This window comes from Photobacterium nomapromontoriensis, assembly GCF_050336815.1.
GTDB lineage: Bacteria > Pseudomonadota > Gammaproteobacteria > Enterobacterales > Vibrionaceae > Photobacterium > Photobacterium nomapromontoriensis.
Genome location: NZ_JAKJSL010000015.1, coordinates 1 through 57671, shown reverse-complemented (window position 1 = coordinate 57671; position 57671 = coordinate 1). Strand labels below are relative to the sequence as shown.

Sequence of the window (57671 nt, the reverse complement as noted above, 5' to 3'; positions counted from 1 at the left end):
TTACCGATATCGATCGTGTATTGAGCAATAGCGCTGTCAAATGTTGTTCTTAGTTCAGGCATAATTGATGCTAAAGAACGGTAGGCATTACTTAAGTGGTTTACGTAGAGTCGGTTATCCTTTACCGCTTTCTCGATAGCAGCAATATCTTCAGTGGCTAACGCGTCAGAGGTAATGGTTTCTGTTTGCTCTAGTTTGATGAAATAGTTTTTAGCCATCATTTTAACGGAGATGCTGTCTTGTCCGTCAATGTGCTCTTTCATTTTGATACTGAGATCACCATGCAGTTGCTGAAAGCTACGGGTGGATTGCTGGCGTTCCGTTTGTGCTAATAATTGGGTGCGATAGTTTTTCATCGCAATATAAGCTTCACGGAAATAGCGTTCTTCAAGTTCAATTAAGGCCTTCAGTTGGTCGCTTAGGGCTGTGTTATGCTGACTGGCGGCAATCAGTTGTTTAAGCGCATTCAGAAATGCCGAGTGTGCGTTGGTAAAAAGCGTTTCGTAGGCATCCATTCGTTCAGGATCGTGGGTGGTCAGAAAATCTTTGAAAATTTTATCAGCGGCTAACAATCTGACACTGGTTTGGTTTGATAGTGAAACAAGTGGAAGGGCATCCGCAGTGACATTTTGCAGTTGCTGGTGAATTCGACTCGTGCCGTCGAGCATCATCATGAGCGCACCTGCAAACAGAATTACCAAAAGTGCGAATCCAGTGTACATGCGTCGGATGACTGAGGTCTGTTTCGTTGTCTTCATACAATCCCTAAAAATGATTATGTAAGCGACAGCCGGGCTTACTAGACCACTCTAATACGAACTGGATTTTTTGATATTTTTCATCGCATAAAATGTGAACTGGAAAAATTATGCGGTGAAAAATACGTTTAAAATTAGGGCAATAATGACTCATTATGAAATAATGCGCTGAATTCATTTGGACTCAATATAGAAGATAATCAATACACACCTTGCAGACATGCATGACACACTCTCAATAAATGTCTACATAGGCTGACTTTTTGGTAAAAATGATTTAAAACGACGTTCAATATTGCCCTGATAGGGTAATTTGGGTATACAGAACCAAGTTTGATAACAAAAATGGAGCATGACATGGCTGAAGAAACAATTTTCAGTAAGATAATTCGCAAAGAAATCCCTGCTGATATTCTATACCAGGACGATTTAGTCACTGCATTTCGTGATATTAACCCTCGTGCACCAAGCCATATCTTAATCATTCCAAATAAACTGCTACCAACGGTGAATGATGTTGAAGCAGAGGATGAGATGATGATGGGGCGCCTGTTCACGGTTGCACGAAAGCTGGCTGAGAAGGAAGGCATTGCAGAAGATGGTTACCGTTTGATTGTGAATTGTAATCCTTATGGTGGTCAGGAAGTGTATCATATCCATATGCACTTATTAGGTGGCCGTCCATTGGGCCCTATGTTAGTAGGTTAAGCCTGATAGAGTATAAGTTCGTTGGCCTGCGTAGATTGTGGGACAATGAGGAACTTCAGTATCAGATTGAAGTCTGAGTAGCATGATCCTCCCATGAGTGGTATGGGATTCATGAGAACTCAGACTTTTTATTAAGGTAATTAACATAATGTTCAAACGTGCCGTCGTCGCGGTATTATCTTTGGGTTTGGCGGCCTGTGTTAATTTATCGGCGCAAAATCTATTTAGCCATTACAGTGCCGTGAACAGTGAGACCCATGATGCAATGCAGCAAGGCTTGTATCAACAAGCATTGGCAGCATTGCCTGATGCGCCTGCTGGCGACATATTGTATGGCATGGAAAAAGGGCGAATTAGTTTTGCTGCGAGCCAGTACCCCTTGAGCTTTGCTGCATTGCAGGGAGCGGATAAGGCAGTACAAGAACAGCAGCGTCAGGCGATGATTCAGATCTCTGAAGGGTTTAATCAGGCCGGCTCGCTGTTGACGAATGACAATATGATCACCTATCAGCCTGCCGATTATGAATTGGGATTTTTGCATCTGTATTTAGCATTGAATTATATCCAGCAGCATGATTTAGAAGGGGCGTTAGTCGAAGTTCGCCGGGCAAATCAAGTACAGGAAACGGCTAAAAAACAGCGCGAAACTGAGCTTGAACAAGTCGCTAAAGAAGCAAAGCGCAATGGTATTGATCAGAATATTGGTGCAGTGCTGGCCCGCTATCCGGATATTGCTGGTGGCTTAGGCAATATTCAAAATGGCTATCTGTTTTATTTATCAGGGATACTCTATGAGGCTGATGGTGACCTGAACAATGCCTATGTCGATTACAAACGTGCATTAGCCGTTGCACCTGATAATCGGTATGTTGCGCATACCGTTTTAAGATTGGCGACTCGATTGGGCATGAACGGTGATCTTACATCATTAACGGCTCGCTATGGGCATTATCAACCACCGGCTTTGGGTTCAGGGCGGGTCGTGATCTTCGATGAACAAGGGGTGGTAGAGGCCCGTGATGGCTGGCGTTTACCATTATGGCTTGCTGATCATCACGGTAACGGCGTGGTGTATAACTTGGCGCTGCCTTATTATCGCTCATCAGCGGCTCCAATATACTCGCCATTGCTACTGGGTCATCGGCCAGTGGCCGAAAGTACACTGAGCAATGTTAACGCCATGGCACAGTATAACTTGCAAGAAGAGTTACCGACCATGGCGGTGCGCCAGGCACTGCGGGTATTGACTAAAAATGAGATACGAAAAGCCGCAGCTAGAGAAGGAAATGATGTTGGTAATGTCTTGGCCAACATTTTTAACACTCTGACTGAACAACCTGATACGCGTAGTTGGGAAAGTCTGCCCGCAACGGTATCGCTAGGTGTGCAGGATCTATCAGCGGGCCAATATACGCTGTCATGGAATGGCCATCAGATTAACGTTAATGTGAAAGCAGGCCGGACTACCCTTGTGTGGGTGTCTCGGCAAGGAAGCCAGCTGACGGGCTGGTCAGTACTATTGGGAGGCAACTGATGAGAGTGCTCATTGTTTTGGGGCTAATACTTGGGCTATCGGCGTGTTCAACCACCACGTCAGGGATCAGCATAGAAAGCAGTAACCAAAATGTGGTGATTGGCAATACCAATCTGGCAAACCGATTGACAATTGATAAAGCGCAAGTGACCAGTGTCAATGGCTTACTGAAAGCCGCGGTGCCAGTGAGCAGTAAGATTGATTCCGATCTTAATCTTCAGTACCGCTTTTATTGGTATGATGCTCAAGGGTTGGAAGTGAGTGGCAGTGACAGTCCATGGCGCCAGTTTGTCATTCACGGAAAAGATACCATGACATTACAGGCGGTTGCGAGAAAGCCAGAGGCAACGCAATATCGGATTTACATCCGTAAAGCCAATTATTGATTTTGGGGTAAAGGTAAAAGAATGAAAAAAAGCATCATTGCGCTAATGGGCGTAGCAGCACTAATGGGTGGGTGTGCTCAGAAGGTGAGTTACGGTGACGCTCAAGAAGTGGAGACCACAACGATTGAGTTTGGCTCAACGGATCTGCAAAAAGTTGCGGAAGAGATGACCGACAGTATGTTGTCATCCGGTGCGGTTGCGCAACTTACCATCAATGGCAAGCGGCCAATTATTATGGTTGACGGCATCAAAAATAAAACCAGTGAACATATTGATACCGAGTCAATCACTGATTCTGTCAGTACACGTCTGCTTAATTCTGGAAAATTCCGCTTTGTTGATATGACGCGTGTTGAAGCCGTACGCAAACAGCTTAACTTTCAAAATAGCGATGAACTGGTGAATCAGAGTACTGCTATTCAGTTTGGTCGCATGGTCGGCGCACAGTATATGCTGTACGGTAATCTTGCGAGTATTGTGAAAACGGCTGGTGGCGATAAAGACGTATACTACAAGATGACAATGCGTTTAATAGATTTGGAAACAGGGCTGATTGAATGGGCCGATGAAACCGAAATCCGTAAGCAAGAATCAAAAAGCCTGCTTGGCTGGTAGTGTGATCAAATGATGGTTGGGCAGAAGATAGATAGGGGTTCGTTCGCGATCTGGTTTAACTCCGTATTACAGACTTCTTTGCCTGATCATCAACTCGTTAGTGCTGAGCCATTAACGGGCGGTTTAAGTAATCGATGTTGGCAGGTAACCCTGTTGCATACTCCTACCTTATGTCAATCAACCATGGTTTGGCGTCCACAGTCGAGATCAACTGAGGCCTTTGGCCTATCTCGTCAACAAGAGTTTATACTGCTCAGTTCTTTATCTACTCATTCATGCTGTCACGCTTCATTGGCTCCTCGGGCGGTTGCCTTGCTTGAGCAAGGTTTATTGGTTGAATGGGTCAGAGGTCATACAGCAGACGAGCATTATCCTACCGATAAATTACTTCAACTACAGGCCCATATTCATTCGTTGCCAGTCCCTGAGTGGCGATTGGATTGTCGCGAACGTGCGGCTCATTATTGGTTGGGCATTACCGAACACAATAAAGATGATGCATTGTGTGCGATTTACCATGCATTTCAGCATCGAACGCCAATCCTTTGGTTTGCGGATACCTGCTGCCATCACGATTTGGGGGGGTACAATATTATTCTACCCTCAGATCCCCTCACGGAGACGGACACCGATGAGTGGAGCGTTGGGCAAGCCAAGGTGATCGATTGGGAATATGCTGCCGCAGGCGATCCATCACTGGATTTGACTCTCACCATTGTGGCAAATGGATTGAATCGGGAATATGCCGTTAATCAGTATTGTCTGTGTTCAGGTGTGAATGATGAGCAGAGCATTGCACGTTGGCATCAAGCGGTAACTGCATGGCAGCCTTGGTGTGATTACCTAGCGATGCTGTGGTTTTATGTTGGTGCACAACTTTGGCCGGATCTTGATTATCAGTCTCAGGCTAATCAGCTTAAAGATAAGCTTCACTTGGATCTGCAAAGCGAGAATGCTTGAGTCCTGTACTCTCTCAATGTTGTCTATCCTTTAAACCAGTATGTTGCCGCCTTGGCAGGTGAAAAAGGGGAGGGGTGATACCATGGTGAGAAGAGTACTGTTTTGGTTGGTGTTGTCTGCGCCTCTCATATTGATAGCAGGTTGCACGACTCGACTGGCGTATAATCATTTTGATACTTGGTTAAACTACCGTATTTCAGACTATGTCAATCTAACCCGCCAGCAAGAGCGTGTCCTTGATAATGGGGTCGAGCGCGCGATAGAAACGCACCGTCAGCAAGAACTTCCTCGTATTCACCGTGTCGTTGACCGTCTTCAGGCTGATCTTCTTTTCCCTGTCACCTATGACCAAATGCGTGACTACTACTTTATTTTTACCGAATTGGGACAAAATACAGCGGCTGTATTGGCGAAGCCTTTAGCGGCCACATTATCGTTGCTCAATGATAGTCAGGTTTTAGAATTAACCCACAATATACAGCAGCGTTTTACAGAAATAGATAGGAAACGTAATGCATTGACGCTTGCTGAACAACGTGCACGACGTGCTAATCAATTGACCGATTTTACCCAGGATTGGGTAGGGTCGTTGACCGACAAGCAGGAAGCACTGCTTGAGGAACTGGCTGGTTATCAGGTGGGGATGGTGCCTATTTTTATTGCAATCCGCCAGCAGTTCTTCAGGGAGTGGCAGCAGATGATGGTTCAGCGGAGCAGGCCTGAGTTTAGTGCACAGTTTACTCGGTTGATGCGACAGATGGTGGGATTGGAAAGTCCCAACTATCAAAGTGACATTAATTTTTACCTTAACCGTCGTTTTGAATTGATGCGGCGCTTAAACCATACCCTCAGTGATGTTCAGCGCGCTCACTTAAACCGCAAGTTGATAAACATCAGAAAAGATGTCGCTGTATTGATTAATCAGTAGTACATGCGAAGTATCGAGACCATTTTGCCATCGGCTGAAAGAGAGTGCTTTTTCAAGTTTGGGTCAACAACGGGAATGAAAAGTGTTAGATTAACGTCGATAGAGTGTTGCCATTTGGTAATGTTTTATAAGTGGTAAATCACAAAATTGGCCTGCAATAGGCCTGTAGCCGTTAAGGCTTTCATGAAACAACAGACAGGACGTTCACAATGATTATTTATTTACATGGCTATGATGCAACCAGCGCAGGTAATCACGAAAAAGTATTGCAGCTGCAGTTTATTGATGATGTAAAAGTGGTCACTTACAGTACTCAGCATCCCAAACATGATATGGCACACTTACTAAAAGAAGTCAGCATCTTGGTGACTGAATATGGTGCTGCAGATACGCTTATCTGTGGTGTTGGTTTAGGTGGATATTGGGCTGAGCGTATTGGTTTTTTATGTGGGATTAAGCAGGCTCTGTTTAACCCTAATCTGCATCCTGAAGTGAACATGGAAGGGAAGATAGACCGACCAGAAGAATATGCAGATATTGCGACTAAGTGTGTGACAGACTATCGGACGAAGAACCAAGGTTGCTGTCTGGTTTTTTTGTCGACCCATGATGAAACAATGGATAATCGTGCTTCTGAAACAGAGCTATCTCCCTATTATGATGTGGTATGGGATGACAAGGAAAGCCATAAATTTAAGAAGATTTCTCAGCACCTGCAAGCGCTGAAGGCTTTTAAGGTTTAACTTGGTGAGACTGTGCAATCGTATGTACATTGTTGAATTAGTATCGTTAAGTGTACTGGTCCGATACATATGGCCTGATGGCATCGTAGTTAACCATGCGTCTTAACTAAAACCACAATCCGTTCTATGCGCTAGAGCAATTTTTATGGTTTTTTTTGAATATATGTCATTTTTTTTGCGATATATACTTTTAACTATTGCTGAATTATTAGATAATCGTCACACAAAAGAGGAGCGGAGGATGATACCTATCGCTCCCTGTCGATGAGTCAGTATGATAATAAACGCGGTAGTTAAGCTGCGATAACGACCCAGCGACGGTAAAAATAAGAACTAGTGATACCTACCTCCAACCTACAGCCGACGATGTAAGATTCGTTTGCACAATATCAATAGCACAATGCCTTTGTGTGCCCACAAAGCATGCTTTCTCGTGAGTCCCTACCACCGTTTATTCATTGATGGTTTGGCAAAGGTTCACCGCGATGAGACACAGGGTTCTGTGCTATTGGTATTTAGTCAGTTAGCCAGCGCATTAGCTTCTTCATTTTAGGGATGAAACGTGGATGTAAGGTTATGAGCAAAAAAATTATACAAAATAAGAGGAAGATATTGTGATGCGAATTATCGTAGTTGGCGGCGGCGCCGGCGGTTTGGAGCTTGCCACTAAGCTTGGCCGTACACTTGGCCGTAAAGGACGAGCTAAAGTTACATTGGTTGACCGTCGAGGCAGTCACCTGTGGAAACCATTGCTGCATGAGGTTGCGACCGGATCAATGGATGCAGGGGTTGATGCCCTGAGTTACCGCGCCCACGCTAAAAACCATCATTTCGATTTCCAAATGGGGAGTTTCCAAGGTATTGATCGTGAACGTAAGGTGATCACCTTGGCTCCGTTATACGACAAGCATGACGAACTGCTGATGCCGGAACGAGAGTTGGAATACGATATATTGGTTATGGCGATTGGCTCAACGTCTAACGATTTCAATACCCCAGGTGTAGCCGAGCATTGTATTTTCCTTGATAGCCCTGAGCAGGCGCACCGTTTCCGTACTGAAATGAACAACCAGTTTCTGAAACTGCATGCTAACAAAGCGTTAAAAACGGTCGATATTGCGATTGTTGGTGCTGGTGCAACTGGTGTTGAGCTTTCTGCAGAGCTGCACAATGCCGTCAAAGAATTACGTAATTATGGTTTTGGTGATCTAGACAGTTCTCGTTTGAACGTTAACCTGATTGAGGCTGGTGATCGTATTCTTCCTGCATTACCACCACGTATTTCTGCTTCGGCACATAGTGAACTGACTAAACTGGGTGTTAATGTGCGTACGGGCACCATGGTGACTAACGCAGATAGCACTGGCTTAACAACCAAAGAGGGTGAACATATTCCTGCTCAGATCATGGTGTGGGCCGCTGGAATTAAGGCGCCTGACTTTATGAAAGATATCGCAGGTCTTGAAACCAACCGCATTAATCAGTTGGTCGTGAAGCCAACATTGCAGACAACACGCGATGATAACATTTACGTGATCGGTGATTTGGCGTCATGCACTCAGGAAGATGGTAGCTTTGTGCCACCACGTGCACAAGCAGCGCATCAGATGGCAAGCCGTTGCTTCTCGAATATCGTGGCTAAATTGAATGACCGTGATCAGAAACCCTATGTGTATACAGACCATGGTTCATTGGTTTCACTGAGCCGTTTCTCTACCGTTGGTAGCCTGATGGGGAACCTGAGTAAAGGGTCGATGATGATTGAAGGGCGTATTGCACGTATCGTTTATATCTCATTGTATAGAATGCATTTAGTTGCACTACATGGTGTGGTTAAAACTGGCTTGATGATGCTAGTTAGTCGTATTAACCGCGTATTGCGTCCAAACCTAAAACTACATTAATACGTTTCGTTTTGGTGGAATACACGCCAGTGTAAGTCTGTGCTAGATAAATGCAAAAAACCGCCTCAACGGCGGTTTTTTTATGCGTGCGATAAGACAATCAATTAATTTTAAAGAGTTCAACATCGAAGATCAGTACTGAACCCGGTGGGATAGAGCCTACCCCGCGGTTACCGTAGGCTAACTCTGCCGGAATAAAGAAACGGACTTTTTCACCTTCAACCATTAATTGCAGCCCTTCCGTCCAGCCCTTGATCACTTGGTTCAGGCCAAATTGGATGGTTTCGCCACGGTCGACTGAACTGTCAAACACTTTTCCATTCATCAGTGTGCCGTGGTAGTGCACGGTTACTTTGTCAGATGCTTTCGGGTGAACGCTGCCTGTTCCTTCTTGTAGTACAAGATACTGTAGCCCAGATGCGGTGGTTTTTACCCCTTCCTTCGTGGCGTTTTCCGCCAGAAATGTTTCACCTATCTTGATATTCTCTGTCGCGGCTTGCTTACCGCTGTATGAACGTTGCATAAAGAAAATGACGAGGCCAATGATGGCAATAGTCAGAATAATTTTAAACACAGTAAATCCTTATATGGACGAGAGAACAAACCGAATAATCGGTTTCTGGCTGGCTCCATACTAGCAGAGCCCTTAACCACAGAAAAGTACGGAACAGGCAAGGTAAGGAGGGGATAACAAAATGAAATCATAATCAGAAATGAAAAAGGCCGCTTTATTGGCGACCTTTATTAAAACGCCCCCACTTGTTACCTCTAGACGCAGGATTTGAGTGATGCTTTATGGGCAAAAATATGGGGATTAGCTTGGGTACCTATCACTTATTTACAATTGATCGGGTTAGAGATCGTGGGCTGACTATTTTCTTTGTCAGCTTTTTCATAGGTAATGTAGCAACGGTCATGTAATAAGTGATGTCCTGTTACCTGACCACCCGACGTTTCTACAACGACGTTATTTGAAAATGTGATTACCATCTTTTGATGTTTTACAGAATAAAATGCCACAAAATCATCATCAGAGTGGCTATTATTTACCGCGATACCATTCACTAAATGTGCAATAGTCACACCATCATCGCTTGGGTAACCATACTCAAATAAGCAAAATGTATCGTCGCATCCAGGAATACCTAAATCTGTATTTTCACAGTCTTTACTGGCTACAGCAGCGTCACAGACTCGATCTTTATTTTCGAGACCAAGGAGTGCTAATTTGCCATATGTAGAATCTATAGCTGAGTGTATAGCGCCTTTCATGCCATTTAATGCGGCATATTTAGCATCACTTTGTAAATTCATAAATCTTGGCGCTGCCACTACCGCCAAAATACCTAATATAACAATCACAATGACTAATTCAATTAGCGTAAACCCTTGCTGTCTCTTCATAAGTATCACATGCAGATGTTAAATAAGGGGGGCATTATACGCCTTGTGCATAAGTAGGATAGTTGTTAGATCTTAATTTTTACTGAATACATGGAATCTTTTGTGAACAATGTAGCTAGCATTTTCGCGAACACGGGAATTAGCGCGTTTTTTGTTGTCTGTGTCGAAAATAAGCCGCAGATATATCAGCGGCTTTGTCTTATTGGATTTGTTTTACGGGTTAAAGGGAAACCATAACACAGATATGTTGGATTAGCCTTGCTTGCCTGCTTTGGCATTGAGGATCACGTCATTCTCAATGTCCTGACGGTAAGCTTTATAGGCGAGGGTCAGTTCTTCGGCTTTAGCATTGAATTTAGCATTACCGATCAGGTTATACATTTCGTACGGGTCGTTGGCGATATCGAACAGGTACTTGTTATTGCCTGCACGGTCAACAATCAGCTTATAATCACCCACACGCACAGCGTATTCATTGATTGGATCATCCTGGTATGGCATGTCAATTGTCCAGATCATTGGTTTATCACGCTCAACTGATTTTCCAGCGAAAGTACCAGTAAACGACGTGCCGTCAATTGGACGATCAGTAGGTAGATCAAATCCAATGATTTCGCTTAGGGTTGGCACAATATCAAGGCCGTAAATAGGTTCATGAGACTGGGTGCTAGCACTAATTGTCTGGTTGAATTTCATGACCATCGGGACGCGGATCCCACCTTCAAATAGGTTATCTTTACGACCGCGTAAGCCTCCGGTTTCACCCGCCATATTCAGTTCCCATGGCTTGCGAGCCTCTCGGGTGACTGGCCCATTGTCTGATGAGAACAAGATGATGGTGTTGTCGTATTCACCCATTGCTTTTAGCTTATCAATGATACGACCCATTTGGGCATCCATATAAGTGATGTTGGCGTAGTATTCGCCTTGGCCGCGGTAGGGTTGGCCTTTCCAGTCCCAGTGATACAGATCCGGATTTTGCTTGGCGAAAGCCGTGATATGTTCATTGTACATATCGAGGTATCGCTGAGGTGATGCAATCGGAGTATGTACTTCAGAGAATGGAACATATAGGAAAAATGGTTTATCGCTCTGTTGCGCAGTGAGCCAGTCGATCGCTTCGTTTGCAACTAACTCGCCCGCAAAGACATCGGTTTCACCCACCGGTTTGCCGTTTCGCCAGAAATTATCGGGGTAAATTTTGCCGTGACGTAAGCTTCCATCTGCTTTTTTAGCCTCAGTTTTGGCATTTTTCGGCCAGCCCGATGGCATAACAAAGGTGTGATCAAACCCCATATCAGACGCTTGTGGGTGGTCTTTCATATGGGCGCCACCATTAAGGTGCAGCTTACCCGTGATCGCCGTATTGTAACCTTCCCCTTGAAGCATGTGGGCCAGTGTGACTTCACCCAAACCGAGATGCACGTTTTGGCTATCAGGGATCCATGAACGGATACCAGTACGATATGGAGTACGGCCTGTCAGCATGCCAGCACGTGATGGCGAACACAGTGGTGCAGGTGCGTAGTATTGGGTGTATTTGATCCCCTCAGCAGCAAGTTGATCGAGGTGTGGTGTTTTGACGATGGGATGGCCATAGGTCGCGGTATCACCGTAACCTAAATCATCGGTATAGAAAATAACGACGTTTGGTTTATCAGCGGTCGGTGTGACAGAGGCCGTAGCGGCTACAGGTGTTGAAATGACAGCGAGTGCAATCGCGCTGGCAAGTACTGATTTATTCATATTTTAATCCTTAAAATGCGTAACCGACCATGCTGTTTAGATGGTCATTGTGAGCTTCCCTATCGTGAATAGGAGCAAAATATCGCGAGATGAGATTACTTAGAAAGGTTGTTTGGAAGCGCGCTAATGATAGTTAACGTAGTAATGAGGGGTGTGATAGCTGCCACAAAAAATGCGTGTTTAGCTATTATCTGTTTTTTTTATCAAAAATTGTTGCTGGGAATGAGACTGGACACGTTAAAGCCAACAATCCCCAATTATGCATTGTTGTAGACGATGGTGAGTCCGGCGATCAGCGCATTCACCCGCTGGGCGGTCAGCAGATGCAGATCATGATGTGTGGCTGACTGGCAAATGAAGTGAATGGCCTGATTAACGCTCGAGAGCGAGATGGCGTCTGCGGTGAGGGGAGAGCTACCGCATAGCTCAGTAAAGGCTTTGGTATTACCATCGGCGTCATGGTATTCGTGCCATTCGTTCTGCCACCACCCTAGTTTTCGGTTTTGTGAATGCTCAGCTGGTGGGTGGGTTTCACCCACGACATAGAGTAAGGCGGTTTGATGCTGTTTTACGTCATCGGCAAACTGGGTGATGCAAGCCCCGCGCAAGAAAACCTCATGACTAAGGCAGTGCACGCTGTTGGGCCCGCCATGACCAAGCTGTTTCAGGACCGCAAAATGCGTATGGGCGGTGAGCACGGGCAGAGCGTGGCTCATGCTTTTACTTCCCAGTGTTCCTTCGCCGAAATCACAGCGGTCAAACTGGGGACGGGATAAGAAATACTGTTCACGATGGTGGGCGAGTTCAATGGCTGTGGCTACATCGGCAATTGGCGGTATTGGGGCATCGAAACCTGGTTGATAGCGCCCTTCAGTTGAGAGTGAAAGTGGCACTAAGCTGCTGCTTATATGTAGGATTTTGTTACTGTTCATATCCGTACTGATCAGCATCCAAAGCCGATTATTACGGCCTTTATAAGGCAGGGTAAACGCACTGGTCGCGATGTGGTGAGCCAGTGGTTGCTGCCACATTTCCATTAAAGCCAATTGATGTAGCTGCTGACAGGCCCGATCAAATGGGGTACCGGTAGAACGCGCCCACTGAATAAGTGATATCGGTGCGTCGCTGATTGGGTTCGCGAGAATGTCTTGCAGTCGGTCAACGGTATTAGCTTGGGCTTTATGAACTGGATAGCGAGCAGAGAAAGTTCGACTGCACAGTTTGCATTGGTAGCGGATCTGTTGAGTACTGCTTGCCCCAAAGCGCTTGAAGCTTGTTTGTCCACAAGCAGGGCAGAAGCGACCCGTGAGCTGACTGAGTTGGGTTTGCCAATGCTGCCAGATCTGATGATAGCTATTGTTATCCAGCATTGGTGGTGTGGCCCCGCAGCGACGACAATACATGGCAAGAAAGCCAAGGGCACGGATATTGTATTCGTAGTCAGGAGAGTGAGAGACACCGAGATTGGTACAGAGTCGGCTTTTACAAACGTTTAAGTCAAGCATTCAACAGTAAATCGGAACTACAAGATAATTAGCCAATAGTATTGGGTTGTTTTACCTGCTGCAAATGATGATGCGTAACCATAGCTATACGTCACATTATCGCTATTCCACATGTTACTGTGGGTTATGTAATATCCGACGGGATCAACGAAAACAACAGGCCGTTGACGGGTTTGTTTTCCATCATGATCCGGTTGCGGGCAGTACATTCAAACTGGGCTCGACAGGCGAGAGCGGTACGCTGGCTGGCGAGGTTGCCGAGATGGGTAACAATTTCTAGTCGGGTCAGGCCGACGGTAGCAAATGCGAACTCAGTAAGAGCTAAGCAGGATTCGGTCGCAAAACCGCGTCGCTGAGCATCTTCTTTGATCCAATAGCCTAATTCTGCGGAATTGCTCTGGGAGGAGATATTGCTTATTGAAAGGCTGCCGAGAAAGTCATCGCTCTGGCGGTCAAAAATCGCAAACTCATAACTGATGTCATACAGCCAGTTTTGTAGGCTGGCATGGATCCACTCATGGGCTTCTTCTTGGCTGTAGTTTTCGGTACACCAAGTTAACCACGGCTTGAGGCTGGTCTGTGAATGGAGAATAGCATCATATAACGCTAGCACATCAGCATTTTTAAATGGACGGAGTAGAAGCCGTTCAGTGAGAAGTTCGTAGTCTGTTTTCATCCGTGATAATGGATAGTCTTTAGATGGTTGACTCTACCAGCATAAGTGACTGGTGGTTGAATGCAATATTTTATCGTAACGTTATCTCAATACGTGAAATAAAACGTGTGCGCAGGGGAAAGAAAATGGGCTGCAATTATTTGCAGCCCATTTTATTCATAATACGACACTGAGTTGCCGAGGTTAACCACCAATGCGACGGATTTGGATTACCATGCCCATAAGAGGATGGTCAAGATAGTGGGTTTCACTACTGCGCATTTTTCGCTGCTGATTGAAGCGATAAGATTTAAGAAACTCTTCGACGTCAACTTTCTTTTTTACTTCCTGTAAATGGCCCACTTGTACATTGCTCTCCGTGACCAAAGGATTGATACCCGTGTCAATAGGCTCTGCCCCAACGATAATCTCACGTCTGTCTGGTTCGCGAAGATCAAATGTGGCGTCGGTAAACAGATAATGCTGAACATAAACCTTCATGGTACCGTCCAGTTCATACAGTGGAGAACTTGGCGATATTGCGCCAGTATCGGTAACGGCTCCAGTATTGGTATCGTTAGCCGATGGGTTATCTGTCGTGATGGTCATGCCTGTATCGGTATGTGTTTCAGTACCGGCAAGGGGCATGCTGGATCTGGATGTGCCATCTGGCAGATATTGGGCCGAGAAGTCTTTACCTGCAGTGATATGGATAGTCGGTGCTGCTGCACGGCTAAGATCACCCTGACGCCAGCCAAAATGGGCGAGAGGGGTAAAGCCTGCGTGCTGCTTTAGCTTGTCATATTGCGGGTTTAATTGAAATTGTGATGGTGACATCGGTCGGATCCCGCGCGCTTTTAGCTGGGCGGTATCGCCAAAATCAATGGTGCCAGTGAGATCGATAGGCGTAAGTTGATCTGGCCACGACTCATTTACCTGTTCAGGTGCGATATTGCGTTTGAACAGGAGTACCTCGATGTCAAATTGTCGCGCTGCCAGGCTTGGCCAACTAACGGCGATAAGCAGCAAATAAATCAGTTTTTTCAAGATAATACTCCGCACTTAAGTGCCCTCTATTATAGAGTGTTTTCAGCCAACTTTGTTAAAAGTCCGTCAACATACTTAATTCTGTCTTTTCTGTCACTCATTGGTGCCAGTACTTTTAGCTTAGTTGGGCCCTCCATCCTAAAATGTTGTGGTTGTGATTGCAGTAAACCAACCAAAAATCCGGGATCAATCGCAGCATTTTGATTGAACTCGATGAAGCCGCCTTTTTCGCCCGCCTCAATTTTACGAATACCGATACCCGCCGCTTTGAGTTTAATATGGTTGAGGGTGAGTAAGTTGGTGGTCGCTTCTGGCAATAAACCAAAACGATCAATCAGTTCAACTTTCAGCTCGTTAAGCATTGTTTCGCTGTCGGCGCTGGCAATGCGCTTATACAGTGAAAGACGCGTATTGATATCAGGGATAAAATCGTCAGGCAGCAAGGCTGGCAAGCGAAGTTCTACTTCGGTTTGTTGGCGTAGCAAGTCATCCAGTGATGGCTCTCTTCCTTCTTTTAGAGCATCAATGGCCTGTTCAAGCATTTCCATGAACAGGGTAAAGCCGACAGATTGGATTTGACCACTTTGTTCATCCCCCAGCAGCTCACCGGCACCACGGATTTCAAGATCGTGGGTGGCCAAGGTAAAGCCTGCGCCTAAATCTTCCAGCGATGAAATCGCATCAAGGCGCTTAATGGCGTCTTTGGTCATCCGCTTTGGATGTGGTGTTAGCAAATAGGCGTATGCCTGATGATGAGAACGACCAACCCGACCTCGTAGCTGGTGAAGCTGAGCTAACCCCAGATGATCGGCGCGGTTAATGACAATTGTGTTGGCGGTAGGTACGTCGATACCCGTTTCAATGATGGTGGTACACACGAGCAGGTTAAAACGCTGATGATAGAAATCACTCATGATCCGCTCAAGTTCACGTTCCGGCATCTGCCCATGGGCGACAGTGATACGGGCTTCTGGGATCAGCGTTGCCAAGTCCTCGGCCATTTTCTCTATCGATTCCACTTCGTTATGAAGGAAGTAAACCTGTCCACCCCGCATGATTTCCCGCAGTACTGATTCACGGATCAGTGCATCATCGCTTTCACGCACAAAAGTCTTAATCGCCAGACGCCGTGCGGGCGGGGTAGCAATAATCGATAGATCCCGCATCCCACTCATCGCCATGTTCAAGGTGCGCGGAATAGGGGTGGCGGTCAGCGTTAGAATGTCGACATCCGCTCTGATCGCTTTGATCTTTTCTTTCTGGCGTACCCCGAAGCGGTGCTCTTCATCCACAATAAGCAAGCCAAGATCATGGTAATCAACGGCGGCGTTCAGCAGTTTGTGGGTGCCGATCAGAATATCAATTTTTCCCTCGGACATATCGGCGAGGATCTGCTTCTGCTCTTTGGCTGTCTTGAAGCGTGAGAGTACTTCGACCCGGATTGGTGTGTTAGCAAAACGGTCACGGAAGTTTTCAAAGTGCTGCTGGGCCAGCAAGGTCGTAGGCACCAATACTGTGACTTGCTTACTGTTATCGACAGCGACAAAAGCGGCGCGCATTGCTACTTCGGTTTTACCAAATCCGACATCACCACAGACTAGGCGATCCATGGCTTTCGCTTGGCACATATCAGACAGAACGGCATTAATCGTTAAGGCTTGATCATGGGTCTCTTCAAACGGGAAGCCCGTACAGAAATCGGCATACGCTTCACGATCAAGGTTGAATTTAAACCCGGGCTTCATTTCTCGTTTGGCGTAAACATCGAGCAATTCGGCCGCAACATCGCGGACTTTCTCTGCGGCTTTCTTGCGTGCTTTAGCCCATGTTTCACCGCCAAGTTTATGCAGTTGCACGGACTCTTCTGCTCCCCCTGAATAGCGGCTGATCAGGTGCAGTGATGCGACTGGCACATAGAGTTTGGCGCCGCCTTGGTACTCAAGAGTGACATATTCAGTTTTTAAACCACCGGCTTCAAGGGTTTGCAGCCCTTGGTAGCGACCAATTCCGTGGTCAATATGGACAACAGGTTGACCCACCTGAAGTTCAGCCAAGTTGCGGATAATGGTGTCCGCATTGATGGTTTTTTTATCATCACGGCGACGACGTTGTACAACACGCTCACCCAATAAATCACTTTCGCAGATCAGGGCGATAGCCGGATCGTCAAGGACAAAGCCTTGCTCTGCAGCACCAATGATCAGGCTGAACTTGCTCGGCGCGGTTAAAGCCTCAGTGAGTGAATGACAGACTTGAGGGCGTAATTTGATACCAACCAATAAATCAAGCAGTGCCTCTCGGCGTCCTTCTGATGCCACAGAGAAGACAATTTTACCCGTAAAGTTTTCAGTAAAACGACGTAACTCGGCGAGAGGCTCCTTTAGTTGGTGATTGATGGTCAGGGCTGGCACCGCGCTGAGTGGCGGATTGAATCGGCCTGCTTTTTCCGGTTCGCTGTCTTGGCGGATCCGAACTTGCGGCAGCTGCTTAAAGTGGCTGAACATTTCATCTTTGGCCAGCCAGAGTTCTTTGGGTTCAAGCAAAGGACGCAGGGGATCAACCCGTCTTTGGTCAAAGCGGTAATCAGCATCATTAAGGAACTGATCTACCGCAGGTTCGAGCTGACCGATGGTGAGCAGTAAGCTGTTATCTGGCAGGTAATCAAACAGGGTTTCGGTGGTATCGAAAAACAGTGGCTGCCAATATTCGATACCCGCAGGCCAAGTACGCTTACTGACTTGCTGATAAATTGATTCAGGTTCGCGACGGGCTTCGAACCGCTCTCGCCAACGCATTCGAAAGTTTTCAATGGCCAATTCGTCGGTTGGAAACTCATGGGCAGGTAGCAGGCGAATTTGCTTAATTTCACCGGTTGAGCGCTGATTTTCAGGGTCAAACTGGCGAATAGAGTCGACTTCATCATCAAAAAAGTCGATACGGTAGGGCTGATGGCTACCCATCGGGAACAGATCTAGCAGCGATCCTCGGCTGGCATATTCACCGTGCTCCATCACCTGATCAACATGGCGGTAGCCTGAGACTTCGAGCTGTAACCGGAGTTTGTCGAGTGACAGATGATCGCCTTTGCTGACCAGTAGCGCATGCTGATGAATATAAGCGCGTGGTGTCAGGCGTTGCAGTAGCGTGCTAATGGGCACGAGTACTACCCCGTCTTTTTGCTGAGGTAGGGTATATAGTCGAGCTAAACGCTCAGAAATAATGTCTTGGTGCGGTGAAAAATTATCATATGGCAGGGTTTCCCAGTCGGGGAAAACACTGACATCTTGGGGAGTAAACTGACTGATTTCAGGTTGCAGGCGTAGTGCCGTCTGCGTATCTGGTACCACGGCCAGTAATGGACCGTTATGGGCTTGTGCCAGTTCGGCGATAGAAAGGGCCAAGGCGGCCCCCGAAATATTACCGATAAAACGGCTGTCTCCTTGCTTGTCAGGCAAAGGAAGAGAGAGGATAGAGTGTGCTTTCATGGTTCTACCGGTCATCTGATCGCTGTTGGGCGCGTTGGCGCAATATTTTTTGTTGGAAGTAAAGTGCTGCTCGGATCAGTAGATCCTGATCATCATCCAGTAAGCGGATATATTTCAACGTGATTTCAAATTTTTCGTCTTGCTCGATACAACTGCTGACTTCTGCATAGGCGTAGACAGCTGCGGCAGGGTTATCAATAAAGAGCTTGAGGCGAACCCGGGTGCCGTTGGCAAGCGGTTGAGCGGCAAGATAGGATAAACGGCTCGCGCCGAAGCTATGGGTAATGAAGCGTAGTGATGCATCATCTTGCTGGGAAAGCACATAAGAGAGCAGCAGGTTAATTTTACTGTTCTGCGCGGTCAGGTATTGCATCAACCCTTTATGCTCATCCTTATTAAACTGAGACAGTGAGCGCTCTAGCCCTTCGTCAAGACCACTGCATTCACTGGCTATGCGAAACAACGGCGGAATTTCTTGCTGGAAGGCCATCATGTTAGGCACGGGCTCAGATGGCTGAAGTGGCTCCACATTGATGGTCAACCCGGCATGGACTGAAAAATACTCGTCCTGGTTCATCTCGCACTCGCAATAAATTAACTATCCTACGATTATCACTTAGCTATCGTCTGGGGGCAAGTCAGCGACAGTAATAGTGGCTATTTTACTCTCTGTTTTCACATTACTTTTACCATTGCTACATGGTAAAAGTAGACGGTAAGAGGTATGCTTGCGGGCAGTATTTATCAGGATGGTTGCTTCTTTTTCTATGTTTCATCCCGTCTCTTTTTTTATTGGTTTGCGCTATCTGCGTGGACGTTCAGGTGATCGGTTTAGCCGATTTGTCTCCTATATGTCAACAGCGGGTATCACGATTGGTGTCATGGCGCTGATAACCGTACTGTCTGTTATGAATGGTTTTGAGGAGCAGCTTAAAGAGCGAATTCTGGGGGTGATGCCACAGGCTGTGGTGTCCGGACCTGATGGTCATCTTCCATGGACCAAACAGCCCCCACCGTTTTTAAAAAGTCTTCCCCATGTTGATATGGTAACGCCAGTCACGCGTGGTGAAGCAATATTACAAAGTGCTAATTCACTGGCTGCAGGGATGCTGTTGGGTATTGACCCGAATAAATTCGAACCGGTTAAGTATTATATTAATCAGGGGGATTTATCGGACTTGCAGCCGGGGAGTTACCGTATCTTATTGGGGCAGGGATTAGCTAATCAGCTGGGGGTTAAGATCGGAGACAAAGTCCGATTAATGGTCACTAGTGCCAGTCAATATACTCCGCTTGGGCGTATTCCTAGCCAACGGAACTTCGAAGTGGCGGGTCTGTATAATACGGGCTCAGATGTCGATAACCAGTTGATGTTAACCAATATTGAGGATGCAGGACGGTTATTACGCCTGAAGAAAGGCGTAATAACCGGTTGGCGATTGTACGTTGATGACCCGTTTGTTGTACCCGAATTGTCGCGCATTGCATTGCCTGATGGATTGGTATGGTCTGACTGGCGCGAGCAGCGCGGAGAGCTATTCCAAGCCGTTAAGATGGAAAAGAATATGATGGGACTCATGCTCGGTTTGATCATCGGAGTCGCTGCATTCAATATCATTTCAGCATTGATTATGGTGGTGATGGAGAAACAGGCAGAGGTGGCTATTTTGAAAACTCAGGGTATGACCAGCCGTCAGGTTTTATTGGTCTTCATGGTGCAAGGGGCGAGCAGTGGTGTGATTGGCGCGATTATAGGAGGCCTGTTAGGCATGCTCTTGGCGGTTAATATAAACAGCCTACTCGCTGTACTCGGGGTTGATTTAATTATGGTTGGTGGCGCATTACCTGTGGTTGTAGAGCCGCTACAAGTTCTTATTGTTATCGCTGGTGCCATTTTGTTGAGTTTACTAGCAACTGTATTTCCATCATATCGGGCGGCATCGGTTCGTCCTGCTGAGGCACTGCGTTATGAATAATTCGTTATTAGTTTGTCAGGGACTGCGTAAGATTTATCGCGAGTCCCAATTAGAAACTGAAGTCCTGAAAGGGGTTGGGTTTAGTTTGAATGCTGGCGAGCTGATGGCGATTATCGGCTCATCGGGTTCGGGGAAAAGTACCTTGCTGCATCTTTTAGGGGCGCTGGATACGCCAACTGAAGGGGATGTGTTTTTTAAAGGCCAGAAGCTAAATGCAATGAGTGCTAATAAACAGGCTAAATTGCGTAATCAGGAAATTGGCTTTGTTTATCAATTTCATCACTTGTTGGCTGACTTTACCGCCGTGGAAAACGTTGCGATGCCACTATTGATCGGTGGATTATCGGCCAAGAAAGCTCGGGCTCAGGCACAAAGCATGCTTGAATTGGTAGGGCTATCACACCGCCTTGAACACCGCCCTTCCGAGCTCAGTGGCGGCGAGCGTCAGCGGGTTGCCATCGCTCGGGCTTTAGTCAACCGTCCTGCATTGGTTTTAGCGGATGAGCCAACGGGGAATCTTGATCATAAGACGGCTGTGGAAATTTATGATTTGATGCGTAAACTGAATCGTGAATCGGGTACTGCTTTTTTGGTTGTAACCCATGATACAGAGCTTGCGTCAAAACTTGACCACTGCATGCACATGCAAGATGGCGAATTGGTTAAGGTCGAGGTGGCGTAATGTTCCGACCGATTTCTCTTTATATCGGTAGCCGATTTAGCCGAGCTAAGCAGCGTAACCGGATGGTGTCATTTATTTCAATGTCATCAACCCTAGGGATAGCGGTGGGAGTCGCGGTGATCATTATCGGGTTATCAGCGATGAATGGTTTTGAACGCGAGCTGAAAAATCGTGTGTTGTCGGTGATTCCTCATGGAGAACTGGAAGCAGTGAAACCGCCGTTTGTTGATTGGCAACCGGTGCTGAAGATTGTGGAGCAGCATCCTCGAGTCACCGCTGCTGCACCGTATATAAAATTCACCGCTTTGCTGGAAAAAAACAATAGCTTGAAAGCGGTTGAAGTACGAGGTGTAAACCCTGAGCAGCAGCGTAAAGTCAGTGCGTTACCTAACTTTGTTAAAGATGGTGCATGGGACCGATTTGAGGCCGGTAAGCAAGAGGTCATATTGGGGCAGGGCGTGGCCGACAAGTTGGGTATTGGGGTTGGGGATTGGATCACCGCAATGATTCCCAACCCGGACTCAAGTGACAAGCTTAAGGCGCCACACCGGATCCGTCTGCAAGTGGCTGGGCTATTGGCGCTAGCTGGTCAGATTGACCATAATCTTGCCCTTGTGCCATTGGCGGATGCACAGCGATATCTTTCAATGGGCGAGGGGATCACAGGGATTGAGCTGAACGTTGATAATGTACTGGATGCTCAACATATTGTGCGAGAGGTCGGTTATACCTTGCCTGTCACGGTGTACCTGAAAAGCTGGAATCAAAAATACGGTTATTTGTATCGGGATATTCAGATGGTACGCACGATCATGTATCTGGTGATGGTATTGGTGATCGGGGTGGCGAGTTTCAATATTGTCTCCACCTTGATGATGGCGGTAAAAGATCGTGCCGCCGATATTGCAATTTTGCGAACAATGGGTGCTTCAGATAGGCTTATTCGCTCAATATTCGTTTGGCATGGTGTGATGTCAGGGCTGGTTGGCAGCTTGATTGGCTCAGTTTTAGGGGCGCTGGTCGCGGTTAATTTGACAGGGCTTATTACTTGGTTGGAGTCCATTATTGGCCATCAGTTTTTGTCAGGGGATATCTATTTTGTCGATTTTCTTCCGACAGAACTGGTCTTTCATGATGTGATACTGGTGACGGTTACTGCGGTAATGCTGAGTTTCTTGGCAACGTGGTATCCCGCTAAACGTGCCAGTGCGTTGCAACCAGCTGCGGTATTGAGTGCAAAGTAAGTAGTCAGTGGAATGTGATATCCCTTTAAAGTATTTTACTGACGATCACCATTGTTACGGTTGGTGATGCAGTATCGCTATCAGATGGCACTAAAAAACCTCGCATTTGCGAGGTTTTTTGTTTTTAGTCGTGCGGTGGCTGATATTGCGAGATCAGCGCAGCATTCGAAATTTACGCTTTTGCCAGCTGCGTACTACGGAATAGCGCCATAGCCCGCGAATGCCAAAATAACCAATCACAGCACAAGTGATCCCAGTCACCATGCAACCAAGCAGGAATGGAGGACCAATTTGATTCATTTGATGGAGCAGAAACTCCCACGAGAGTTCGAAATGAAACTGCTGATGCGGACTGTTCAGCATCCATGCCCCAAGCTTATAAGCCCCGTAAAACAGTACTGGCATCGTAATGGGGTTACTGATCCAAACCAAGCAGACCGACAACGGCAAATTCACACCAAACAAAATCGCCAATCCTGCTGCCATGATCATCTGGCTGGGAAGGGGAACGAAGGCCATAAACAACCCCACGGCAAAAGCCCCAGATGCCGAACGGCGGTTCAGGCACCACAGGTTAGGGTTATAAAGCACATTGCCAAAAATTTTCAGCGCTTTCTGACGCTTGATAACGTCATGGCTGGGCATAAATCGTTTAATTACGTGTCTAGGCATTGTAATTCTTATTTCTTCAGGCTGGTCTGAAATGTTCAAAGGCGCAGCCGGGATTGCATTTGGACTATTATCGCTTCATTTCTGGTCGTTTCTACCAGAGCATAATGCGCTTGTTACAGCCTTGATTTTAGGGGGTGTAGTGTGTGCCTATTTCCGCTGGCAACTATTGATCTGGGTCGCATTCGGGGCACTAATGGCGAATATCGCGGCAACAGCTTATCTAAAAAACGTCCAAATTGTTTCTGTGCTACAAGAGAATATTACCATAACTGGGGAAGTTAGTAGCCTTTTAAATCATAACAGTGCAGAACCATTGTTTGAGTTTATTGTCAGCAAACATGACCGTTTTCCGTCTCCTGTCCCTGAACAAATACGCTTGCAACTGCGCTGGCAAGTCGGTACGTCAGTACCAATGATGCGGCAAGGGGAGCGTTGGCAGTTAGATGTGAAATTGCGCCCGCCTTATGGGCGGGTTAACAGTGCTGGTTTTGATCGTGAGCGGCATTTTGTTGGTAAAAATATTCATGGTGCTGGCATCGTACTGCGAGGTCAGCGGCTTAGGGGTAGTGACGGTACGTTGACGGGATTACGACAAGCATATTTTGACCAAGCGCTTGAACAGACAGCCACGCTGATACATCAGCCTTATTTGATGGCATTAGGATTTGGCTATCGGGGATTACTCGATGACAGTGACTGGTCAGTATTACGCGATAGCGGCTTGGCCCACCTGATGGCAATATCCGGTTTGCATATTGGCTTAGCTGTCATGGCGGGCTGGGGAGTGGGTGGTTTTATTCGGGTGCTATTCGGTGATAGGAGCCGATGGCAATGGTTACCATTATGGGCAGCTTTCAGTTTGGGCCTTGGTTATGCGTGGCTGGCTGGATTCAGCTTACCCACGCTAAGAGCATTGCTTATGAGTGTATTGATGCTGCTGTTACTGCGGCTGAGGATCAAATGGGCTAGTTGGCAGATCCTATTGGTGGTTTTTGCTATTAGCCTGATGATGAACCCGTTAGTGTCTTATCGTGCCGGTTTTTGGCTGTCGTTTGCCGCCGTATTGATTATTTTACTGGCCAGTATTGGCGGTGTTCGAACGAGTCAGTCTGGCAAAGATGACGTTAGCTGGTATGCTCGATTCCGGCATAAGTTAAGCATCTTGGCTTATATGCAGTTGGCTCTACTGTTTTTAATGTTGCCGGTTCAATGGTTATGGTTTGGTGGATTTACCCCGTTAGCGCCTGTGATTAATTTCATTGCTGTACCTTGGGTGAGCGGGTTAACCGTCCCTTTGGTGCTGGCTGCTGTTGTTTTTTCAGGTTGGCATCCTGTGGCGATGGGGTTGTGGCAATTGGCCGACTGGACTTTGCTGCCAGTGGTGTGGATAGCAAATGTTGCGACTGGAAGTTGGTTAACACTGGCCGTCAGTTGGCAGTTTTATTTGATCGCTTTCGCGATTATTACCTGCCTGATCTGGTTATTACCCTTTCGTCCATTTAAGGGGTTTTGGGCTGTAGTGCTACTGGTGGTTATCAGCTGGGATGGTAGTCGCGGTATGGGTAGCATCATGCGTCCGGACAATAATGAGCAAGATTTTACGTCATGGCAGGTGGATATGCTGGATGTCGGGCATGGTCTGGCGGTCGTGATATCACGCAATGGCAAAGCCGTTTTGTATGATACCGGGGATGCATGGCCGACGGGGAGTATTGCCAGTTCGGTGATTGAACCGGTGTTGCATCAGCGAGGGATCCATCAGTTAGATGGTCTTATTTTAAGCCATGCTGATAATGACCATGCCGGTGGTGCCGCTTATTTGATTTCGCGCTTTCAGCCTCAATGGAAGCGCAGTAGTGATGTCAGGTCTGATTTTGATGTGTGTATAAGGGATGAAAAATGGCAGTGGCAAGGGCTTGATTTTAGAGTGCTTTGGCCGCCTAAACAGGTTAAACGAGCCGCGAATCCCCATTCTTGTGTAATTCAAATTCAGCCCAGTTCCAATCAGAATAGCGCGATGCCTAGCCTGCTGCTTACGGGCGATATAGATGCAATCTCTGAGTTATTGCTAGCGAGGTTAGAGCCCTCACTCTCGCCGGATATTGTATTGGTGCCCCACCATGGCAGTGCGACATCATCGACGGTAACCTGGCTTGAGTCGATCAACCCTAAGTATGGATTGGTGTCGGTTGCACGCTATAGTCCATGGAAACTGCCGTCACCAAGTGTACGACAGCGCTATCGCGATCATAATATCAATTGGTTATCGACGGCCAGTGACGGTCAGGTGTCGCTGCAGATCGATGCTCGCTCGATTTCAGTGACGCGTTACCGACAAGATGTACAGGCGGCTTGGTTTCGGCCCATCGATGACACGAAGTAATTTGTTGTCAGTAAGGCGCGATACCCTTGTTTTATTTTGATTGAAAAATAAGCGAGTTAGTGGAAGGTTAGATGAACTTATTTGGTCCAACGCTGTGAAAAGAGTAGAATGTGGTTAATTAAATTTAAAATAAATTGGTTTCTATGACACAAGCTGACGATCAAACCACTTGGGATACGTTTAAGCGACTTTGGCCTTCTATCTCCCTTTATAAGACTGGGCTAGCTGTAGCTGTTGTTGCTTTGATTCTAAACGCTGCCAGTGATGCACTGATGCTTTCGATGATAAAGCCATTGATGGATGAAAGTTTTGGTGGGCTCGACAGTGTTGAGTCGAATTTTTTGGCAATGATGCCCATTTATCTGTTAGGGCTGATGATCCTTCGCGGCTTTAGCGGTTTTGTTTCAACCTATTGTCTTGCATGGGTCTCGGGCAACGTTGTTATGACGATGCGCCGTCAGGTGTTTAACCATTTTATGAAGATGCCGGTCAGCTATTTTGACCAAGAATCTTCAGGTAAGCTGCTTTCTCGCATTACCTATGACTCAGAGCAGGTTGCCTCGGCAACCAGTGGCGCATTGGTCAGCTTGGTGCGTGAAGGCGCGACCATCATCGCCTTGATGACCATCATGTTTTATAACAGTTGGGAGCTGTCATCGATTCTATTGGTAATCGCCCCCGTTGTTGCTATCAGTATTCGTGTTGTCTCTAAGCGGTTCCGTCGTATTTCGAAAAACATGCAGGATGCGATGGGATCGGTGACCTCATCGGCAGAGCAAATGCTCAAAGGCCATAAAGTGGTGTTGAGCTATGGTGGTCAGCAAGTCGAGCAGGAGCGTTTTGAGCAGGTGAGTAACCGGATGCGTCAGCAGACGATGAAACTGGTTTCTGCTCAGGCTATCGCGAATCCGGTGATTCAGGTAATTGCGTCTTTGGCGTTGGTGGTTGTGTTGATCCTCGCCAATACAGAATCACTGCGAGCATCATTAACCCCGGGTACGTTCGCCCTTATTTTTGGTTCCATGTTCGGCTTGATGCGTCCGTTAAAAGCACTGACTAACGTTACCTCACAGTTTCAACGCGGTATGGCAGCGTGCCAGACCTTGTTTAATCTGATTGAGCTGGATGCTGAAAAAGATCATGGTAACCATGAAATAGACCGTGTAAACGGTACCATAACAGTGAAAGACGTGACGTTCACTTATCCGACCAAGGATACACCAGCGCTACGTAATGTGAGCTTTGATTTGCCGGCGGGTAAAACGTTGGCATTGGTTGGGCGCTCTGGCTCTGGTAAGAGTACCATCGCCAACTTGCTGACCCGATTTTATGATATTGACTCAGGCAGCATCTTAATTGATGACCATGATATCTGCCATTATAAGCTGGCTAACTTGCGTGATCAGGTCGCCGTTGTATCGCAGAATGTGCATTTGTTTAATGACACGATCGCGAATAACATTGCTTATGCAAGCGGTGACCAATACAGCCGGGCTGACATTGAAAAAGCCGCGGAACTTGCTCATGCTATGGACTTCATTAACGGAATGGATAAAGGGTTAGATACGGTTATCGGGGAAAATGGTGTTAGTCTGTCTGGTGGACAGCGACAGCGTATTGCGATTGCCCGTGCCTTGTTACGTAACTCACCAGTATTGATTCTTGATGAAGCGACATCGGCGTTGGATACTGAATCAGAACGTGCAATTCAGGCCGCGCTGGATGAGCTACAGAAAGACCGCACGGTATTGGTTATTGCTCACCGTCTATCAACGATAGAAAACGCTGATCAGATTTTGGTGGTTGATGAAGGCGAAATTATTGAGCGTGGTATACATGCTGAGCTACTGGCTCAGGATGGTGCGTATGCCCAACTTCATCGTATTCAATTTGGTGACTAATGGCATCGGTGATTGAGAAAATTTGGTTTGAGTCCCATCCGCTTGGCTGGCTGCTCAAACCGCTTTTATGGCCGCTAAGTAAATTGTTTGGCGTGATCAGTCGTCGCCGCCGTGCTCAGTATCAGTCAGGGAAAAAAGCCGTTCATCGCGCCAGCGTGCCTGTGGTGGTGGTCGGTAATATCACTGCCGGCGGCAATGGTAAAACGCCGGTAGTGATTTGGCTGGTCGAGCAGCTTAAAGCGGCGGGGCTTAAGCCGGGGGTTGTCTCGCGGGGTTATGGTGCCAAAGCACCGTATTACCCTTACCGGATAGATGCGCAGAGCACCACCTTGGAAGCAGGTGATGAGCCACTACTGATTTATCGCCGCACAGGTGTGCCTGTAGCCGTGTCGCCTAAACGGGCTGATGCTGTTGCGTTGCTAGAACCGGATGTCGATGTCATTATTACCGATGATGGATTGCAGCATTACGCACTCGCACGTGATATCGAAATTGTGGTCATTGACGGCCAGCGCCGATTTGGTAATCAGCAATTGATCCCTCTCGGTCCGCTGCGTGAAAGCTGCCAGCGTCTAGAAGAGGTGGACTTTCTGATTTGTAATGGCGGGAAAGCAATGTCGGGTGAAATTCCGATGTATCTTGCGCCCTCCGCGCTGGTTAATTTGCATACTGGTGAGCGCTGTGAGGCGATGAGCCTGACGGGTGACATTGTAGCTATGGCTGGTATCGGCCATCCACCCCGTTTTTTTAATACATTAGACACGCTTGGACTAAAGCCTGTGCTATGTCAGCCATTTGCTGATCACAAGGCATTTTCTGAGCAAGAATTACAACAGCTGTCAGATAAAGGACAGCATTTAGTCATGACAGAGAAAGATGCGGTGAAATGCCACACTTTCGCTCAGCCCAATTGGTGGTATCTCCCCGTTGATGCGGTGTTGCCCACGGATCAGGCTGAAAGCTTGATTAATCGGATAATGAAGGTAAAGGAAGAATATGGATCATCGTCTGCTTGAAATCGTCGCTTGTCCTGCGTGCAAAGGCAAGTTAAACCTTGATAAAGACAATAATGAGCTGATCTGCAAGTTTGATCGTCTTGCGTACGCTATCAAAGACGGTATTCCGGTTTTGTTGGAATCAGAAGCGCGTACATTAAGTACCGATGAGGTGAAATAATGTCATTTTCTGTCATTATCCCTGCACGTTATCAGTCTACACGTCTGCCGGGTAAACCGCTGGCTGATATTGCAGGCAAGCCTATGATTCAGTGGGTTTATGAGCAAGCGAGCAAGGCCGGTGCTGAGCAAGTCATTGTTGCGACGGATGATCAGCGCATTGTCGACGTAGTGAAAGGCTTTGGTGGTGAAGTGTGCCTTACCCGCGCTGATCACGAATCGGGTACCGAACGCCTGGCTGAAGTGGTTGAGAAATATAAGTTGGCACCGGATCACATTGTGGTGAATGTTCAAGGTGATGAACCTTTGATCCCTGAAACCATTATTCGTCAGGTTGCCGTGAATCTGGCGAACAGTGTGGCGCCAATGGCGACACTGGCCGTTGCGATTGATCATGCTGATGAAGTGTTCAATCCCAATGCGGTGAAAGTGGTGACGGATAAAGACGGTTATGCACTGTATTTTAGCCGTGCCTCTATTCCTTGGGATCGTGATAATTATGCTAAGCGCCCACAGGAAATCCACCATAACCTGATGCGACATATCGGTATTTACGCTTACCGTGCTGGGTTTATCAAAACTTACATTAACTGGGAACCGAGTGCACTCGAAAAGATTGAATCGCTAGAGCAGCTACGTGTGTTGTGGTATGGCGAGAAAATCCATGTCGAAATTGCGATTGATACTCCACCTGTTGGGGTTGATACGCCTGAAGATCTCGAAAAAGTGCGTCAGTTGTTGAGTTAACGTTAACGACGTTACTATCGTGATTTGCAAGCCATGATGAAAAGGGCTAACGATGAAAGTCGTTAGCCCTTTTATTTTATTATGTTGTGTTTGTAATTGTGTTTTTGATGCTGTCAGGGAGGGGGCAATAATAGTTACAGAATAACGATGTTATCGGCCTCGATTTCAGGCATTGGGCCATCGCCAACTTCACCGAATACCCGTAGTCGAGTATCGGCATTAATAGGGAGATCTAATCGAATATTGTCATCAAGGTCGACAGTGACTTGATTGACACCATCGCTTAGCACGTAGCTATTGGTGCCGACTTGTTTCACAAATGTCCCTTCTACGATGACATGTTGATCATTGAGCGACCCAGTATTTGTGATCACTTCACTGATAGCGGTCACATCAACCGGACCGTTATAAGCAACGGAAGACGAATTAGCCATGGCAATAGCAGGGCCGATAGCAAGTACGGCGATAAGCGCAAAAGCAGCGGATTTGTTCATAACGCATTTCCTTATTAAGCTTTGTATTTTGCAAGTGATTGCACTGTGGCATTTTTCTTGTTCGTTATGTTGATATTTAGCGCTCGTACTACTGAATTGACAATGACCAGAGTATTCATTTTGGGTTCATGAACGACTAGGGCTAACTAACAATAAGGCCACTGAATAGTGGCCTTGAAAATAAAATCTTATTGCTTACGGGCTGAGTTGCTAGGCTTTAACGGGCGTCTTATCGATGTCGCTATCCGCATTAAAGAGAGTATCGTCAGCTTGATCAAGAAGCCGTGATGTTATTGTGCCAGCTGCCATGGAACCGCTGACGTTGATAGCAGTACGACCCATATCAATCAGTGGTTCAATCGAGATCAGCAGCCCGGCTAGTGCCACTGGCATATCAAGGGTCGATAACACAATCAGTGCCGCGAACGTTGCGCCACCGCCTACACCTGCGATACCGAATGAGCTGACAGTCACAACAGCGACTAAGGTCAGGATGAACGCAGGATCCAGTGGGTTAATGCCGATAGTCGGTGCAATCATCACAGCCAGCATCGCAGGGTAAAGACCCGCACAGCCATTCTGTCCCATGGTTGCCCCAAATGAGGCTGAGAAGTTAGCGACACCTTCACCATTACCCAGTTTTTTTACCTGAGTATCAATATTCAGCGGAATGGTGCCTGCGCTGGAGCGAGAGGTAAATGCGAACGTCAGTACCGGAAGGATTTTTTTCAGGTAGCGAATTGGATTAACGCCAACGAATGATACTAGTACCAGATGCATCACCAAGATCAGCGCCAGACCTACATAAGAAGCCATCACAAAATTAATCAGATTAAGGATGTCATGGTAGTTTGATCCAGCGACTACTTTGGTCATCAGCGCCAATACGCCATAGGGGGTTAAGCTTAGCACCATGCGCACTAAGGTACGGACCACTTCTTGGGCGACATTGATGAATTTTTCGAAGCTTGCTCCCAGTTCGGGCTGGGTGCGGATAACAGTCAGGCCTGCCACCCCAATGAAAGCTGAGAAAATAACGACAGCAATGGTAGATGTCGGGCGACTACCAGCAAGATCAGCGAACGGATTGCCAGGAAAGAATGAGATGATCATATCGGGAAATGACAGGGTTTGTACCGTACCGAGACGAGTCTGTAGCATTTCACCGCGCGCAATTTCACGAGCGCCTTGCACGATCCCTTCTGCTGATAGGCCAAACAGATGGCTCACAATGATCCCGATGAGCGCAGAAACAGCAGTTGTGGCCAGTAAGATTCCAATACTCAGGCCAGAAATTTTTCCCAGCGATCCCGAGTCTTTGACTTTGACGATAGCACCAATGATTGACACCATGATCAATGGCATGATGATCATTTTCAGTAAGCTGACATAGCCAGCACCAATAATGTTAACGTACTCCAGCGTTTCACTAATAACAGTGCTACCACTGCCATAGAACATTTGTAAGGCAGTACCGAATAGTACGCCGAGGGCAAGGCTGGTAAAAACACGTTTTGATAGTGTGTTATCCGCTTTTTGTTGGCGATATAACAGCGCGATGAGTAGCGCAAAAATGGCTAAGTTAATTATTTGGTGCATGGCATAACCCTACATTATAAGTAAATCAGTGCTTCCGTTACTGACTTATCAGTCATTAATTGCCGCAATAGTATGATGTCCCTCGTGAAACAGGAATGGTTTTATATAGCTTTATATATGAGTAATTCGCACGTGATAAAACTAAATGGAATATAGGTGTATTTTTTGAACATATAGAGATAAATAGAGGCGAGGGATGAGGAAGAGCTTAAGGGCGAGTGTCGAGGGGCTAGGGATGAGGAAGAGCGTCAGGGTGAGTCTTGAGGGATTAGGAGTGAGGAAGAGCGTCAGGGTGAGTCTTGAGGGATTAGGGACGAGGAAGAGCGTCAGGGCGGGTCTTGAGGGATTAGGGATGGGAAAAGAGCCGAGCCGCGAGTTATAAGCCAGAGTGTGACTGTTAGGAATAGAACCACCGGCTTTAGAGGCAAAGCCGATGGTGATGATAGGTGTTTAGGCGGTGGTTGCCTCATGACTGGCAAACAGGTTGCGCAGTTGCTGCCACCAACGGCCCAGAGTTTCGTGCCAGTAACGCTCAGTCTGTTCCAAGTATTGAGAGTTGGGGAAATAGCGTACCCAAGGCTGTTCAATTTTGTTACTGGCCAAGAAGTTAGTCGGCGCCGCAACAGGGTTAAGGCCTACATCGTTGAATTCGTACATCGCGCGATCCATATGGCTGGCTGAGGTCACGAGTACAAGTTTGTGATCCCCCACCACTGACTTGGCTTGAAAAGCCTCTTCCCATGTATCTTTGGCGGTTTCAAGTAACAAGATATCGTTTTTCTGTACACCGAGAGCGAGTGCTACTTTTGCCATCATTCTGGCTTGGCTAACCTCAGTTCCACCACCATAACCTGATAGGATCAGCTTTGAACCGGGAAACATCCGATGTATGCGGATCCCCTCGACAAGACGCATTAACGAAGATCGTGCGAGCTGAGAGGTGATTGGCATAGCGGCATCAATAACATGACCGCTACCGAGCACCATCACAAACTCTACGGTTTTTCCTGAGGGCACATACGGAGGATATGCCTTTTCTAGCGGGCGCAATAAACTGGTTGCCACGGGTTGGAAAGCGATTAGAAACAGGCCGAAAAAAGCGACACTGATAAAAACAGATGCCAGTCCTTTGCGGCGTGTAAACCAGAGCAGTAACAGCCCAATGAACCCGATTATAAGCATCGCGGGCATGGGCATTAAAAAAGCAGAGACAATTTTTTTGAGTTCAAACATGCAATGTCGTCCGAAAAATCAGCAGTTGAGCTTGAAAAAGCACCACAAGCCTTTATTCCTCTATCGCTTGTGAGAAAATAAGCCATATTTTTAGAATCGCTATCATAACGTAAAGCTGCCGTGATTAAAGATCGAAATTTTGATGATATAGCACAAAAATTTGCAACAAATATTTACGGTACTGGCAAAGGCCAGATCCGGCAGACTGTTGTCTGGCAAGATCTTGAGCAAATTTTAGCCCGAATAGAAAACAACAAGCCGCTTCAGGTTTTGGATGCGGGTGGTGGGGTAGGTCAGCTTTCGCAGAAAATTGCAGAGCTGGGGCACCAAGTCACATTGTGTGATCTTTCTGCTGAAATGTTGAAATTAGCTGAGCAAGACATTGCTAAAAATGGCTTACTTCAGCAGTATCGCTTGGTTCATAGCCCTGTGCAGGAAATTGGTGAGCATTTAGAGCAACCTGTCGATTTGATCCTGTTTCATGCGGTGATGGAATGGTTGGCTGACCCGAAGCATGCCCTTACATGTTTGCTTGATCAAGTGAAACCAGGTGGCGTGATATCTGTTATGTTTTATAACTATAACGGGTTGTTATTTAAAAATTTAATATGCGGAAATCTTACCCATGTTGAAGAGGGCATGCCGCACCGTAAACGATTTAAATTGCAGCCACAACAAGGCATTAAGCCAGAAGATGTGTATAGTTGGCTCACCGACGCTGGCTTTAACATATTAGGTAAAACCGGCGTGCGAACTTTCCACGACTATATGCAAACAGTCAGGGTGGGGGATTACAGTTTTGAACAGGTGCTTGCGATGGAGCAAAAGCTATGTCGCGAGGAGCCTTTTTTGTCTCTGGGGCGTTATATCCACGTATATGCGCAAAAGCCGTTAGACGCTAGCAGAGAACATATTAGTAATAAGGACAACGGATGAGTGAAGTAACCCAGACCGTTCCTGAGTTGGTTAATTGGGTTAAGCAGCATGAATTTGAGCTTAATCTGCCAACTGAGCGGCTGGCGTTCCTGTTGGCGATTGCTGTGTTAAGCGGCGATCGTTTCGATGAAGAATTAGGGGAAGGTGAGTTAGTTGATGCATTTCGCATTGTCAGCGATATGTTCGAACAAACACCTGAAACCGTGGCCTTCCGTGCCAACAACGCCATAAATGAGTTGGTTCGCCAACGATTAATCTCTCGTTTTACCAGTGAAGTGACAGACGGTGCCAGTATTTACCGCCTGAGTCCGCTGGCGCTGGGGATCACAGATTATTACGCCCGTCACCGTGAATACTCGACCCTAAAGCTGTCGATTCAGTTAGCCATGGTTGCCGATGAAATTAACAAAGCGGCCAGTGCGGCCCAAGAAGGTGGCGATGAAAAACATTGGCGCCAGAATGTGCATGCGGTACTGAAGTACTCCGTCGCTGAGATTTTTGACCGAATCGATCTGAATCAGCGCACCATGGATGAACAGCAGCAGCAAGTCAAAAAAGACATTGCAGAGCTACTGAATCAGGACTGGCGAGCCGCTATCAGTAGCTGTGAGTCGTTACTGAATGAAACCTCAAGCACCCTGCGTGAACTGCAAGATACATTGCAGGCGGCGGGTGATCAGTTACAAACGCAGTTGCTGATTATTCAGGAAGAAGTGCAGGGCAATCCGGATCTGGACTTTGTCGATGCCATGATATTCAATCTGCAGGCAAAACTGGATCGGATCATTAACTGGGGTCAGCAAGCTATCGACTTGTGGATTGGTTATGACCGCCATGTGCATAAGTTCATCCGAACCGCCATCGATATGGACAAGAACCGTGCCTTTAGCCAACGCCTACGACAGTCAGTGCAGGACTACTTCGATGCACCATGGGTGTTGACCTATGCCGATGCTGATCGCTTGTTGGATATGCGCGATGAAGCTCTGGTACTACGGGACGATGAAGTCACCGGTATTGTGCCGGAAGAGATGGAATTTGAAGAGTTGGATTTGGTGAATGACCAACTTGCCGAGCAAGTTGCTGCCATGCTGCAAGCCCATAAAGAGACGGGTGCGCCAATTAATTTAAGCCTACTTCTGAAAGATTACCTTGCTCTGCACCCTTACGCGCAACATTTTGATTTGGCGCGTTTGGTGATCGACCAAGCAGTTCGATTGGGTTATTCCGAATCAGATTTCAATGCTGTCCAGCCAGACTGGGAAGCAATTAATGACTATGGAGCCAAGGTACAAGCGAATGTCATTGACAAATATTGAAGAATTTATGCCTGAGAAGCTGGCCAAGGCGATTGCCAACCCGCTTTTCCCGGCTCTGGATAATGCGCTCCGTTCTGGTCGTCATATTTCCAGCGAAGATCTAGACAACCATGCCCTGCTGATTGAATTTGAACAGGAATTGGTGCTGTTCTATAAACGCTACCATGCTGATCTGGTTCGTGCGCCAGAAGGCTTTGTTTACTTGCGCCCTCGCTCGACTTCGCTGATCAGCCGTTCAGTGTTGGCTGAAATTGATATGCTGGTTGGCAAAGTATTGTGTTTCCTTTACCTGAGTCCAGAGCGTCTGGCACATGAAGGGATTTTCACCAACCAAGAGTTGTTTGATGAACTAATGACACTGGCTGATGAGAAGAAACTCATGAAGCTAGTGACTAACCGTGCAACAGGCTCGGATCTGGATCGTGAAAAGCTTTATGACAAAGTGAAAACCTCACTGCGTCGTCTGCGCCGTCTTGGCATGATCATCCCGATTGGTGACAACGGGAAATTCCGTATTAGTGAGTCTGTGTTCCGCTTTGGTGCCGATGTTCGCGCCGGAGATGATATGCGTGAAGCGCAGATCCGTCTGATCCGAGATGGTGAGGCTGTGGTTGTCCATCAGCAAGAACCTAGCCAGACCAGCCTGCTGGAAAATGAAGAACAACAAGAATTAGACAGTGCCGGTCAGGAGGGTGAAGCCTAATGGAACGCGGTAAGTATCAATCGTTAACTATGGTCAACTGGAACGGCTTTTTTGCCCGCACTTTTGATATCGATAACTTGGTGACCACGCTATCTGGTGGTAACGGTGCTGGTAAATCCACCACCATGGCGGCATTTATTACGTCTTTGATCCCAGATCAGAGCCTGTTGCACTTTCGCAACACCACTGAAGCCGGTAGCTCGAATGCATCACGTGATAAAGGCTTACACGGTAAGCTGAAGCCGGGTGTTTGTTACTCAGCCTTGGACGTCGTTAACTCGCGTAATCAGCGCATTGTTTTTGCAGTACGTCTACAGCAGGTAGCAGGCCGTGATAAGAAAGTCGATATCAAGCCATTTATTATTCAAGGCCTGCCTTCGCATGTGAAGCCAACGGATGTCTTAATTGAGACGTTGTCTGATAATCAAGCGCGTGTCCGCCAGATCAACGAAGTCAAAGATGTTGTGACAGCCGACTATGAAGGAGTGGTATTTAAAACCTTCAACTCAGTCACGGATTACCACGCGCAGATGTTTGAATTTGGCGTATTGCCAAAGAAACTGCGTAACAGCAGCGACCGTTCAAAATTCTACCGTCTGATTGAAGCATCATTATACGGTGGTATCTCCAGTGCGATCACTCGCTCGCTCCGTGACTACTTGCTGCCACATAATAGCGGTGTGAAGAAAGCGTTTCAGGACATGGAAGCCGCGTTGCGCGAAAACCGCATGACACTGGAAGCGATTAAGCTGACTCAGAGTGATCGTGACCTGTTTAAGCACTTGATCACCGAAGCGACCAATTACGTGGCAGCAGACTACATGCGCCATGCCAATGAGCGCCGTAAGAAGCTGGAACAGACCCTGAGTTTGCGCGGCGAGCTGATGGGGTCACGTAAAACCCTTGATGATCAGCAAGCGTCGATGATCAACATGACCAGTGAGCTGACTGAGCTGACTGAGCGCGAAGGTGCGTTGGAGCAAGATCATCAGGCAGCGTCGGATCACCTGCAATTGGTTCAAACTGCCGTTCGTCAGCAAGAGAAGATTGAACGCTACCGTGAAGATTTGGATGAGTTGACTGAGCGTCTGGAAGAGCAAGTGATGGTGGTGGAAGAAGCCGCCGAGCAGCTTGCCATTGCAGAAGAGCAGGCTCTACTGACGGAAGAAGAAGTCGATAGTCTCAAGACACAGCTTGCCGATTACCAGCAAGCGTTAGACATGCAGCAAACGCGTGCGTTGCAGTACCAACAGGCTGTTCAGGCACTGGAAAAAGCCCGTGATCTATCTGGTGACCACCAGCTATTGGCCGATAAAGCTGTACCGTATTTGGCGCAACTAAAGCAAGAGCAAGACAATCAGACAACGGCGCTTCTCGCTCTTAAACACAAGCTTGATATGTCTTCAGCGGCAGCTCAGCAGTTCGAGAAAGGCCTGCAGTTGGTGACAACCATCGCTGGGGCGGTGGCACGTTCGGATGCGGGCAACAAAGCCCGAGAACTGATAGCGAAAGCCCGTCAACTGAATGCAATGACGGAACGCAGTGACCAGCTGAAAGCCCAATACCGTGATCTTGAGCGTGCTGTTCGTCAGCAGCGCCAAGCAACAGAACTGGCGGAAACCTACAGTAAGCGATTCATGATTACGATAGACGGTGAATTGGCACTTGCTGAAGAGCAGTCGCGCCATGAAGCGACGGTTGAAGGGTTAGAGCAAGCACAAGAACAACTGGTTGATCAGCGTAATGACCTTCGTCGTCAAGAGCAGCAGTTAGCCAGTCAGATCTCAACGCTCGAAGCCGCCGCACCGGCTTGGATCGCAGCCTCAGATGCGTTGGAAAAGCTTGCGGAACAGTCTGAAAGCGAACTCTATGACAGTCAGGCTGTGATGGATGCAATGCAGCAAACGCTGGATAGAGAACGTACCGTTTCATCCCGTCGTGATGAACTGGCGGCACGTAAAAAGCAGTTAGAGCTGGATATCGAACGCCTGGCTCAACCTGGAGGTAGCGATGATTCACGCCTGCGTGCTTTAGCAGATACCTTGGGGGGTAGCCTGCTGTCTGAAATTTACGATGACATCACGTTGGCTGATGCACCGTATTTCAGTGCCATGTACGGTCCGGCTCGTCATGCGATCGTGGTACCTGATCTGAAAGGGATCAAAGAGAAACTGGTTGCCCTTGAGGACTGTCCGGATGATTTATACATTCTGGAAGGGGATGTAGACTCGTTTGACGACAGCGGCTTTGATGTGGATGAGCTGGACGGTGCGGTATGTGTACACCTCAACGATCGTCAGCTTCGGTACTCTCGTTTCCCGAAAGTGCCGCTATTTGGTCGTGCTGCGCGTGAGCAACGTTTAGAGCAGCTACGTGAAGAGCGTGAGCAGGTTGTTGAAGATCATGCTAAAGCTGCGTTTGATTCACAAAAATTGCAGCGCCTGTATCAGAGCTTTAATCGCTTTGTTGCAGTTCATATGGCCGTAGCGTTTAACACTGATCCAGAAGCGGCGTTGAAAGTCGCGCGTGATAAGCGTAATCAGATCAACCGTCAGTTATCGGAGTCAGAGGCAACAGAACAACAACAGCGTAGTCAGCTGACCGCAGCACGCGAAGGCCTTGCTTTGCTGGGTAAGATATCACCATTGGTGAACTTGCTGGCTGATGATACCTTGTCTGCACGCTTTGATGATATTGAGCAGCAGCTGGCTCAGCTTGATGAAGCACGTAACTACCTTGATCGTCATGGAAAAGCGATTGCAGAACTGGAATTGTTGATCACTGCACTGGATGCCGATCCTGAGCAATTTGATGCGCTACAAGCCGGCTATGAGCAGGCCGATCAGAAATTACAAGCGCTTAAGACCAAGATTTTTGCGGTAGCTGATTTGGTTGAGCGACGTCACCACTTTAGCTATGCCGATTCTGTCGACATGCTGAATAAGAGCTCAGAGCTCAATGAACAGCTAAAAAATAAATTGGCAGCCACTGAGCGTGAACGTACTCGTTGCCGTGATGCACTCAAACAAGCGCGTGCACAGGCTAACCAGTACAACCAGTTAATGGCATCATTGAAGAGTTCGCATCAAGCGAAGATGGAAACTGTTCAAGAGTTTGAACGTGAACTGCACGAGCTGGGTGTGCGTGCCGATGTAGAAGCAGAAGAGCGTGCCCGTCTGCGTCGTGATGAGTTGAATGAGCGTTTGCACAGTTCACGCACTCGTCGTAGTCAGTTGGAAAAAGCACTGACCGCGATTGAGCTTGAAATGAAAGGCCTGATCAAGCGTCTGCGTAAAGTCGGCAAAGAATATCAAGACATCCGTAAGCTGGTTGTTACTGCGAAGGCCGGGTGGTGTGCGGTATTACGTCTGGCTCGAGCCAGTGATGTCGAACGCCGTTTGCACCGTCGTGAAATGGCTTACATGTCAGCGGATGAACTACGTTCACTGTCTGATAAATCTCTGGGCGCATTGCGTTTGGCGGTATCAGATAACGAGAACCTGCGTGATGCGCTGCGAGCATCGGAAGATGTATCACGACCTGAGCGCAAGGTATTGTTCTATATTGCCGTTTATCAGCATCTGCGCGAGCGTATTCGTCATGACATCATTCTTACCGACGATCCTGTCGAAGCGATTGAAGAGATGGAAGTGGAACTGGCACGCTTGAGTGAAGAGCTGACTGCCCGTGAACAGCGCTTGGCGATCAGTTCTGATTCTGTGGCTAATATTATTCGTAAGACGATTCAGCGAGAGCAGAACCGTATTCGCATGTTGAACCAAGGTTTGCAAAATATTGGTTTTGGTCAGGTGAAAGGGGTTCGCCTTAACGTGAAAGTACGCGAGACGCATGAATCTTTGTTGAGTGGCTTGGCAGAGCAGCAAGATCAACATCAGGATCTGTTTGGTAACCATCGTCTGTCGTTCTCAGAAGCGATTGCGAAGTTGTTCCAGCGTTTGAACCCGCACATTGATATGGGTCAGCGTTCATCGCAGATCATGGGCGAGGAGCTGCTGGATTACCGTAACTACCTTGAGCTGAGTATCGAAGTAAATCGAGGTACTGACGGTTGGCTACAGGCTGAGTCGGGCGCATTGTCCACCGGTGAAGCGATTGGTACCGGTCAGGCGATCTTGTTGATGGTGGTTCAGAGCTGGGAAGAAGAGTCACGTCGTCTTCGCGGGAAAGACATCATTCCATGCCGTTTACTATTCCTTGATGAAGCCGCACGTTTGGATGGCAAGTCGATTGCTACCCTGTTCGAGCTGTGTGAGCGTCTGGATATGCAGCTGTTGATTGCTGCGCCGGAAAACATCAGCCCAGAAAAAGGCACGACCTACAAACTGGTGCGTAAGATCTTTAAAGATCGTGAACATGTTCATGTGGTCGGGTTGCGAGGTTTTGGCCAAGAGCAAAAAGCACAACCAGCGATTCAAAATATGTTGGAGCTTGATCCTGTTTAAGCCAATGGGATCCACCAGATGGTGATCGTTGAGTAAGTACGGGTTAAAAGATAAAAAGCCGATCGAAAGATCGGCTTTTTTCGTCTTGATAGTAAGAACTTTTTCTCATTACTTAATTACCCTGCGGATAAAATTTTTGTCCTGTTATTCGCGCCTAAAATTTTAACTGTCAGATTAGGCCATGTGCCAATGTGAACGATGGCTGACTTTATTCCTGATGGAGAAGGTTCAGGTCACGGTTAGATTAGGCATACAAAAAAATAACCAAACACTAGGCGGCCAGCAGATTGGTTTGGTACAGGCCAGTTTTTATATTGTCGTAGGGGTGATGACATGAAAAAAATACTATTACCGATGCTTGCCACACTCATTGTGGCTGGCTGTAACGATTCAGATGGGGGATCGTCACTTGCAAATGAAGCGACGCCAAATCAGGACGCGGGTTCAGTGCCTGTCTCGGTGGATGTTTCGATACCGTCAGAGGAAATACCCAATGAAGCGGATAGCCTGCAGGCTTGTGTCGCAATTGATGCAGTCTCTATTCATGATATCTCGGGCACCATCGTGGAGTGGACGACAAAAAGTATGAGTGACCCTTATGGGGCTAATTCAACTCAGTGTATTCCTGCAGACAGTGAGATACCTGTCGATAGCGATGGGTATCCGAAGTTCATTGTGATTGACTTGTATGATGTGACAGGCGTGGATTTGATGAACCTGATCACTGAACAGTTAGTGCCTGTCGGTGAATACACCACAATGGCGATGTCAATATTGCAGGGGAGTTACGGAGATTTTCTATCCACACCTTATTCGTATATCGGTAATCCGATTGACAAGATGAAGATGGATATTGTTGATGATCTTACCTTTGAAGGGTTAAATATTAATATTGATGCACCAACGACATTTACCATGTCATTTGATTTGCGCAGTATGATCCAGTTGGTAGAAGAAGCGTATCAAATTAAAAGTGAAGGCTTTCGAGTTGTTGATAACCTCTCTGCCGCAACAATATTCGGTGATATCGACGTATCGTCATGTGCGACATCTGCCAAGGATGCCTATGTCTACCTTTATGAGGCTGACAGTGCTGAATATGGTGATCTAGGCTCAGACCATGCGCCCGTTCAAACGGCTAAAGTGAGTGATGATAATACGTATACCATGGAATATGTACCGGAAGGTAACTACGATATTGTACTGGTATGTGATGCCTTGTTGGATTTACCTAATGAGATAGACCTAGATATCGATCTCGATGGCGCGACGTCTAAGTATCAAGATCAGTATATTAAGGCTGGTGATGATCACTATCGCAATCTATAAATAGTGGTTTGCAACAGTATTAAAAATGAATTCGGCCAAGCAGACATGCTTGGTTGAATTGTTTGGGGAAGATTAAGCGGGTATTCAGCAGAGATTGTTACCCTAGCGATGAATAATTCTGCGCCAGTTCTCATATTTCACATTACATAGAAGAGTAACATTCTACTCAATATCCTGATCAATAAGATATTAATTTGCTTTTGTCTGGTTTTTCAGTATTAGCTGCATTGTTTTCAGTGGTTGTTTTTCGACCATGACTTCTTTACATTGCCATCCCATTAATTGGAACTGAGTGAAAGAGTGTCTTGTTATGTCAGCTGTTATTACCCTAAAAAAAGTGTTTTGTAGTACCGTGTTTGGCTTTGTTGCACTCAGCTCGCTAACGGTAAATGCATCGGTGACTACATCACCGGAACATCATCTGCTATCTACTCTGAACTATGTTGAACTTGAAGCCGAGCAAGGTGACAAGAATATGCAGTTATTTTTAGGTCGTGCTTATCTGGAAGGGACCAATGGCCTAAAAGCTGATCCGTTAAAAGGGATATATTGGCTTGAGAAAGCGGCAGTGGATATGCCAGAAGTGAAAACCATGATTGGTGATCTGTTTAAAGCCGGACAGGTGCTTCCTCGTGATAATCAGCAGGCATTATACTGGTATACACAAGCGGCCAATGAAGGTGAAGTCATTGCAATGGCGGAATTGGGGTTATATTACGCCTCTGGCGCGGGTGGAGCGGTTGATTGTAATAATGCCATTAAGTGGTTTGGTAAAGCGTCAAATGCAGGCTCGCTGGAATCAAAGCGCAATTTAGTCTGGCTTTATGCTACTTGTGATGATCAGCGTATACGTGACGGCCACCGTGCATTGAAATTGGCCAAGCAGGTGCTGAGTCGTAATGGAACTGGTGATGCGGGAGATTACGATAATTTGGCAGCAGCGTATGCTGCGGTCGGGAAGTTTAAGCAGGCGATTGTAGCCCAGCGAACGGCACTTGGAAAGCTGAAAGAGCCCAGCTCAGAACGCTATACAAGCTTTACTCACCGTTTGAAGCTTTATGAGAAAAATCAAACTATTTATAGCGCGTCATTGTAGTGCTATCGATAAAATCAAAGGGGGCTATTTGGCCCCTTTTTGCTATTTTTTTGTAATGTTAAATATAGAATGTGGCGTATAACAGCCACTAATATATCGGATTATTGAACTCGTCCTGCAATTTTTATCCCTATTGATATCCTTAACTATACTTACCTGATGTTGCCCAATACATGAGTTGGGTCCCCGTTTGGTTAAGCAAAGTATCAGAAAAGGAAACGAGCAATGGCCACTTCTGAACACGTTAGCGACAAAGATAGAGCCAAGTATGAATGGCGGTCTTTTTTGTTTATCACCATCTTTCTTTTCCCGATCATTTCGATTGCTTTTGTAAGTGGCTATGGCTTTATCGTCTGGGCACTACAAGTCTTCTTCCTCGGCCCTCCTGGTCATGGTTAACCAACTATAAGTCGTACTTTCCAAACCTAATCAATCATGGCATCGAGGGTAACAATTTATGATGAGCTTTTTGAAAAAGCTGTGGGCAACCTTCTGGCGTCCTGCAGTGCATATCAGTTTAGGCGTGCTTACTCTCGGTGGATTTATTGCCGGGGTGATTTTCTGGGGAGGATTTAATACGGCCTTAGAGATGACCAACACAGAGAAGTTTTGTATTGGTTGTCATGAAATGCGTGACAACGTGTATGAAGAACTGCAAGGCACCGTCCACTGGACAAATAATGCAGGGGTGCGAGCGACTTGCCCTGACTGCCATGTACCACATAATTGGACGGATAAAATTGCGCGTAAAATGCAGGCCAGTAAAGAGGTCTATGGCGCGATTTTTGGCACCATAAACACGCGAGAAAAATTCCTCGAAAAACGGATGGAATTAGCGACCCATGAGTGGAAGCGTTTTGCAGCAAATGGTTCATTGGAATGCAAGAGCTGCCATAACTACGACAGTATGAAGTGGGATGAAATGTCACCGCGGGCGCAGGTTCAAATGAAGCAAGCTGCGGCTAGGGATCAGAGCTGTATTGATTGTCACAAAGGGATTGCTCATCACCTCCCTGAAGACATGGCCTCCAGTGGTGGTATGGTTTCAGATTTAGCGTCTCAATCACACAGTACCAGCTATTCAGATGGTGATACTTATTACAGTATTCAGTTTTTACCGCTTTATCAAGATAAGGCACTGACCGTTAATGGTGGTCAGCTAGAACCCGCATCAGCGGTAAAAGTCGTGAATGTCACTGATGACGCGATAGAGGTTGAGATTCAAGGTTGGCGTAAAACCAAGGGTTTTGGACGAGTTATTAATCAAGACTTTGGGATGAATATTCCTTCGGCAGCATTAAGTAAAGATGCCGCGCAAAATGACAAAATAGTTAAGGGCGGTGAAGAGAAAATGGATGAGATAACCGGATTAACCTGGCAGCAAGTCACGGTAACGTTATGGATGAAGAAAGACAGCTTATTACCTGATGTGCAGCCTATCTGGACGGCGGCAAAATCGGCATATAACACCAACTGCAGTGTCTGTCATACCCAACCGGCTGAGAATCATTTTGATACCAATACTTGGCCTGGGATGTTTAATGGGATGTTGGCGTTTGTCAATTTAGACAGTGATAGTGAAGCGATCGTCTTGAAATATCTGCAAAATCACTCATCTGATTTTTCACAGTCACAGCATTAGAGCTCAAAGGGGATGCATTTATGTCTTTAACTCGTCGTAAGTTTTTACAAGGTGCTATTACAGCCAGCGCAGTGACAGTGATAGGGCCAAGCTTATTAACGCAACTCGCTCATGCTGCAACTGAAAATAAAGAGGCAACCAATGATGCTCCTGGGACTTGGAAAGTAACAGGCTCACACTGGGGCGCGTTTCGGGCTCGGGTTTATAATGGTCAAGTTATGGAGGTTAAACCGCTTGAGTATGATAAGCACCCAACTGATATGCTCAATGGGGTCATTGGTTTGATATATAGCCCTAGCCGCATTCGTTATCCATTAGTCCGGTTAGATTGGCTGAAGAAAAATAAGTACAGTGGAGAAACCCGAGGTAATAACCGTTTTGTTCGTGTCACATGGGATGAAGCGTTAGATCTGTTTTTCCAAGAATTACACCGAGTGCAAAAAGATTATGGCCCGTGGGCACTGCATGCCGGGCAAACGGGCTGGCGGGAAACGGGTCAGTTTCAAAGTTGTACAACACATATGCAACGTGCTGTTGGTATGTATGGTAACTTCGTGAAAAAGGTCGGGGATTATTCTACGGGGGCCGGGCAGGTCATTCTACCGTATGTATTGGGGTCGACAGAAGTGTATGCTCAAGGCACCACGTGGCCATTGATTTTAGAGCATTGTGACACGATGGTGTGGTGGTCAAACGACCCGATGAAAAATGGCCAAGTAGGCTGGCAATGTGAAACGCATGGTTCCTATGAGTTTTATGCAAAATTAAAAGAGAAAGTCGCGGCTGGGAAGATCAAGGTTATTTCCGTAGATCCGGTTGTGTCGCAAACTCAGAACTATTTGCAGTGTGAGCACCAATACGTCAACCCACAGACGGATGTTGCTTTCATGCTGGCGATTGCACATACATTGTATAGCGAAAAGCTCTACGATAAAGAATTCATGGAAACTTACACTTTAGGGTTCGATGAGTTTTTGCCGTATTTACTGGGTAAAGCGGATGATAAAACGGCTAAAACACCGGAATGGGCAGAGCCTATTTGTGGGGTGAAGGCCGATCAGATCCGTGAATTTTCACGTACTCTCGCCAAAGGCCGTACCATGCTAATGATCGGTTGGGCGGTTCAACGCCAGTTACACGGTGAGCAACCGTACTGGATGGCAGCAGTATTGGCTTCGATGTTGGGGCAGATTGGTTTACCCGGAGGGGGGATTTCCTACTCTCATCACTATAGTGGTGTTGGTATCCCTTTCAGTGATGCATCTGGTCCGGGAGGTTTCCCGCGGAATGTGGATGAAGGACAAGAGCCAATCTGGAATAATACTGATTTCAAAGGATACAGTTCAATTATTCCTGTGGCACGGTGGATTGATGCCATTATGGAGCCGGGAAAGAAAATCAATTTCAATGGCAGTACGGTTGTTTTACCTGATACCAAGATGATGGTGTTTAGTGGTTGTAACCCTTGGAATCACCATCAAGATAGAAACCGGATGAAAGCGGCGTTTAGAAAATTACAGACAGTGGTTAATATTGATTATACGTGGACGCCGACTTGTCGGTTCTCCGATATTGTATTACCCGCTTGTACCCAATTTGAACGTAATGATCTTGACCAATACGGGACGTATTCAAAAGCGGGTGTACTCGCTATGCATAAGCTGGTGGATCCCCTTTATCAATCTAAAACCGATTTTCAGATCTTCACCGAGCTATGCCAACGCTTTGGTAAGAGTAAAGAATATACTCGTGGCATGAATGAGATGGAGTGGATCCAGCAGATCTATAATGAGTGCCGCGACGCCAACAAAGATAAAAACCCAATGCCTGAATTTGATGAATTCTGGAAGACAGGGTTAGTTGAATTTAAACGGGATCAGTCTATGGTCAGCCATGCTGCATTTCGTGAGGATCCAGAAATTAATCCCCTTGGAACGCCTTCTGGTTTTATTGAAATTTATAGCCGTAAAATTGCACGTTATAAGTATAAATATTGCCAAGGTCACCCTATGTGGTTTGAAAAGACAGAGCGATCTCATGGTGGACCGAAATCAGAAAAATATCCGCTCTGGTTGCAATCGTGTCATCCACCCAAACGCTTACACTCGCAGATGTGTGATTCAGAAAAGTTCAGAAATACCTATGCTGTAAAAGGTCATGAACCTGTTCACCTTAATCCGGATGATGCAAAAAAACGTGGAATTAAAGATGGTGATATCGTGCGTGTTTTTAATGACCGAGGACAGTTGCTTGCTGGTGCAAAAGTGTCAGCTGACTATCCATCCGGTGTGATCCGTATTACTGAAGGGGCATGGTATGGGCCGTTAAACAATGACATTGGCGCGATTGATACTTATGGTGATCCAAATACATTAACCCAAGATATCGGTACGTCGGAGTTAGCACAGGCAACCAGCGCGAATACCGTTGTGGTTGAGGTGGAAAAATATAAAGGCGAAATACCACCAGTCACATCATTCAGTGGGCCTATTTATGTAAGTTAATTATTGAGGCTATAGCATTGATGGTGATTAAGGCCATGGGAATATCCGGGGGATAGATTCTCTCGGATTTTTTTATCAATTAAAAAGTGGATGTCGATGAGGGATATAAGTATCTAACGATAAAAAATCCAAGTTACTACACCAAGTAATGTTAGTGGATAAGTAACTTGGATAAATGTTATTGCGCATTGTCGTTGTTATTATACGTCGTGTTTATGTCCGTTATTATGATTGCTGTTTGCGACGAAATGCAGCCAGTCCAAGTAAACAGGCTGAGAACATAGCGAGTGTTTCTGGTTCGCTAACTTCAACAGCAGGGCCTTCAAAATCAATCCATAGGTCGCCATCAATAGCACTAAAGATAGGGTTATTTAATGATGCGATATTAGCAAATGTGATTGATTCAAATTGTAAGGTGAAACTATCTGTATTGGCATAGTTCAGTAACACAGCACCTGTAGGATCATCTTCATTAAAGTTGGTTCCAGGGCCTTCAAATAAAATACTGGAGCCAAAATCAGTAGCGCTCAAGCTGGCGGGAGTATTCCCCGTTGTGTATGAGATTAACCCGTCATCTTTAAATACGCGAACGTCTTCACTTTGTTCATTGCCGGGATTATCGAGCTCACCATCTACATCGTACACGATGATCGCCAGTTCATCGGCCACAAAGGGATCGGTGTAAGTGTTGGAATTTGCACCAGTACCATCAAATAATTCAAATAAATACACCAGCCCGCCTTCTGCCTGTTGATCGGCGGGTAGGTTGGCATCACGACGATAGGTGAAACCTACATCCCCATTGGGCTCGGTAACGGTTGAGGCTTTATAGTTAGGTGCTTGCCAGTCGAAGATATAGTCCCCAAAGGCTGTCGCAGTGACTCTTGCATCAAGGGTCGTGCCCCCCGTGGAACCTACATTGGTAAATCGCATGACATTACTGGTTGTTGCTGGATCTGCGGGGCTGAAATGAATAACGGTATCTAAGTTAACTAAGTAGGGTGTATCGAAAGAGAGATCAATGGGGGCTGCTTGTGTTGCTCCCGCAGTTAGGACAGCCAAAGAAAGTAGCGCAGTTTTAATCTGTGTTTTCATTTTTCTTCCTTTATTGATTTTTATAGATAGTAATAGTCATTATTATGTTATGACTTTTATGTTGTGCACTTAGTTATTAGCAAGATGCATGCCAATTTAATTTTATTTAAAATCAATAGATTAAATTTTTGATATTTATGAAGTGTAAATTATTCTGACAGGACACAATGGCAAAATAGGATGAAGAATAGGGCATTTTAAAAATGAGTCGCAATTTGCATACTGATAACAATTTGGCTATCTATTCCATCTTGGAATAGATAGTTATCCATATTTTCATTTTTCATTTGAGTTTCAATCCGTATCCTAAGCGCAGAAATAACTATGAGCTTGATACACCTTGTTTACTTCGATTATTTGAGGTTTGAAATAAGGCTGTTTGGTATTGAATATTAGGAATGATATGGACTTATCATGGGATATCCTTGGCGCGTTGTTTTTGGTTGCGAGCCTCGCGGGTTTTATTGATGCGATTGCAGGTGGTGGGGGTATGTTGACAGTGCCAGCCTTACTTGCTGCTGGTCTTCCTCCTGCGCAAGCACTTGCTACCAATAAATTGCAGAGTTCCTTTGGGAGTTTTTCAGCATCACTGTATTTTGTGCGTAATGGCTTAGTGAATTTAAGAGAGATGCGATTAGCAATTGCATGTACTTTTATTGGGTCAGCGTTGGGAGCTTTGTTAGTACAGGTAATAGACGCCAGTGTGTTAACAAGCTTAATTCCTGTATTGTTGGTCTGTATTTCGTTGTATTTTTTATTTGCCCCTGATGCAGGTAAAGGTGGCGGAACGCCGACATTAAGTGATGCAGCTTTTGCGCTATCGGTAGGTACCAGTATCGGATTCTATGACGGTTTTTTTGGCCCCGGGACGGGGTCGTTATTCACAGTCTGTTTTGTATTGATTGCTCAATTAGGTATTGTTGAAGCCACCGCACGGACAAAGGTATTGAATTTCACGTCCAACATTGCCGCGTTACTCTTTTTTATCGTGGCAGGTTTACCGATTTGGGAAATAGGATTAGCAATGGCTGTGGGCGGCTTTATAGGGGCCCGCTTGGGTGCAAAGGTGGTGGTTACTAAAGGGCGTAAATTAATACGCCCAATGGTTGTCTGCGTGTCAATGGTGATGGCAATTAAGCTCCTGATCGAACAAAATCCACAATGGCTAGATTTGTTTGTTTGAACTAAAAGTAACTTGCAGCAAGAGAATGCTCTAATTTACCTCATGAGATAGTCACAATATAGGGGCTCAAGCGACTAGCTCTGGAGCCTCTGCTGTTGCCCAATGAATACATTGATCAGCTAAAATATTCAATGAATCCAGGCATAAGTGTGGTTGATGGGTCGCTTCCTCAGACAGTGCGACAGGGATTTCGGTACACCCTAAAATGACGGCTTCTGCTCCTTGAGCCAAGAGATCTTCAAATACGGGTAGCATGGCTTGCTTACCTGCTTCAATGTCACCTGCTTTCACTGCATAGATGCCTTCCATGACGGCTTTCTGTTGGCTTTCTGTTGGCTCAACTGTCGCAATCTGTTTTTGAGCCAGTTTGAGCTGGTACATTTTTGTTTTCATGGTTGCAGTGGTTGCCATGATGCCCACTTTTTTATAATGACGAAAATTGGCCTCATTAACCACGCTATCAATAATGCTGATGGTATGCACTTTACAAGTTTGGCTCAGACGCGGATACCAATAGTGAGCGGTGTTACACGGCATAACAATGCATTCTGCACCTGCCTGTTCTAGTTGCTCCATGCCTTGCTTAAGGGCTGGGTATGGATCTTCACCGTTGCTGATTAGAAAGGCAGTCCGATCTGGGATCTGCGGGTTATTACTAACTAGCATGGGGATATGTTGCTGATCATTATGAGCTGGAGTCTGAGCGATAATTTTTTGCATAAATTCAACTGTCGCTAAAGGCCCCATGCCGCCAAGAATCCCTAATTTCTTACTCATAGTGTTGTTCCTACAGTATTTTTCACTGGATTCACTATAAGCCAGTACCGATGGGTTGAGAAATGCCGTTGCTGGGGACGTCATGCCGAATCGGCATGACTAAATAAGCAAACTGTGATCGCTCGCGGTTGAATTTATTCTTACTCGGTAACTGGTTGATGTTGTATGGGTATATACTGCTTTGTTTATTACGCGCAGAACTTATGAATATCGAAAGTAAATGGTTGGAAGATTTTTTAGCGCTCGCCGATGCCCGTAATTTTTCTCAGGCGGCAGAAATGCGCAATGTGACTCAGCCAGCGTTTAGCCGCCGAATTAAGGCACTAGAACAAATGGTTGGTGCTGAGCTTATTGACCGAAGTAAGACACCCGTTGCGCTGACTCCCAGTGGACGTATGTTCCGAATTACGGCCCGTACCTTGATGAACCAAATGATGGATGGGATCGGTCAATTATCTGATCTTTCAAAGTTGGGGGGGAATATCGTTCGAGTTGCGGCGGCGCATTCATTGGCGACGAGTCTAGTTCCTTCTATTCAGCCAAAACTTCAGGCTGGTTATCACAATCCGTTACTGAGTGTTGAAGCTATCGATGTTGATAAAGCGATAGAAGAGCTACATGAAGGTGGGTGTGATTTATTACTGGCCTTTGATGATGAGCTGCTTCGGCTTCCTCCTTACCAGTCACTACAAATTGGGCAAGCTGAGCTATTGCCAGTCTGTCTATGTGATAGAGAAGGCGTGCCTCTGTTTGATCTCACTCAGCAGGAACCCGTTCCGTGGTTGGCATACAGTCCTAGTTCTTATATGGGACGACAGGTAGAAGCCATCCGAGATCAGGTCAATCTGAAGGCGGTATTTTTATCATCAATGACCGACTTGCTTAAAATACTGGTATTACAAGGGCAGGGGGTAGCTTGGCTACCGGATTACTCGATCGATGCTGAGTTGAAGAGTGGTAGAGTGGCTATTGTCGGAGAGCCTCATCTTCGCTTACCGATTACGTATTATGCGTACCGCTATCAGGCGCGTCTGCATCCAGCGGGTGAGCAGGTTTGGCAGACATTACAAAATTATGTGGCAGAATAAAAAAGAGGCCATAACAACATGTTGTTATGGCCTCTTTTTTAACTATAGCTGTGTTGGATGATTACACAATCATTGGTGCGATTAGGAGTCCACACAGCGTAGCGGCAGCCACACCCACGAGTCCAGGCAGTAAGAAAGGGTGGTCAAAAATATTCTTACCCATTCGAGTTGAACCTGTTGAGTCAAATTCGATAGCGGCTAGGGAGGTTGGATATGTCGGAAGAACAAATACCCCGGTGACTGCGACAAATGAAGCAAGAATCGCCCAGTGTGGAACTTGTAGGCTGAGAGCCAGAGGGATAATTAATGGGGTGGTTGCACCTTGGGAAAGAAGCAGTGTACATGTGCCAAATAATACCAGTGACAATAGCATTGGATAAGATTGTAATAGAGACCCAGCAAACTCTTTAATTTCAGGAAGATGGGCATTAACCATTGTTGACCCCATAGTCACGATGCCTAAGATCACCGCAACAGAACTCATCCCAGATCGGAATGTACTGGTACGAATAATGGTATCAGGATCGATTTTGCATAATGGTACCATCATGCAAGCAACGGCAAACATAGAGACAATAATGATATCGCGGGTTGACATCATCGAGCCATCGCTAAAATGCGGACGTAGTGCAGGGAAAGCGGCATAAATAACGATAGCGACAGTCGCAAACAGAAATAACCATACTGAATATTTTGCTTTTGGGTTGACGGTGATTTTTTTATCTTCGTGTTGCTGATGCTCTTGTTGCAAGTGTTCTAGATAGACAGGATCATCTTTTAATTCGCAGCCTTGACGTGATGCGATAAATGCACCGACCATTGCGGCAATAAACGATGCTGGCAGACACACCGCCATAATTTGCAGGAAGCTGACTCCAATCGGTTCCATGATTGAAATCATGGCTGCCATAGCGGCAGAAATTGGTGAGCCTGAGATAGCAACTTGTGACGCAACGACAGCCCCAGCAAGTGGACGGGATGGTCGTTCCCCAATTTCTTTTGCGACTTCAGCAATGACTGGCAGCGTTGAAAATACCGTATATCCGGTGCCGGCCATGATTGTCATTAGCCAAGTGATCATCGGAGCCAAGAAGCAGATATAACGAGGATTACGACGCATGAGGTTACCCGCATGATGGACTAACCAGTCCATCCCTCCCGCCGCTTGCATAGTCGATGCTGCAGTGACGACTGACATGATGATTAAAATAACGTCGATGGCGGGCTCGCTGGGTTCAAGTCCAAAACCAAGCGTTAAAATGGCGAGGCCGAGGCCACCAGCTAAGCCGACACCTAACCCGCCCATTTTTAGTCCCCAGTAGATACAGCCTAATACCACGATTAGCTCAATTGCTACTAACATAATGTTTCCTATCCGTATGGAATAATAAATCTGTATCGGTACGTTGTCGTAACCGATTTATATTGGCATCAGCCACTGAATAATTGTGGGTATAGTGCTTAAACTGATTGAGTCTGTTAAATGCCGAATTTCGTTTTTTCATACCTAATCGGCATGAGAGTGAGGGTGGTTTTGTGAGGTAATTAACAGAATTGGGTTATTTGCTGTATTACCACACTTGGTGTGGGTGAAAAACGTACAAAGAAGGGAGGTAATTAACGGAAAAATATTGTGACAAGCATCACGTGACACTATGTGTTTTTGATTTCATGATGGAATAGATTGCGGCCCTGTTTTTCGCGGTTAGTTTATGTGGAGAGGAATAGATCCCGCAATAGTTTCAATAAGATCTCGAATACGTGTTGAGCGGTAGCTGTTATGGCGATAGCAAAGATGAACTGGGCGAGTGAGTTCATCAAGGAATTTAAAATGGTGGCAATAAGCGGGGTCTATATTTAATGTTTTCACAATCGAAGTGGGTACTAATGCTGGGGCTACCCCCCCTAGAGCCAGTTGTGCGGCGGCAGTATAGGAGTCCATTTCCATCAGAGGAATGATGGCCGCTTTCTGAAGTAGGCTAGCTTGATTGGCATTGGCTGGATTCTTGAAATCATTAACAAGTAAGGCTTTCGGTTTTTGTTTGAGTGTTTGTGGGCTGATTACCGTGAAAGATTCACAAAATAGCAGTTGGGTAGCCAGGCCATGTTGTGGTGGTAAGTGGCCTGCGCAAAAGCCAATTGTTGCATCGCCTGACTGGACTTTTTCTATGATAGCTGGGGTGTGGTGAGTTGTGATACTAATATAGGGATCAGATTGGAAGTAGCTACCGATGATCTCAGCAAGGTAGCCAGCCACTAATGTTTCAGAGCAAGCAAGTTTGATAATAGAGTGATCCTGAAAGTGCTGTTGATCAAAGATCAATCCTTTCATTTCTTGGTAGCTGGGGCCGACATTATCAATGAGAGCTAATGCATCGGTAGTGAGCTTGATATGTCTCCCTGAAGGTTCGATGAGTTTTTTTCCAAGACGTTGCTCAAGTTTGGCAATGCGTTTACTAACCGCACTTTGGCTGAGGTAGAGGCGGTTAGCCGTCTTGCTCATCGTGCCCTCTTGCGCAAGGGTCAGGAGGGTTTCTATTCCTTCAAGTAACAAGTGCTTTTGTCCGTAAATATCAGGGAAAATCGGTGAGAGCCAGATTAATGCTCTGGCTCTTGCTGGGTAATACTGCCGACTTCTAGCATGGCTGCGACATCTAAATGCTCAGCATTCATCATGGCTGAAATACGCTGTACGGAAGAAAGTAACAGTGATTGTTCCCATTCTTCTAGTTTTTGGTATCGGGCAACAAAATCTTCCTGTAGTGGTGGCGGCGCTTTTTCAAGCACGGCTTTACCTTCTTCTGTCAGGTTTGCGTGTACTTTTCGTTTGTCGAGTGTACTACGTTCACGTACAACCAGCTGACGTTTTTCCAGACGATCCAATATCGTTGTCGCTGTTGCCTGACTCATATTGGTATTGTTTGAAAGCTGCCGAATGGTCACTTCCCCCGAATCACGGATGGCACGCATTAATACCAATTGTGGACCTGTCAATCCCGCTAATTTATTCAATTTGCGTGAGTGCAGGTCGATGGCCCGAATGATCTGTCGTAGGGCAATCAAGACTTCTTCGTGCTTGTCCATATTCCTCTCCTCAATAGTGCCCGCCGAAAGTACCGCAAACGGAAGAAAGTTGGAAGCCTTAGTTTTCATAATGTTGTTATAGACAATATAGCGCTTATTTGTATTACTAAGATATTAACCAAGTAAGTGACTATTTACTGTTTGGTTTCACAACAGTGACAAAATTGGCAATAAAAACAATTGTTACCATTACACTGTAGCGTTGCTCGAGCACTATGCGGTCTATACGTCGTTCCAAAGTCAGTGATATAGGACAATCCCGGGAATATTGGCTAGTGTTTCCTTTAGGTATGGAGCTCTCGAAGGAATAGATCACACTTAATTTAATAATTGAAACATGAACTGCTGATGTTGACGGCTAAAGTTAGTCCGTCATTCATTGAATTTGCCATAATTATAACAGTGGCAATGAGGAGTCAGCTGGCAATGACAAAACTCTGCGGTATTGGCCTCATACTGGTTGCTATGTGCCCGATGGTATTCGCAACCGAAAAAATTCAACCTGTGCAGCCCCTTTCTGCTCGGGTTGACCTTGAACAACAATTTTCTGATGGCATCCTTCAGCAAAAGAAAGCCCGTCGATGGGTATATGACGTTGCGAATAATATTGTTGCGATCCGTTATGTCGATCAATTAGCGGATTTATATCATGGTATTGGTTTTGTGCCATTGTGGCAGGATACGTTTACCGCGAATGAATTCGAACAGCAATTGCGAATACTTGTACTGTCCAATGTCAGTCGTGATTTTTCTCGCCGTTACGCATTGCTTCAACAGTACAAAAAAAGCAATGATTGGCGCCATTATGATTTGCTCGCCACGGATACACTGCTGGCATACATGAGTTATATTGCTGGGCTACCCAACCATGGCCGTGAATGGCTATTTGGTAGCGGTGTTGAGCCTCGATTACCCTTCCCTTCAAATGCCGCACTCATACGATTGTCAGCCGCTATAGAACAAGAGCGGTTACGGCAATTTGTTCATAGCCTCAAACCTGTTGGTGATAACTATACCCAGCTATTGCTCGCCATAGAGACATTAGAGTCGATGAGTCGCGCGACATGGCCGAAATTTTATCAGTCTGGCATTATTCGACTGGGAACTCGACTAAGAAATCCAGATGCATTGATTTCCATTTTGGAAGGTTTGGGCGATCTTCGTGATTTTGAAGCTGATCAAATTCGTGCAGCAAAAATACAGCATTACAATATAGATCTTGCTAACGCGATAAAAAATTTCCAGCGTCGCCATGGGTTGAAACCTGACGGCGCGATAGGGCCGAAAACCCGACAATGGTTGGCGCTATCACCTAAGTTACGGATCCGGGTATTGGCACTTAATGCACAGCGAGTTCGGCTGTGGCCTGCTGATGCCGCGTCAGTGCTGATCGTTAATATTCCAAATTTCACAATGAATCTTTGGCTTGATAATCGGCATGTTCTTGGGAGTAAAGTGATTGTTGGCCGGCCTAGCCGACGTACACCATTGATGACCTCGAATGTGGCATCTGTGGTATTTAATCCTTATTGGAATGTGCCAATGTCGATTATGCGCAAAGATATATTACCGAAGGCACAGCGTGACAGGGGCTATTTACACCGTAATGGCTTTGCGGTGATCCGCAGTTGGAGCAGCTCTGAGCAGATCCCGATCCATACCATTGATTGGCGGATTGTGAACGCTAAATCATTTCCCTATCGTTTACGGCAGAAACCAGGAAGTAAAAATGCTCTTGGGCGGTTTAAGTTCAACATCCCGAATGATGATGCGATTTATTTGCATGATACTCCGTCAAAGCGTCTTTTTGCTAAAGAGGTTAGGGCATTAAGTTCTGGATGTGTCAGGGTCGAACAGGCCAGTGATTTGGCGATGGTGTTACTCAATTATTCAGGAGTGCCCGAGCAGCGGGTTAACGAGCTTAAGGCTCGTACGAAAACAAAGACAGTTGGGTTGCACAAAAAAATCAAAGTGCATTTGATTTACCAGACCGCTTGGGTTGACGAGCAAGGGCTGGTGAACTTCCGGGATGATGTGTATGACTATGACAATTTTGTTGCTATGTCTCAAAACCAAGAATTATTTACATCTCGTAACGAAGAATAAATTTCTTTTGTGTCAATAATTAGGCGTGGTTTGACGAAAAAAACAGCGATTTCATGTGATTTCATGATTTGACTGAGCAATATCCGAACGTTATCTTGATTTCAGTTTATGGGGAAGCGGTTGCGCTTGCCGGGAGTCAACCGGTTATTGCGCTGAATTGGTTATTGTTGAGTTATGTCTGAAATAGATTACAAGCGTCGCCAGTTGCTGGTTGCTGGCGGGCTTACGTTAGGGGCGTGTTTGATGCCAGGAATAGCGATGGCAAGCCCTTATCGTGCGGAAAATCCGCGCCAGATTTCTCTGTGTAATATACATACACGTGAAGATTTGGAAACCGAATACTTTGACGGAAGGCAGTACCTAAACGAAGAACTGCAAAAAATGAATTATATCTGCCGAGATTTCAGACGTAATGAAGTTGCGAAAATGGACCGTCGCCTGTTTGATGCCATCACCGAGATTCAGGCGGGCCTTGGCCATAAAGGGCAAGTACGCATTATTTCTGGTTATCGGTCACCTGCAACGAATAAAGCGCTGCAAAAAAAAGGTGGTGTGGCAACGAAAAGCTACCATATGAAAGGTCAGGCAATCGACTTTAATCTGGAAGGTGTTTCATTGTCTCGGATCCGCCATGCGGCACTTGAACTGCGTATGGGTGGGGTTGGCTATTACCCGCGCAGTGGCTTTGTCCATATTGATACCGGACCTGTTCGTCGTTGGAATGGTTAAGTGGCAACGGCTATAACACGGTCAAAATAAAAGATAAAAAATCAAGCCGGTGTCGCTTCTCTGATAGTTGCACCGGCTTTACTGTATTTGGATTTTGCCAATCAGGCTGTGTTATCCTGCGGTTATAACTGCAACCGTTAGGAAAAATTGATGAGTCTCCACTTTGAAGTTGTACCCGTTACTCCGTTTCAGCAGAACTGCTCTGTGATCTGGTGTGATGAAACGAAAGAAGCTGCACTGGTTGATCCCGGTGGTGATATTCATTTACTAAAAGAAAAAGTACAGCAGCTTGGCCTGACGGTAACCAAGCTTATTCTTACTCACGGCCATCTTGATCACGTGGGGGGGACTGAGCCGTTGGCGAAAGAGCTGGGCGTGCCTGTGATTGGTCCGCATAAAGATGATGCCTTTTGGCTACAAGGTCTTCCTCGGCAGAGTGAGATGTTTGGTTTCCCAATGACAGAAGCGTTCGAGCCTGATCAGTGGCTCAATGACGGTGATGTTATTCAGTTAGGCAATCAGACATTATCCGTGCTGCATACGCCGGGTCATACGCCTGGGCATGTGGTATTACACAATGTTGATGCCAATGTCGCTTTTGTCGGTGACGTACTGTTTAAAGGTGGCATCGGACGTACTGATTTCCCTCAAGGGGACTACCAAACACTGATCAATTCCATTAAAGGTAAGTTGTGGTCTTTAGGGAATGACGTGACATTTGTACCTGGGCATGGTCCGCTGTCAACGTTTGGTCACGAGCGAGCAACTAACCCGTTTGTTGCTGATGAAATGCCATTGTATTAATGACACCGTGGATTAATACAAAGATGAAAATACCTTGCTCTTACCAGCAAGGTATTTTTTTGTTTGCCCAGCGAAGCTGGCAAACCCGTCAGGTTGCAAGAAACCTGAATCACCCCGACTGAGGGGAAGATAATCCGAATCGCAAGGGCGTTGCTGGCCAACGGCAGGGTCTGAAGGAAGCGATAGGAAGTTAACAGTACACAACGAAAGTGAACCTGATTCGGCAGTCTAGGTGGGTAAGCGTGCAAAATAGCGCAAAGCCCCATACTCAGTCAGACCTATGCTGTGCTTGAGGGTGGAATTGTTAACAGGGAGCCAGTGCAGTAACT

At 46.4% G+C, this 57671-nt stretch carries 48 protein-coding genes (1 of these 48 running past the window's edge); 30 read left to right on the top strand and 18 right to left on the bottom strand.

All coding sequences use genetic code 11. The features are described 5' to 3' along the window. Nucleotides 1–758, bottom strand: partial view of a methyl-accepting chemotaxis protein gene (locus tag L4D12_RS00960; protein ID WP_428445942.1) — the 5' portion only. Its footprint begins 1246 nt before the window's first position; 758 of the gene's 2004 nt are visible here — the first part of the coding sequence; it begins with the start codon at nucleotides 756–758; its stop codon lies beyond the left edge, outside the window. A 357-nt stretch (nucleotides 759–1115) separates the two neighbouring features. Between L4D12_RS00960 and hinT the strand changes: the two genes are divergently transcribed. The 8 genes from hinT (at nucleotide 1116) to L4D12_RS00920 (ending at nucleotide 8536) form a co-directional block, all read left to right on the top strand. Next, complete coding sequence (gene hinT, locus L4D12_RS00955; RefSeq protein WP_428445941.1) at nucleotides 1116–1466, top strand: purine nucleoside phosphoramidase; 351 nt, start codon at nucleotides 1116–1118, stop codon at nucleotides 1464–1466. A gap of 148 nt (nucleotides 1467–1614) precedes the next feature. Beyond that, nucleotides 1615–3000 carry a COG3014 family protein gene (locus L4D12_RS00950; protein ID WP_428445940.1) on the top strand — a complete coding sequence of 462 codons (1386 nt, stop codon included), beginning with the start codon at nucleotides 1615–1617 and terminating at the stop codon, nucleotides 2998–3000. Beyond that, a complete protein-coding gene (locus tag L4D12_RS00945; RefSeq protein WP_428445939.1) occupies nucleotides 3000–3386 on the top strand; it encodes a YcfL family putative periplasmic lipoprotein in 387 nt (128 codons plus the stop codon). The genes L4D12_RS00950 and L4D12_RS00945 overlap by 1 nt, the downstream gene beginning before the upstream one ends. 21 nt (nucleotides 3387–3407) lie before the next feature. After that, complete coding sequence (gene lpoB, locus L4D12_RS00940; protein ID WP_428445938.1) at nucleotides 3408–4001, top strand: penicillin-binding protein activator LpoB; 594 nt, start codon at nucleotides 3408–3410, stop codon at nucleotides 3999–4001. 9 nt (nucleotides 4002–4010) lie between these two features. Then, the gene (locus tag L4D12_RS00935) at nucleotides 4011–4961 is read left to right on the top strand and encodes a protein kinase family protein (RefSeq protein WP_428445937.1); all 951 of its coding nucleotides are present in this window, start codon (nucleotides 4011–4013) and stop codon (nucleotides 4959–4961) included. 82 nt (nucleotides 4962–5043) lie between these two features. Then, complete coding sequence (locus tag L4D12_RS00930) at nucleotides 5044–5889, top strand: DUF6279 family lipoprotein (protein WP_428445936.1); 846 nt, start codon at nucleotides 5044–5046, stop codon at nucleotides 5887–5889. A 209-nt stretch (nucleotides 5890–6098) separates the two neighbouring features. Continuing rightward, entirely contained in the window at nucleotides 6099–6632 is a 534-nt protein-coding gene (ycfP, locus tag L4D12_RS00925; protein WP_428445935.1) for an alpha/beta hydrolase YcfP, read from the top strand. 614 nt (nucleotides 6633–7246) lie between these two features. After that, nucleotides 7247–8536 carry an NAD(P)/FAD-dependent oxidoreductase gene (locus L4D12_RS00920; protein ID WP_428445934.1) on the top strand — a complete coding sequence of 430 codons (1290 nt, stop codon included), beginning with the start codon at nucleotides 7247–7249 and terminating at the stop codon, nucleotides 8534–8536. Nucleotides 8537–8636: 100 nt separating this feature from the next. On the opposite strand, the gene bamJ is transcribed toward L4D12_RS00920, so the two are convergent. From bamJ to L4D12_RS00880, 8 genes are all read right to left on the bottom strand, one after another. After that, on the bottom strand, nucleotides 8637–9110 hold the full coding sequence (bamJ, locus tag L4D12_RS00915) for a BamJ family beta-barrel-assembly machinery protein (protein WP_428445933.1): 474 nt from the start codon (nucleotides 9108–9110) through the stop codon (nucleotides 8637–8639). Nucleotides 9111–9370: 260 nt separating this feature from the next. Continuing rightward, on the bottom strand, nucleotides 9371–9940 hold the full coding sequence (locus L4D12_RS00910) for a prepilin-type N-terminal cleavage/methylation domain-containing protein (RefSeq protein ID WP_428445932.1): 570 nt from the start codon (nucleotides 9938–9940) through the stop codon (nucleotides 9371–9373). Between the two features lie 252 nt (nucleotides 9941–10192). Continuing rightward, nucleotides 10193–11686, bottom strand: coding sequence for a sulfatase family protein (locus L4D12_RS00905; RefSeq protein WP_428445931.1), 1494 nt, complete (start codon nucleotides 11684–11686; stop codon nucleotides 10193–10195). 257 nt (nucleotides 11687–11943) lie between these two features. Then, nucleotides 11944–13191 (bottom strand): transposase-like zinc-binding domain-containing protein, encoded by a 1248-nt coding sequence (locus L4D12_RS00900; RefSeq protein WP_428445930.1) that lies wholly within the window; start codon nucleotides 13189–13191, stop codon nucleotides 11944–11946. Nucleotides 13192–13315: 124 nt separating this feature from the next. Then, nucleotides 13316–13867 (bottom strand): GNAT family N-acetyltransferase, encoded by a 552-nt coding sequence (locus L4D12_RS00895; RefSeq protein WP_428445929.1) that lies wholly within the window; start codon nucleotides 13865–13867, stop codon nucleotides 13316–13318. A 183-nt stretch (nucleotides 13868–14050) separates the two neighbouring features. Beyond that, nucleotides 14051–14893 (bottom strand): peptidoglycan binding protein CsiV, encoded by an 843-nt coding sequence (locus L4D12_RS00890; RefSeq protein WP_428445928.1) that lies wholly within the window; start codon nucleotides 14891–14893, stop codon nucleotides 14051–14053. Nucleotides 14894–14922: 29 nt separating this feature from the next. Then, nucleotides 14923–18378: a transcription-repair coupling factor gene (mfd, locus tag L4D12_RS00885; RefSeq protein ID WP_428445927.1), complete on the bottom strand. Its 3456-nt coding sequence runs from the start codon at nucleotides 18376–18378 to the stop codon at nucleotides 14923–14925. A 4-nt stretch (nucleotides 18379–18382) separates the two neighbouring features. After that, entirely contained in the window at nucleotides 18383–18955 is a 573-nt protein-coding gene (locus L4D12_RS00880) for a PilZ domain-containing protein (protein ID WP_428445926.1), read from the bottom strand. Between the two features lie 190 nt (nucleotides 18956–19145). Here L4D12_RS00880 and lolC point away from each other — a divergent pair, with 190 nt between their 5' ends. Genes lolC through lolE form a run of 3 tightly spaced genes read left to right on the top strand, consistent with a single transcriptional unit; the run spans nucleotide 19146 to nucleotide 22280 of the window. Beyond that, a complete protein-coding gene (lolC, locus tag L4D12_RS00875) occupies nucleotides 19146–20354 on the top strand; it encodes a lipoprotein-releasing ABC transporter permease subunit LolC (protein WP_428445925.1) in 1209 nt (402 codons plus the stop codon). Continuing rightward, a complete protein-coding gene (lolD, locus tag L4D12_RS00870; RefSeq protein ID WP_428445924.1) occupies nucleotides 20347–21036 on the top strand; it encodes a lipoprotein-releasing ABC transporter ATP-binding protein LolD in 690 nt (229 codons plus the stop codon). Before lolC ends, lolD begins: the two co-directional genes overlap by 8 nt. Then, entirely contained in the window at nucleotides 21036–22280 is a 1245-nt protein-coding gene (gene lolE / locus L4D12_RS00865) for a lipoprotein-releasing ABC transporter permease subunit LolE (protein WP_428445923.1), read from the top strand. Before lolD ends, lolE begins: the two co-directional genes overlap by 1 nt. A gap of 153 nt (nucleotides 22281–22433) precedes the next feature. Here the strand turns inward: lolE and L4D12_RS00860 are convergent, their stop codons facing one another. Further along, nucleotides 22434–22952: a DUF2062 domain-containing protein gene (locus L4D12_RS00860; RefSeq protein ID WP_428445922.1), complete on the bottom strand. Its 519-nt coding sequence runs from the start codon at nucleotides 22950–22952 to the stop codon at nucleotides 22434–22436. 31 nt (nucleotides 22953–22983) lie between these two features. On the opposite strand from L4D12_RS00860, the gene L4D12_RS00855 reads away from it, so the two are divergent. The 5 genes from L4D12_RS00855 to kdsB all read left to right on the top strand — a co-directional run bounded on the left by L4D12_RS00855 (nucleotide 22984) and on the right by kdsB (nucleotide 29158). Continuing rightward, nucleotides 22984–25335, top strand: a complete 2352-nt coding sequence (locus L4D12_RS00855; protein WP_428445921.1) for a DNA internalization-related competence protein ComEC/Rec2 — start codon at nucleotides 22984–22986, stop codon at nucleotides 25333–25335. Nucleotides 25336–25478: 143 nt separating this feature from the next. Next, complete coding sequence (gene msbA / locus L4D12_RS00850) at nucleotides 25479–27236, top strand: lipid A ABC transporter ATP-binding protein/permease MsbA (protein ID WP_428445920.1); 1758 nt, start codon at nucleotides 25479–25481, stop codon at nucleotides 27234–27236. Between the two features lie 8 nt (nucleotides 27237–27244). Next, complete coding sequence (lpxK, locus tag L4D12_RS00845; RefSeq protein ID WP_428446126.1) at nucleotides 27245–28252, top strand: tetraacyldisaccharide 4'-kinase; 1008 nt, start codon at nucleotides 27245–27247, stop codon at nucleotides 28250–28252. Next, nucleotides 28233–28412, top strand: a complete 180-nt coding sequence (locus L4D12_RS00840; RefSeq protein ID WP_428445919.1) for a Trm112 family protein — start codon at nucleotides 28233–28235, stop codon at nucleotides 28410–28412. The genes lpxK and L4D12_RS00840 overlap by 20 nt, the downstream gene beginning before the upstream one ends. Further along, a complete protein-coding gene (kdsB, locus tag L4D12_RS00835; RefSeq protein ID WP_428445918.1) occupies nucleotides 28412–29158 on the top strand; it encodes a 3-deoxy-manno-octulosonate cytidylyltransferase in 747 nt (248 codons plus the stop codon). The genes L4D12_RS00840 and kdsB overlap by 1 nt, the downstream gene beginning before the upstream one ends. Nucleotides 29159–29292: 134 nt before the next feature. On the opposite strand, the gene L4D12_RS00830 is transcribed toward kdsB, so the two are convergent. The 3 genes from L4D12_RS00830 to elyC form a co-directional block, all read right to left on the bottom strand. Continuing rightward, nucleotides 29293–29652, bottom strand: coding sequence for a NirD/YgiW/YdeI family stress tolerance protein (locus L4D12_RS00830; protein ID WP_428445917.1), 360 nt, complete (start codon nucleotides 29650–29652; stop codon nucleotides 29293–29295). Between the two features lie 210 nt (nucleotides 29653–29862). After that, nucleotides 29863–31251 (bottom strand): L-cystine transporter, encoded by a 1389-nt coding sequence (locus L4D12_RS00825; protein WP_428445916.1) that lies wholly within the window; start codon nucleotides 31249–31251, stop codon nucleotides 29863–29865. 450 nt (nucleotides 31252–31701) lie between these two features. Then, nucleotides 31702–32484 (bottom strand): envelope biogenesis factor ElyC, encoded by a 783-nt coding sequence (elyC, locus tag L4D12_RS00820; protein ID WP_428445915.1) that lies wholly within the window; start codon nucleotides 32482–32484, stop codon nucleotides 31702–31704. A gap of 120 nt (nucleotides 32485–32604) precedes the next feature. Here elyC and cmoM point away from each other — a divergent pair, with 120 nt between their 5' ends. The 9 genes from cmoM to torA all read left to right on the top strand — a co-directional run bounded on the left by cmoM (nucleotide 32605) and on the right by torA (nucleotide 46476). Next, nucleotides 32605–33420, top strand: a complete 816-nt coding sequence (gene cmoM / locus L4D12_RS00815) for a tRNA uridine 5-oxyacetic acid(34) methyltransferase CmoM (protein WP_428445914.1) — start codon at nucleotides 32605–32607, stop codon at nucleotides 33418–33420. Then, on the top strand, nucleotides 33417–34739 hold the full coding sequence (mukF, locus tag L4D12_RS00810; RefSeq protein WP_428445913.1) for a chromosome partition protein MukF: 1323 nt from the start codon (nucleotides 33417–33419) through the stop codon (nucleotides 34737–34739). The genes cmoM and mukF overlap by 4 nt, the downstream gene beginning before the upstream one ends. After that, on the top strand, nucleotides 34720–35442 hold the full coding sequence (mukE, locus tag L4D12_RS00805) for a chromosome partition protein MukE (RefSeq protein WP_428445912.1): 723 nt from the start codon (nucleotides 34720–34722) through the stop codon (nucleotides 35440–35442). Before mukF ends, mukE begins: the two co-directional genes overlap by 20 nt. After that, complete coding sequence (mukB, locus tag L4D12_RS00800; protein ID WP_428445911.1) at nucleotides 35442–39905, top strand: chromosome partition protein MukB; 4464 nt, start codon at nucleotides 35442–35444, stop codon at nucleotides 39903–39905. Before mukE ends, mukB begins: the two co-directional genes overlap by 1 nt. A gap of 333 nt (nucleotides 39906–40238) precedes the next feature. Then, nucleotides 40239–41234, top strand: coding sequence for a hypothetical protein (locus L4D12_RS00795; RefSeq protein ID WP_428445910.1), 996 nt, complete (start codon nucleotides 40239–40241; stop codon nucleotides 41232–41234). A gap of 310 nt (nucleotides 41235–41544) precedes the next feature. After that, complete coding sequence (locus tag L4D12_RS00790; protein WP_428445909.1) at nucleotides 41545–42330, top strand: tetratricopeptide repeat protein; 786 nt, start codon at nucleotides 41545–41547, stop codon at nucleotides 42328–42330. A gap of 225 nt (nucleotides 42331–42555) precedes the next feature. Further along, nucleotides 42556–42729: a periplasmic nitrate reductase, NapE protein gene (locus L4D12_RS00785; RefSeq protein ID WP_428445908.1), complete on the top strand. Its 174-nt coding sequence runs from the start codon at nucleotides 42556–42558 to the stop codon at nucleotides 42727–42729. Nucleotides 42730–42787: 58 nt separating this feature from the next. Then, nucleotides 42788–43972: a pentaheme c-type cytochrome TorC gene (gene torC / locus L4D12_RS00780; RefSeq protein WP_428445907.1), complete on the top strand. Its 1185-nt coding sequence runs from the start codon at nucleotides 42788–42790 to the stop codon at nucleotides 43970–43972. A 20-nt stretch (nucleotides 43973–43992) separates the two neighbouring features. Beyond that, the gene (torA, locus tag L4D12_RS00775) at nucleotides 43993–46476 is read left to right on the top strand and encodes a trimethylamine-N-oxide reductase TorA (RefSeq protein WP_428445906.1); all 2484 of its coding nucleotides are present in this window, start codon (nucleotides 43993–43995) and stop codon (nucleotides 46474–46476) included. A 225-nt stretch (nucleotides 46477–46701) separates the two neighbouring features. Here the strand turns inward: torA and L4D12_RS00770 are convergent, their stop codons facing one another. Beyond that, a complete protein-coding gene (locus tag L4D12_RS00770) occupies nucleotides 46702–47571 on the bottom strand; it encodes a hypothetical protein (RefSeq protein ID WP_428445905.1) in 870 nt (289 codons plus the stop codon). Nucleotides 47572–47974: 403 nt separating this feature from the next. Between L4D12_RS00770 and L4D12_RS00765 the strand changes: the two genes are divergently transcribed. Beyond that, nucleotides 47975–48754, top strand: a complete 780-nt coding sequence (locus tag L4D12_RS00765; RefSeq protein ID WP_428445904.1) for a TSUP family transporter — start codon at nucleotides 47975–47977, stop codon at nucleotides 48752–48754. A gap of 66 nt (nucleotides 48755–48820) precedes the next feature. Here L4D12_RS00765 and cuyB read toward each other — a convergent pair whose 3' ends face one another. Further along, on the bottom strand, nucleotides 48821–49531 hold the full coding sequence (gene cuyB, locus L4D12_RS00760) for a cysteate racemase (RefSeq protein WP_428445903.1): 711 nt from the start codon (nucleotides 49529–49531) through the stop codon (nucleotides 48821–48823). A 203-nt stretch (nucleotides 49532–49734) separates the two neighbouring features. Here cuyB and L4D12_RS00755 point away from each other — a divergent pair, with 203 nt between their 5' ends. After that, entirely contained in the window at nucleotides 49735–50619 is an 885-nt protein-coding gene (locus L4D12_RS00755; RefSeq protein WP_428445902.1) for a LysR substrate-binding domain-containing protein, read from the top strand. A 61-nt stretch (nucleotides 50620–50680) separates the two neighbouring features. Here the strand turns inward: L4D12_RS00755 and L4D12_RS00750 are convergent, their stop codons facing one another. From L4D12_RS00750 to L4D12_RS00740, 3 genes are all read right to left on the bottom strand, one after another. After that, on the bottom strand, nucleotides 50681–51982 hold the full coding sequence (locus tag L4D12_RS00750; protein WP_428445901.1) for an anaerobic C4-dicarboxylate transporter: 1302 nt from the start codon (nucleotides 51980–51982) through the stop codon (nucleotides 50681–50683). A 342-nt stretch (nucleotides 51983–52324) separates the two neighbouring features. Then, on the bottom strand, nucleotides 52325–53173 hold the full coding sequence (locus L4D12_RS00745; protein ID WP_428445900.1) for a LysR family transcriptional regulator: 849 nt from the start codon (nucleotides 53171–53173) through the stop codon (nucleotides 52325–52327). Nucleotides 53174–53217: 44 nt separating this feature from the next. Next, nucleotides 53218–53703 (bottom strand): MarR family winged helix-turn-helix transcriptional regulator, encoded by a 486-nt coding sequence (locus L4D12_RS00740; RefSeq protein ID WP_428445899.1) that lies wholly within the window; start codon nucleotides 53701–53703, stop codon nucleotides 53218–53220. A gap of 426 nt (nucleotides 53704–54129) precedes the next feature. Between L4D12_RS00740 and L4D12_RS00735 the strand changes: the two genes are divergently transcribed. The 3 genes from L4D12_RS00735 (at nucleotide 54130) to L4D12_RS00725 (ending at nucleotide 57342) form a co-directional block, all read left to right on the top strand. Then, entirely contained in the window at nucleotides 54130–55809 is a 1680-nt protein-coding gene (locus L4D12_RS00735; RefSeq protein ID WP_428445898.1) for a L,D-transpeptidase family protein, read from the top strand. 174 nt (nucleotides 55810–55983) lie between these two features. After that, nucleotides 55984–56538 (top strand): peptidoglycan L,D-endopeptidase MepK, encoded by a 555-nt coding sequence (gene mepK / locus L4D12_RS00730; protein ID WP_428445897.1) that lies wholly within the window; start codon nucleotides 55984–55986, stop codon nucleotides 56536–56538. Nucleotides 56539–56688: 150 nt separating this feature from the next. Further along, nucleotides 56689–57342 carry an MBL fold metallo-hydrolase gene (locus L4D12_RS00725; RefSeq protein ID WP_428445896.1) on the top strand — a complete coding sequence of 218 codons (654 nt, stop codon included), beginning with the start codon at nucleotides 56689–56691 and terminating at the stop codon, nucleotides 57340–57342. The last annotated feature ends 329 nt before the right edge of the window (nucleotides 57343–57671 follow it).

Excerpts from the sequence above, each read along its gene's own strand:
- hinT (WP_428445941.1), top strand. The coding sequence starts at position 1,116 with ATGGCTGAAGAAACAATTTTCAGTAAGATAATTCGCAAAGAAATCCCT.
- L4D12_RS00950 (WP_428445940.1), top strand. The coding sequence starts at position 1,615 with ATGTTCAAACGTGCCGTCGTCGCGGTATTATCTTTGGGTTTGGCGGCC.
- L4D12_RS00945 (WP_428445939.1), top strand. The coding sequence starts at position 3,000 with ATGAGAGTGCTCATTGTTTTGGGGCTAATACTTGGGCTATCGGCGTGT.
- lpoB (WP_428445938.1), top strand. The coding sequence starts at position 3,408 with ATGAAAAAAAGCATCATTGCGCTAATGGGCGTAGCAGCACTAATGGGT.
- L4D12_RS00935 (WP_428445937.1), top strand. The coding sequence starts at position 4,011 with ATGATGGTTGGGCAGAAGATAGATAGGGGTTCGTTCGCGATCTGGTTT.
- L4D12_RS00930 (WP_428445936.1), top strand. The coding sequence starts at position 5,044 with ATGGTGAGAAGAGTACTGTTTTGGTTGGTGTTGTCTGCGCCTCTCATA.
- ycfP (WP_428445935.1), top strand. The coding sequence starts at position 6,099 with ATGATTATTTATTTACATGGCTATGATGCAACCAGCGCAGGTAATCAC.
- L4D12_RS00910 (WP_428445932.1), bottom strand. The coding sequence starts at position 9,940 with ATGAAGAGACAGCAAGGGTTTACGCTAATTGAATTAGTCATTGTGATT.
- L4D12_RS00905 (WP_428445931.1), bottom strand. The coding sequence starts at position 11,686 with ATGAATAAATCAGTACTTGCCAGCGCGATTGCACTCGCTGTCATTTCA.
- L4D12_RS00900 (WP_428445930.1), bottom strand. The coding sequence starts at position 13,191 with ATGCTTGACTTAAACGTTTGTAAAAGCCGACTCTGTACCAATCTCGGT.
- L4D12_RS00895 (WP_428445929.1), bottom strand. The coding sequence starts at position 13,867 with ATGAAAACAGACTACGAACTTCTCACTGAACGGCTTCTACTCCGTCCA.
- mfd (WP_428445927.1), bottom strand. The coding sequence starts at position 18,378 with ATGAAAGCACACTCTATCCTCTCTCTTCCTTTGCCTGACAAGCAAGGA.
- L4D12_RS00880 (WP_428445926.1), bottom strand. The coding sequence starts at position 18,955 with ATGAACCAGGACGAGTATTTTTCAGTCCATGCCGGGTTGACCATCAAT.
- lolC (WP_428445925.1), top strand. The coding sequence starts at position 19,146 with ATGTTTCATCCCGTCTCTTTTTTTATTGGTTTGCGCTATCTGCGTGGA.
- lolD (WP_428445924.1), top strand. The coding sequence starts at position 20,347 with ATGAATAATTCGTTATTAGTTTGTCAGGGACTGCGTAAGATTTATCGC.
- lolE (WP_428445923.1), top strand. The coding sequence starts at position 21,036 with ATGTTCCGACCGATTTCTCTTTATATCGGTAGCCGATTTAGCCGAGCT.
- L4D12_RS00860 (WP_428445922.1), bottom strand. The coding sequence starts at position 22,952 with ATGCCTAGACACGTAATTAAACGATTTATGCCCAGCCATGACGTTATC.
- L4D12_RS00855 (WP_428445921.1), top strand. The coding sequence starts at position 22,984 with ATGTTCAAAGGCGCAGCCGGGATTGCATTTGGACTATTATCGCTTCAT.
- msbA (WP_428445920.1), top strand. The coding sequence starts at position 25,479 with ATGACACAAGCTGACGATCAAACCACTTGGGATACGTTTAAGCGACTT.
- L4D12_RS00840 (WP_428445919.1), top strand. The coding sequence starts at position 28,233 with ATGGATCATCGTCTGCTTGAAATCGTCGCTTGTCCTGCGTGCAAAGGC.
- kdsB (WP_428445918.1), top strand. The coding sequence starts at position 28,412 with ATGTCATTTTCTGTCATTATCCCTGCACGTTATCAGTCTACACGTCTG.
- L4D12_RS00830 (WP_428445917.1), bottom strand. The coding sequence starts at position 29,652 with ATGAACAAATCCGCTGCTTTTGCGCTTATCGCCGTACTTGCTATCGGC.
- L4D12_RS00825 (WP_428445916.1), bottom strand. The coding sequence starts at position 31,251 with ATGCACCAAATAATTAACTTAGCCATTTTTGCGCTACTCATCGCGCTG.
- elyC (WP_428445915.1), bottom strand. The coding sequence starts at position 32,484 with ATGTTTGAACTCAAAAAAATTGTCTCTGCTTTTTTAATGCCCATGCCC.
- mukF (WP_428445913.1), top strand. The coding sequence starts at position 33,417 with ATGAGTGAAGTAACCCAGACCGTTCCTGAGTTGGTTAATTGGGTTAAG.
- mukE (WP_428445912.1), top strand. The coding sequence starts at position 34,720 with ATGTCATTGACAAATATTGAAGAATTTATGCCTGAGAAGCTGGCCAAG.
- mukB (WP_428445911.1), top strand. The coding sequence starts at position 35,442 with ATGGAACGCGGTAAGTATCAATCGTTAACTATGGTCAACTGGAACGGC.
- L4D12_RS00795 (WP_428445910.1), top strand. The coding sequence starts at position 40,239 with ATGAAAAAAATACTATTACCGATGCTTGCCACACTCATTGTGGCTGGC.
- L4D12_RS00790 (WP_428445909.1), top strand. The coding sequence starts at position 41,545 with ATGTCAGCTGTTATTACCCTAAAAAAAGTGTTTTGTAGTACCGTGTTT.
- L4D12_RS00785 (WP_428445908.1), top strand. The coding sequence starts at position 42,556 with ATGGCCACTTCTGAACACGTTAGCGACAAAGATAGAGCCAAGTATGAA.
- torC (WP_428445907.1), top strand. The coding sequence starts at position 42,788 with ATGATGAGCTTTTTGAAAAAGCTGTGGGCAACCTTCTGGCGTCCTGCA.
- torA (WP_428445906.1), top strand. The coding sequence starts at position 43,993 with ATGTCTTTAACTCGTCGTAAGTTTTTACAAGGTGCTATTACAGCCAGC.
- L4D12_RS00770 (WP_428445905.1), bottom strand. The coding sequence starts at position 47,571 with ATGAAAACACAGATTAAAACTGCGCTACTTTCTTTGGCTGTCCTAACT.
- L4D12_RS00765 (WP_428445904.1), top strand. The coding sequence starts at position 47,975 with ATGGACTTATCATGGGATATCCTTGGCGCGTTGTTTTTGGTTGCGAGC.
- cuyB (WP_428445903.1), bottom strand. The coding sequence starts at position 49,531 with ATGAGTAAGAAATTAGGGATTCTTGGCGGCATGGGGCCTTTAGCGACA.
- L4D12_RS00755 (WP_428445902.1), top strand. The coding sequence starts at position 49,735 with ATGAATATCGAAAGTAAATGGTTGGAAGATTTTTTAGCGCTCGCCGAT.
- L4D12_RS00750 (WP_428445901.1), bottom strand. The coding sequence starts at position 51,982 with ATGTTAGTAGCAATTGAGCTAATCGTGGTATTAGGCTGTATCTACTGG.
- L4D12_RS00740 (WP_428445899.1), bottom strand. The coding sequence starts at position 53,703 with ATGGACAAGCACGAAGAAGTCTTGATTGCCCTACGACAGATCATTCGG.
- L4D12_RS00735 (WP_428445898.1), top strand. The coding sequence starts at position 54,130 with ATGACAAAACTCTGCGGTATTGGCCTCATACTGGTTGCTATGTGCCCG.
- mepK (WP_428445897.1), top strand. The coding sequence starts at position 55,984 with ATGTCTGAAATAGATTACAAGCGTCGCCAGTTGCTGGTTGCTGGCGGG.
- L4D12_RS00725 (WP_428445896.1), top strand. The coding sequence starts at position 56,689 with ATGAGTCTCCACTTTGAAGTTGTACCCGTTACTCCGTTTCAGCAGAAC.